The 56,553-nt window shown below is 72.8% G+C and carries 53 protein-coding genes (2 of these 53 running past the window's edge); 31 read left to right on the top strand and 22 right to left on the bottom strand.

Going from position 1 to position 56,553, the window contains the following annotated elements:
- The 9 genes from CHR28_RS22100 to CHR28_RS22060 form a co-directional block, all read left to right on the top strand.
- Window positions 1-693, top strand: partial view of a tetratricopeptide repeat protein gene (locus tag CHR28_RS22100; protein WP_179272523.1) — the 3' portion only. Its footprint begins 1,347 nt before the window's first position; the window shows 693 of its 2,040 coding nt (coding positions 1,348-2,040); its start codon lies off the left edge, out of view; its stop codon occupies window positions 691-693.
- A gap of 138 nt (window positions 694-831) precedes the next feature.
- Complete coding sequence (ald, locus tag CHR28_RS22095) at window positions 832-1,956, top strand: alanine dehydrogenase (protein WP_094055414.1); 1,125 nt, start codon at window positions 832-834, stop codon at window positions 1,954-1,956.
- Window positions 1,957-2,381: 425 nt separating this feature from the next.
- The gene (locus CHR28_RS22090; RefSeq protein ID WP_086559363.1) at window positions 2,382-3,509 is read left to right on the top strand and encodes a ParA family protein; all 1,128 of its coding nucleotides are present in this window, start codon (window positions 2,382-2,384) and stop codon (window positions 3,507-3,509) included.
- Window positions 3,494-4,057 (top strand): hypothetical protein, encoded by a 564-nt coding sequence (locus CHR28_RS22085; RefSeq protein ID WP_094055413.1) that lies wholly within the window; start codon window positions 3,494-3,496, stop codon window positions 4,055-4,057. Before CHR28_RS22090 ends, CHR28_RS22085 begins: the two co-directional genes overlap by 16 nt.
- Before the next feature lie 18 nt (window positions 4,058-4,075).
- Entirely contained in the window at window positions 4,076-5,317 is a 1,242-nt protein-coding gene (locus CHR28_RS22080) for a segregation and condensation protein A (protein ID WP_094055412.1), read from the top strand.
- Window positions 5,314-6,000 carry an SMC-Scp complex subunit ScpB gene (gene scpB / locus CHR28_RS22075; protein WP_094055411.1) on the top strand — a complete coding sequence of 229 codons (687 nt, stop codon included), beginning with the start codon at window positions 5,314-5,316 and terminating at the stop codon, window positions 5,998-6,000. Before CHR28_RS22080 ends, scpB begins: the two co-directional genes overlap by 4 nt.
- Complete coding sequence (locus tag CHR28_RS22070; protein ID WP_094055410.1) at window positions 6,000-7,118, top strand: pseudouridine synthase; 1,119 nt, start codon at window positions 6,000-6,002, stop codon at window positions 7,116-7,118. The genes scpB and CHR28_RS22070 overlap by 1 nt, the downstream gene beginning before the upstream one ends.
- A gap of 59 nt (window positions 7,119-7,177) precedes the next feature.
- Window positions 7,178-7,906, top strand: coding sequence for an NUDIX hydrolase (locus CHR28_RS22065; protein WP_373453377.1), 729 nt, complete (start codon window positions 7,178-7,180; stop codon window positions 7,904-7,906).
- A complete protein-coding gene (locus CHR28_RS22060) occupies window positions 7,903-8,922 on the top strand; it encodes an ADP-ribosylglycohydrolase family protein (protein ID WP_094055409.1) in 1,020 nt (339 codons plus the stop codon). The genes CHR28_RS22065 and CHR28_RS22060 overlap by 4 nt, the downstream gene beginning before the upstream one ends.
- 3 nt (window positions 8,923-8,925) lie before the next feature.
- Here CHR28_RS22060 and CHR28_RS22055 read toward each other — a convergent pair whose 3' ends face one another.
- Entirely contained in the window at window positions 8,926-9,372 is a 447-nt protein-coding gene (locus tag CHR28_RS22055; RefSeq protein ID WP_094055408.1) for a Rieske (2Fe-2S) protein, read from the bottom strand.
- A gap of 182 nt (window positions 9,373-9,554) precedes the next feature.
- Between CHR28_RS22055 and aroH the strand changes: the two genes are divergently transcribed.
- The 5 genes from aroH (at window position 9,555) to der (ending at window position 14,020) form a co-directional block, all read left to right on the top strand.
- Complete coding sequence (gene aroH / locus CHR28_RS22050; protein ID WP_094055407.1) at window positions 9,555-9,917, top strand: chorismate mutase; 363 nt, start codon at window positions 9,555-9,557, stop codon at window positions 9,915-9,917.
- On the top strand, window positions 9,914-10,999 hold the full coding sequence (locus tag CHR28_RS22045; RefSeq protein ID WP_094055406.1) for a prephenate dehydrogenase: 1,086 nt from the start codon (window positions 9,914-9,916) through the stop codon (window positions 10,997-10,999). Before aroH ends, CHR28_RS22045 begins: the two co-directional genes overlap by 4 nt.
- Window positions 11,000-11,158: 159 nt before the next feature.
- A complete protein-coding gene (gene cmk / locus CHR28_RS22040) occupies window positions 11,159-11,821 on the top strand; it encodes a (d)CMP kinase (protein WP_373453376.1) in 663 nt (220 codons plus the stop codon).
- Complete coding sequence (locus CHR28_RS22035) at window positions 11,818-12,465, top strand: lysophospholipid acyltransferase family protein (RefSeq protein WP_094055404.1); 648 nt, start codon at window positions 11,818-11,820, stop codon at window positions 12,463-12,465. Before cmk ends, CHR28_RS22035 begins: the two co-directional genes overlap by 4 nt.
- Window positions 12,466-12,544: 79 nt before the next feature.
- Window positions 12,545-14,020 carry a ribosome biogenesis GTPase Der gene (gene der, locus CHR28_RS22030; protein WP_094055403.1) on the top strand — a complete coding sequence of 492 codons (1,476 nt, stop codon included), beginning with the start codon at window positions 12,545-12,547 and terminating at the stop codon, window positions 14,018-14,020.
- Window positions 14,021-14,083: 63 nt separating this feature from the next.
- Here the strand turns inward: der and CHR28_RS22025 are convergent, their stop codons facing one another.
- Together CHR28_RS22025 and CHR28_RS22020 are read right to left on the bottom strand one after the other, a co-directional pair.
- The gene (locus tag CHR28_RS22025; RefSeq protein WP_094055402.1) at window positions 14,084-14,473 is read right to left on the bottom strand and encodes a hypothetical protein; all 390 of its coding nucleotides are present in this window, start codon (window positions 14,471-14,473) and stop codon (window positions 14,084-14,086) included.
- 85 nt (window positions 14,474-14,558) lie between these two features.
- Entirely contained in the window at window positions 14,559-15,341 is a 783-nt protein-coding gene (locus CHR28_RS22020; protein WP_094055401.1) for a hypothetical protein, read from the bottom strand.
- 546 nt (window positions 15,342-15,887) lie between these two features.
- Here CHR28_RS22020 and CHR28_RS22015 point away from each other — a divergent pair.
- Window positions 15,888-16,517, top strand: coding sequence for a LysM peptidoglycan-binding domain-containing protein (locus tag CHR28_RS22015; RefSeq protein ID WP_094055400.1), 630 nt, complete (start codon window positions 15,888-15,890; stop codon window positions 16,515-16,517).
- Between the two features lie 71 nt (window positions 16,518-16,588).
- On the opposite strand, the gene CHR28_RS22010 is transcribed toward CHR28_RS22015, so the two are convergent.
- From CHR28_RS22010 to CHR28_RS22000, 3 genes are read right to left on the bottom strand one after another with little or no spacing between them, the layout of a single operon-like run.
- Window positions 16,589-17,245 carry an ATP-binding cassette domain-containing protein gene (locus CHR28_RS22010; protein ID WP_094055399.1) on the bottom strand — a complete coding sequence of 219 codons (657 nt, stop codon included), beginning with the start codon at window positions 17,243-17,245 and terminating at the stop codon, window positions 16,589-16,591.
- On the bottom strand, window positions 17,242-20,256 hold the full coding sequence (locus tag CHR28_RS22005) for an ABC transporter permease subunit (protein WP_094055398.1): 3,015 nt from the start codon (window positions 20,254-20,256) through the stop codon (window positions 17,242-17,244). Before CHR28_RS22005 ends, CHR28_RS22010 begins: the two co-directional genes overlap by 4 nt.
- Entirely contained in the window at window positions 20,256-20,741 is a 486-nt protein-coding gene (locus CHR28_RS22000; protein ID WP_094055397.1) for a hypothetical protein, read from the bottom strand. The genes CHR28_RS22005 and CHR28_RS22000 overlap by 1 nt, the downstream gene beginning before the upstream one ends.
- Before the next feature lie 154 nt (window positions 20,742-20,895).
- Between CHR28_RS22000 and CHR28_RS21995 the strand changes: the two genes are divergently transcribed.
- The 3 genes from CHR28_RS21995 to CHR28_RS21985 all read left to right on the top strand — a co-directional run bounded on the left by CHR28_RS21995 (window position 20,896) and on the right by CHR28_RS21985 (window position 23,867).
- Window positions 20,896-21,459 carry a hypothetical protein gene (locus tag CHR28_RS21995; RefSeq protein ID WP_179272522.1) on the top strand — a complete coding sequence of 188 codons (564 nt, stop codon included), beginning with the start codon at window positions 20,896-20,898 and terminating at the stop codon, window positions 21,457-21,459.
- Complete coding sequence (locus CHR28_RS21990) at window positions 21,434-22,723, top strand: ABC transporter substrate-binding protein (protein WP_094055396.1); 1,290 nt, start codon at window positions 21,434-21,436, stop codon at window positions 22,721-22,723. Before CHR28_RS21995 ends, CHR28_RS21990 begins: the two co-directional genes overlap by 26 nt.
- Window positions 22,724-22,826: 103 nt before the next feature.
- Window positions 22,827-23,867, top strand: a complete 1,041-nt coding sequence (locus CHR28_RS21985; protein ID WP_094055395.1) for a helix-turn-helix transcriptional regulator — start codon at window positions 22,827-22,829, stop codon at window positions 23,865-23,867.
- Here the strand turns inward: CHR28_RS21985 and ctaD are convergent.
- Window positions 23,755-25,437, bottom strand: a complete 1,683-nt coding sequence (ctaD, locus tag CHR28_RS21980; RefSeq protein WP_094055394.1) for an aa3-type cytochrome oxidase subunit I — start codon at window positions 25,435-25,437, stop codon at window positions 23,755-23,757. The two genes, CHR28_RS21985 and ctaD, sit on opposite strands and share 113 nt — an antisense overlap.
- Window positions 25,438-25,867: 430 nt before the next feature.
- On the opposite strand from ctaD, the gene CHR28_RS21975 reads away from it, so the two are divergent.
- Window positions 25,868-26,077 carry an I78 family peptidase inhibitor gene (locus CHR28_RS21975; RefSeq protein WP_094055393.1) on the top strand — a complete coding sequence of 70 codons (210 nt, stop codon included), beginning with the start codon at window positions 25,868-25,870 and terminating at the stop codon, window positions 26,075-26,077.
- A gap of 75 nt (window positions 26,078-26,152) precedes the next feature.
- Here CHR28_RS21975 and CHR28_RS21970 read toward each other — a convergent pair whose 3' ends face one another.
- Both CHR28_RS21970 and CHR28_RS21965 read right to left on the bottom strand, forming a co-directional pair.
- The gene (locus tag CHR28_RS21970; protein ID WP_094055392.1) at window positions 26,153-27,148 is read right to left on the bottom strand and encodes a phosphatase PAP2 family protein; all 996 of its coding nucleotides are present in this window, start codon (window positions 27,146-27,148) and stop codon (window positions 26,153-26,155) included.
- Window positions 27,149-27,375: 227 nt separating this feature from the next.
- Window positions 27,376-28,611, bottom strand: a complete 1,236-nt coding sequence (locus CHR28_RS21965) for a glycosyltransferase family 39 protein (RefSeq protein WP_094055391.1) — start codon at window positions 28,609-28,611, stop codon at window positions 27,376-27,378.
- A gap of 263 nt (window positions 28,612-28,874) precedes the next feature.
- On the opposite strand from CHR28_RS21965, the gene CHR28_RS21960 reads away from it, so the two are divergent.
- Complete coding sequence (locus tag CHR28_RS21960) at window positions 28,875-30,476, top strand: MFS transporter (RefSeq protein ID WP_094055390.1); 1,602 nt, start codon at window positions 28,875-28,877, stop codon at window positions 30,474-30,476.
- A gap of 152 nt (window positions 30,477-30,628) precedes the next feature.
- Complete coding sequence (locus CHR28_RS21955) at window positions 30,629-31,819, top strand: acyl-CoA dehydrogenase family protein (RefSeq protein WP_094055437.1); 1,191 nt, start codon at window positions 30,629-30,631, stop codon at window positions 31,817-31,819.
- Window positions 31,820-31,869: 50 nt separating this feature from the next.
- On the opposite strand, the gene CHR28_RS21950 is transcribed toward CHR28_RS21955, so the two are convergent.
- Window positions 31,870-32,307, bottom strand: a complete 438-nt coding sequence (locus CHR28_RS21950; protein WP_094055389.1) for a cell division protein SepF — start codon at window positions 32,305-32,307, stop codon at window positions 31,870-31,872.
- Window positions 32,308-32,598: 291 nt separating this feature from the next.
- Between CHR28_RS21950 and CHR28_RS21945 the strand changes: the two genes are divergently transcribed.
- From CHR28_RS21945 to CHR28_RS21930, 4 genes are all read left to right on the top strand, one after another.
- Window positions 32,599-33,870 (top strand): DUF5685 family protein, encoded by a 1,272-nt coding sequence (locus CHR28_RS21945; protein ID WP_179272521.1) that lies wholly within the window; start codon window positions 32,599-32,601, stop codon window positions 33,868-33,870.
- Entirely contained in the window at window positions 33,837-34,601 is a 765-nt protein-coding gene (locus CHR28_RS21940) for a DUF1684 domain-containing protein (RefSeq protein WP_256984329.1), read from the top strand. The genes CHR28_RS21945 and CHR28_RS21940 overlap by 34 nt, the downstream gene beginning before the upstream one ends.
- Before the next feature lie 212 nt (window positions 34,602-34,813).
- On the top strand, window positions 34,814-35,719 hold the full coding sequence (locus tag CHR28_RS21935) for a S1 family peptidase (RefSeq protein ID WP_094055386.1): 906 nt from the start codon (window positions 34,814-34,816) through the stop codon (window positions 35,717-35,719).
- A 347-nt stretch (window positions 35,720-36,066) separates the two neighbouring features.
- Complete coding sequence (locus tag CHR28_RS21930; RefSeq protein ID WP_094055385.1) at window positions 36,067-37,149, top strand: S1 family peptidase; 1,083 nt, start codon at window positions 36,067-36,069, stop codon at window positions 37,147-37,149.
- Between the two features lie 64 nt (window positions 37,150-37,213).
- On the opposite strand, the gene CHR28_RS21925 is transcribed toward CHR28_RS21930, so the two are convergent.
- Entirely contained in the window at window positions 37,214-38,218 is a 1,005-nt protein-coding gene (locus CHR28_RS21925; RefSeq protein WP_094055384.1) for a DUF3533 domain-containing protein, read from the bottom strand.
- A gap of 152 nt (window positions 38,219-38,370) precedes the next feature.
- Here CHR28_RS21925 and CHR28_RS21920 point away from each other — a divergent pair, with 152 nt between their 5' ends.
- Both CHR28_RS21920 and CHR28_RS21915 read left to right on the top strand, forming a co-directional pair.
- Entirely contained in the window at window positions 38,371-41,865 is a 3,495-nt protein-coding gene (locus tag CHR28_RS21920) for a DNA polymerase III subunit alpha (protein ID WP_094055436.1), read from the top strand.
- Complete coding sequence (locus CHR28_RS21915) at window positions 41,862-42,845, top strand: DNA polymerase Y family protein (RefSeq protein ID WP_094055383.1); 984 nt, start codon at window positions 41,862-41,864, stop codon at window positions 42,843-42,845. The genes CHR28_RS21920 and CHR28_RS21915 overlap by 4 nt, the downstream gene beginning before the upstream one ends.
- A gap of 39 nt (window positions 42,846-42,884) precedes the next feature.
- Here CHR28_RS21915 and pcaB read toward each other — a convergent pair whose 3' ends face one another.
- Window positions 42,885-44,321, bottom strand: a complete 1,437-nt coding sequence (gene pcaB, locus CHR28_RS21910; RefSeq protein WP_256984328.1) for a 3-carboxy-cis,cis-muconate cycloisomerase — start codon at window positions 44,319-44,321, stop codon at window positions 42,885-42,887.
- Window positions 44,318-46,294, bottom strand: coding sequence for an FAD/NAD(P)-binding protein (locus CHR28_RS21905; protein ID WP_094055382.1), 1,977 nt, complete (start codon window positions 46,292-46,294; stop codon window positions 44,318-44,320). Before CHR28_RS21905 ends, pcaB begins: the two co-directional genes overlap by 4 nt.
- Before the next feature lie 419 nt (window positions 46,295-46,713).
- On the opposite strand from CHR28_RS21905, the gene CHR28_RS21900 reads away from it, so the two are divergent.
- Window positions 46,714-47,574, top strand: a complete 861-nt coding sequence (locus CHR28_RS21900) for an esterase/lipase family protein (RefSeq protein ID WP_094055381.1) — start codon at window positions 46,714-46,716, stop codon at window positions 47,572-47,574.
- 66 nt (window positions 47,575-47,640) lie between these two features.
- Here CHR28_RS21900 and CHR28_RS21895 read toward each other — a convergent pair whose 3' ends face one another.
- Window positions 47,641-48,678, bottom strand: a complete 1,038-nt coding sequence (locus CHR28_RS21895) for a lytic polysaccharide monooxygenase auxiliary activity family 9 protein (RefSeq protein WP_094055380.1) — start codon at window positions 48,676-48,678, stop codon at window positions 47,641-47,643.
- Between the two features lie 181 nt (window positions 48,679-48,859).
- Here CHR28_RS21895 and CHR28_RS21890 point away from each other — a divergent pair, with 181 nt between their 5' ends.
- On the top strand, window positions 48,860-49,309 hold the full coding sequence (locus tag CHR28_RS21890; protein ID WP_094055379.1) for a GNAT family N-acetyltransferase: 450 nt from the start codon (window positions 48,860-48,862) through the stop codon (window positions 49,307-49,309).
- Window positions 49,310-49,334: 25 nt separating this feature from the next.
- On the opposite strand, the gene CHR28_RS21885 is transcribed toward CHR28_RS21890, so the two are convergent.
- The gene (locus CHR28_RS21885; protein WP_094055378.1) at window positions 49,335-49,472 is read right to left on the bottom strand and encodes a hypothetical protein; all 138 of its coding nucleotides are present in this window, start codon (window positions 49,470-49,472) and stop codon (window positions 49,335-49,337) included.
- A 138-nt stretch (window positions 49,473-49,610) separates the two neighbouring features.
- On the opposite strand from CHR28_RS21885, the gene CHR28_RS21880 reads away from it, so the two are divergent.
- A complete protein-coding gene (locus CHR28_RS21880) occupies window positions 49,611-50,240 on the top strand; it encodes a class I SAM-dependent methyltransferase (RefSeq protein ID WP_094055377.1) in 630 nt (209 codons plus the stop codon).
- A gap of 92 nt (window positions 50,241-50,332) precedes the next feature.
- On the opposite strand, the gene CHR28_RS21875 is transcribed toward CHR28_RS21880, so the two are convergent.
- Together CHR28_RS21875 and CHR28_RS21870 are read right to left on the bottom strand one after the other, a co-directional pair.
- The gene (locus tag CHR28_RS21875; RefSeq protein WP_094055376.1) at window positions 50,333-50,833 is read right to left on the bottom strand and encodes a DUF402 domain-containing protein; all 501 of its coding nucleotides are present in this window, start codon (window positions 50,831-50,833) and stop codon (window positions 50,333-50,335) included.
- The gene (locus CHR28_RS21870; RefSeq protein WP_094055375.1) at window positions 50,814-51,740 is read right to left on the bottom strand and encodes a GNAT family N-acetyltransferase; all 927 of its coding nucleotides are present in this window, start codon (window positions 51,738-51,740) and stop codon (window positions 50,814-50,816) included. The genes CHR28_RS21875 and CHR28_RS21870 overlap by 20 nt, the downstream gene beginning before the upstream one ends.
- Before the next feature lie 72 nt (window positions 51,741-51,812).
- On the opposite strand from CHR28_RS21870, the gene CHR28_RS21865 reads away from it, so the two are divergent.
- Window positions 51,813-52,181, top strand: a complete 369-nt coding sequence (locus CHR28_RS21865; protein WP_094055374.1) for a GntR family transcriptional regulator — start codon at window positions 51,813-51,815, stop codon at window positions 52,179-52,181.
- Window positions 52,182-52,405: 224 nt separating this feature from the next.
- Here the strand turns inward: CHR28_RS21865 and CHR28_RS21860 are convergent, their stop codons facing one another.
- From CHR28_RS21860 to CHR28_RS21840, 5 genes are all read right to left on the bottom strand, one after another.
- Window positions 52,406-53,176 carry a DUF72 domain-containing protein gene (locus CHR28_RS21860; RefSeq protein ID WP_094055373.1) on the bottom strand — a complete coding sequence of 257 codons (771 nt, stop codon included), beginning with the start codon at window positions 53,174-53,176 and terminating at the stop codon, window positions 52,406-52,408.
- 33 nt (window positions 53,177-53,209) lie between these two features.
- A complete protein-coding gene (locus CHR28_RS21855; protein ID WP_094055372.1) occupies window positions 53,210-54,304 on the bottom strand; it encodes a DUF5925 domain-containing protein in 1,095 nt (364 codons plus the stop codon).
- Between the two features lie 81 nt (window positions 54,305-54,385).
- Window positions 54,386-55,159: a polysaccharide deacetylase family protein gene (locus CHR28_RS21850; protein ID WP_094055435.1), complete on the bottom strand. Its 774-nt coding sequence runs from the start codon at window positions 55,157-55,159 to the stop codon at window positions 54,386-54,388.
- A gap of 22 nt (window positions 55,160-55,181) precedes the next feature.
- Window positions 55,182-56,171 carry a glycosyltransferase family 2 protein gene (locus CHR28_RS21845; RefSeq protein WP_094055371.1) on the bottom strand — a complete coding sequence of 330 codons (990 nt, stop codon included), beginning with the start codon at window positions 56,169-56,171 and terminating at the stop codon, window positions 55,182-55,184.
- Window positions 56,168-56,553, bottom strand: partial view of a glycosyltransferase family 2 protein gene (locus tag CHR28_RS21840; RefSeq protein ID WP_094055370.1) — the 3' portion only. It continues 436 nt past the right edge of the window; 386 of the gene's 822 nt are visible here — the last part of the coding sequence; its start codon lies beyond the right edge, outside the window; it ends in the stop codon at window positions 56,168-56,170. The genes CHR28_RS21845 and CHR28_RS21840 overlap by 4 nt, the downstream gene beginning before the upstream one ends.

Below are 56,553 nucleotides of genomic sequence, written 5' to 3'. Positions count from 1 at the left end.
GTGCACAGCCTGGTCCTCGACATCGCCGAGCGCCGGGACCTGCCCCGGGAGAAGGCCGCCGCCCTGCTGAACCTCGGCGACCTCGACGCCCGCACCGGCCGCACGGCCGACGCCCTGGCCCGCTACCGGGCCGCCCTGGACGCCGGACGTGAGGTGAACGACACCTACGCGACCGGCCGCGCGATGGAATCCGTGGGGGGCGCGCACCTGGAGCTCGGGGACTTCGACCGGGCCGCCGACTGGTTCGGCCGGGCCCTGACCGAGCGGCTCGCCCGGGACGAGCGCGCCGACGCCGCCCGGCTGTACGGGCGTATCGCCGCCGCACACACCTTCGCGGGCCGCTACGGCGAGGCGCTGCGCAACTGGCGTTCGGCGATCGCCGGGCACCGCAAGAACGGCGACGTGGCCGCCCAGGCGCGGGCGTTGAGCGAACTGGCGCGGGTCCAGGAGTACGCGGGCCGGCCCGAGGAGTCGCTGCGCACCTGCCGCGAGGCCGTCGAATGGGCCCGGCGCGCGGAGGACACCCGGCTGCAGGCCGCGCTGCACCTGCGGGTCGCCGACACCCTCGAACACCTCGGCGATCCCGCCTCGGCCGGGCTGCACCGGGGCGCCGCCGAGCGGATTCTCGGCGACTCAAACCTTCAAACCGAACCCGACGCCTGCGAAATCCGTACCGCATCCGCTGAAGATTGATGCAATGGAAGGCTAGACAGCGGGAACACCTTCATTAGACTGGCTCTGCCGCACGTTCTCCTGCGGTCTCTCCCGGTGTGCCCGTGCGTGCCCGGGTATGTCTAAGAAATACCCCCCATACCCTCTGAGCCAAGGACCGTGATCGACGTGAAGGTCGGCATCCCCCGCGAGGTCAAGAACAACGAGTTCCGGGTGGCCATCACCCCCGCCGGCGTGCACGAGCTGGTGCGCCACGGCCACCAGGTCGTCATCGAGCGCGACGCCGGTGTCGGCTCCTCGATCACGAACGAGGAGTACGTCGCCGCCGGTGCGCGGATCCTGGACACCGCCGACGAGGTGTGGGCCACCGCCGACCTCCTGCTGAAGGTCAAGGAGCCCATCGCCGAGGAGTACCACCGCCTCCGCAAGGACCAGACGCTCTTCACCTACCTGCACCTGGCCGCGTCCAAGGAGTGCACGGACGCCCTGCTGGAGTCCGGCACCACCGCCATCGCCTACGAGACCGTCGAGCTGCCCAGCCGCGCGCTGCCGCTGCTCGCTCCGATGTCCGAGGTCGCGGGCCGGCTGGCCCCGCAGGTCGGCGCCTACCACCTGATGCGCGCCAACGGCGGCCGCGGTGTGCTGCCCGGCGGTGTCCCGGGCGTGCTGGCCGGCCGTGCCGTCGTGATCGGCGGCGGCGTCTCCGGCTGGAACGCCGCGCAGATCGCCATCGGCATGGGCTTCCACGTGACCCTGCTCGACAAGGACATCAACAAGCTCCGCGAGGCCGACAAGATCTTCGGCACGAAGATCCAGACCGTCGTCTCCAACGCCTTCGAGCTGGAGAAGGCCTGCCTGGAGGCCGACCTCGTCATCGGCGCGGTGCTGATCCCCGGCGCCAAGGCCCCGAAGCTGGTCACCAACGAGCTCGTCTCGCGGATGAAGCCCGGAAGTGTCCTTGTCGACATCGCGATCGACCAGGGCGGCTGCTTCGAGGACTCCCGCCCGACCACCCACGCCGAGCCGACCTTCCCGGTCCACGAGTCGGTCTTCTACTGCGTCGCCAACATGCCCGGCGCGGTGCCCAACACCTCCACCTACGCGCTGACCAACGCCACGCTGCCGTACATCGTGGAACTGGCCAACCACGGCTGGGTGGACGCGCTGCGCCGCGACCCGGCGCTGGCCAAGGGCCTCAACACGCATGACGGCAAGGTCGTTTACCGCGAGGTCGCGGAGGCGCACGGCGTGGAGCACGTCGAGCTGTCCTCGCTGCTCGGCTGAGCCCCCGACCCGCACGCGACGGCCGGTAAATCGGCTAAGTCACCCGACGGCAAAGGCGATACGTCAACACGTGTCGTCAACGCCGCGCACCCGGCCGGACCTTGCCCGACAAGGTCCGGCCGGATGTGTGTATGGTCACTTCGCGATTCTCGGGCAACTCGCCTCGAACGTAACCCTTCAACCGATTCGCACACCGGTGAAACCTGCCGTGCGACGGCCGTACGCCCTTGACAGCGGGATGTTTCATTGCCGACACATCGGGCCGGGTCCGGCGGATTGTGTTGCTGCGGACGCCCGACACGCCATAGAGTCGCCAACCGTCGGCATGGTGCCACGCTGACCTGTCTAGAAGTTTCCTGGTCACCAAGGAGGTAAGACGACTTGTGAATGAGTCGACATTTACTCCCGGGGGTGGTCAACCAGGAATGCCTGCACGGGACCAGGGGCCCGCGGGGTTCGCGGCTGTCGGCTCCGTCGCTGTGCGCACCTTCGCAGCCCACCAGAGTCAGCAGGCGACTCACACAGCACACCAGAAGATGGATGGCCATCACGTGAACGCCATGGCCGGCGACGGAAGTGGCGCGCCCCACAACCACTTCGCCGACTACGACGAACTGCCCGAGGGGCACTTCTACGACCCCGACGCGGAGTACGAGCCCGACCCCGAGTACGCGGCCACTCTCGCGCCCGACGCTGCCAGACAGCGCCGGGAGCGCATCGGCCCGACCGGGCGTCCGCTGCCGTACTTCCCGATCCCGGGCCCGCTGACCGACCACGGACCCGCGAAGATCATCGCGATGTGCAACCAGAAGGGCGGCGTCGGCAAGACCACGTCGACCATCAACCTGGGTGCCGCGCTCGCGGAGTACGGACGCCGTGTCCTGCTCGTGGACTTCGACCCGCAGGGCGCGCTGTCGGTCGGACTCGGCGTCAACCCGATGGAGCTCGACCTCACCGTCTACAACCTGCTCATGGAGCGGGGGATGGCGGCCGACGAGGTGCTGCTGAAGACGGCGGTCCCGAACATGGACCTGCTGCCCAGCAACATCGACCTGTCGGCGGCCGAGGTCCAGCTCGTCTCCGAGGTCGCCCGCGAGTCGACCCTGCAGCGCGCCCTGAAGCCGCTGCTGGACGACTACGACTTCATCGTCATCGACTGCCAGCCCTCGCTCGGCCTGCTCACGGTCAACGCCCTGACGGCCGCGCACAAGGTGATCGTGCCGCTGGAGTGCGAGTTCTTCGCCCTCCGGGGCGTGGCGCTGCTGACGGAGACCATCGAGAAGGTCCAGGAGCGGCTCAACCCCGACCTGGAGCTCGACGGGATCCTCGCCACGATGTACGACTCGCGCACGGTGCACAGCCGTGAGGTGCTCGCGCGTGTCGTCGAGGCGTTCGACGACCACGTCTACCACACGGTCATCGGGCGCACGGTCCGCTTCCCGGAGACCACGGTCGCCGGTGAGCCGATCACCACGTACGCCTCCAACTCCGTCGGTGCCGCCGCCTACCGCCAGCTCGCCAGGGAGGTGCTCGCCCGGTGTCACGCCGAGTGAGTCTGCCGGGGGCCGACGAACTCTTCCGTACGACAGGGGGGATGGGACTGCAGTCGTCCTCGCCCAGGCGTCCGGCCAACGGCGACGCCCGGGTGCCCGCTCCGGCGGGCGAGGGCGACGCGGCGGCAGCGGCAGCGGACGACGCACCGCAGTCGGTGCCCGCGCAGGGCGGCGACGGCGAGGGCGCGGAGCATGTCGCGGCGGACGCCGACGCGGCCGAGGCCGGGGAGTCCCGCAGCCGCTCCGGCCGCCGGCCGGCGGCGCAGGAAGGTTCTGCCGCCGCGGGTGCCGCGGCGGCACCCCGCAAGCGCGGGCGGGCCGCGGCGCGCCGTCCCAGCGGCCGTGAGCGGCACGACGAGAAGATCACGGTGTACGTGTCGGCCGAGGAGCTCATGGACCTGGAGCACGCCCGTCTCGTGCTCCGCGGCGAGCACGGCCTGGCCGTGGACCGCGGCCGCATCGTCCGCGAGGCGGTCGCGGTGGTCCTCGCCGACCTGGAGACCCGCGGGGACGCCAGCATCCTCGTACGACGACTGCGGGGGCGGTAGCGGTAGCCTGCGAGGGCCATGACCTCGAACGCTTCCCCACCACCCCCCGGCGGCCCGGCCGGCCGCCGGCGCGCGCTGGGGAGGGGACCGGGCGCGCCGCGCCCCGCCCCGCCCGGACCTCCCGAGGAGCCTGCCGAGCAGCCGCCCGTCGCCGAGCCGAGTGCGCCTCACCGGCCGGCGGACCCGGACCGGCCCGCTGGGCCGCGTGAGGACACCGCCGGGCCGGCCGCACCGCCCGGCGGGGCCGGGATCGCCGGCCCGGGCGTGCCGTCCGCCCCGGCCGACGCCGAGGAGCGACAGCCGTCGCCCGGGTCTGCCGGGGCCCAGCGCGAGACGCTCCCCGTGGCTCCCCCTGCCGGCACCGAACCCGGGGCCGGTGCGGTCCTCGGGGCGCAGGTGCCGGAGGCGGGGGACGCCGTGGGGTCCTCGGGCGTGGAGGCCGGTGGCGACGACGGGGTCTTCAAGGTCCGGCTCGCCAACTTCGAGGGGCCGTTCGATCTGCTGTTGCAGTTGATCTCCAGGCACAAGCTGGACGTCACCGAGGTCGCGCTGTCCAAGGTGACCGACGAGTTCATGGCGTACATCCGGGCCCTCGGGCCGGACTGGGACCTGGACGAGACGACCGAGTTCCTGGTCGTCGCGGCGACCCTGCTCGACCTGAAGGCGGCCCGGCTGCTGCCGGCCGCCGAGGTGGAGGACGAGGCCGACCTCGCGCTGCTGGAGGCCCGGGACCTGCTGTTCGCGCGGCTGCTGCAGTACCGCGCGTACAAGCAGGTCGCCGACATCTTCAGCGGGCGGCTCGACGACGAGGCCCGGCGCTACCCCCGTACCGTCGGGCTGGAGCCGCACCACGCCGAGCTGCTGCCCGAGGTCGTCATCAGCGTCGGGGCGGAAGGATTCGCCAAGCTCGCCGTGAAGGCGATGCAGCCCAGGCCCAGGCCGCAGGTGTACGTCGACCACATCCACGCCCCGCTGGTCAGCGTGCAGGAGCAGGCGCGGATCGTGGTGGCCCGGCTGCGGGAGCTCGGCGAGGCCAGCTTCCGGGCGCTGGTGGCCGACACCGAGGACACCCTGACCGTCGTGGCGCGCTTCCTCGCCCTGCTGGAGCTGTACCGCGAGAAGGCCGTCGCCCTGGAGCAGGAGGCCCCCCTCGGGGACTTGCTCGTGCGGTGGACCGGCGGGGACGGCGACGAGACACCGACCGTCACGGACGAGTTCGACCGGCCGCCCGAGCCGCCGGAGGAGGAGAAGAAGCCGTGAGCCGACAAGCCACCGAGATCCCGGCCGGGCTGCGCGACGTCGCCGGCCTCGACCTCAAGCCCGCCCTGGAGGCCGTACTCATGGTCGTGGACGAACCCGCGACCGAGGAGCACCTCGCGAAGATCCTGGAGCGGCCCCGGCGCCAGATCGCCGACGCGCTGCGCGAGCTGGCCGACGAGTACACCGTCCAGGGCCGCGGCTTCGAGCTGCGGTTCGTCGCGAACGGCTGGCGGTTCTACACCCGGGCCGCCTACGCGCCCGCCGTCGAGCGCTTCGTGCTGGACGGCCAGCAGGCCCGGCTCACGCAGGCCGCGCTGGAGACCCTGGCCGTCGTCGCCTACCGCCAGCCGGTCAGCCGCAGCCGGGTCTCGGCCGTACGCGGAGTGAACTGCGACGGTGTCATGCGCACCCTCCTGCAGCGCGGGCTGATAGAGGAGGCGGGCACGGAACCCGAAACAGGTGCGATCCTGTACAGGACGACGAACTACTTCCTGGAGCGGATGGGCCTGCGCGGTCTGGACGAGCTCCCGGAGCTCGCGCCCTTCCTCCCGGAGGCGGAGGCGATCGAGGCCGAGACCCAGGAGGGCGTACCGTCGTTCGACCCGGACGCGCCCGACGACGACGCGCCGGGCCGCCCGGTGGACCCGGGGACCGACGACGAAGACGACCAGACGGAACTTTGATGCGAAGCAGCAGCGGCAGGAACAGCAGCGGAAACAACGGCGGGAGCCGTGGTGGCAACAGCGGCGGCCGCGGCGGGAGTGGTGGTGGTCGCGGCAACTTCCGCGGCGCCGGCAACAACCGCGACGACAAGCAGGGCAGCGGCCGTCCCAAGAAGCCGCGCCCGGAGGAGCGTCGCTACGACGTGGGCCCCGGGGCGACCAAGGACGGCCCCAAGGCCGGGCGCGGAGGAGCCGCCCGGGGTGGCGCGAAGGGCGGGCCCAGGCAGCCCCAGAGGCAGGGTCGCACGGCCCCGGCGCGCCCCCGCGAGTACGAGGCGCAGATCGAGGAGCGCAACCGCGACCGGTACGCCGGCAAGAAGGAGGTCAAGCTCCCCAAGACCTTCCCCGGCGCCGAGCAGGAGGGCGAGCGGCTGCAGAAGGTCCTCGCCCGGGCGGGCTTCGGCTCCCGGCGCGCCTGCGAGGAGCTGATCGACGAGGCCCGGGTCGAGGTCAACGGCGAGATCGTCCTGGAGCAGGGCAAGCGGGTCGACCCGGAGAAGGACGAGATCAAGGTCGACGGCCTGACCGTCGCCACCCAGCGCTACCAGTTCTTCTCGCTGAACAAGCCCGCCGGGGTGGTGTCCACGATGGAGGACCCGGAGGGCCGGCAGTGCCTCGGGGACTACGTCACCAACCGTGAGACCCGTCTCTTCCACGTCGGCCGGCTCGACACCGAGACCGAGGGCGTCATCCTGCTCACCAACCACGGCGAGCTGGCCCACCGGCTGACCCACCCGAAGTACGGCGTGAAGAAGACCTACCTCGCGCACATCGTCGGCCCCATCCCGCGCGACCTGGGCAAGAGGCTCAAGGACGGCATCCAGCTGGAGGACGGCTACGCCCGCGCGGACCACTTCCGGGTCGTCGAGCAGACCGGCAAGAACTACCTCGTCGAGGTCACCCTCCACGAGGGCCGCAAGCACATCGTGCGCCGCATGCTGGCCGAGGCCGGCTTCCCCGTCGACAAGCTGGTGCGGGTCGCCTTCGGCCCGATCACCCTGGGCGACCAGAAGTCGGGCTGGCTGCGGCGGCTGTCCAACACGGAGGTCGGCATGCTGATGCAGGAGGTCGACCTCTAGACCTTGTGGTCACCGGCACCCCCTTTTATAGTCGAGCTGACTATTAAAGGGGGTGTTCGATGCTCGCCATGGACGGCTACGACAAGTACGCCCACGAGCCCTTCGCCGTCACCGTGGACCTCGCCGTGTTCACCCTGAGGGAAGGCGCTCTGCACGTGCTGCTCGTCGAGCGCGGGCAGGAGCCGTACGCGGGGCACCGGGCGTTGCCCGGCGGGTTCGTGCAGCCCGACGAGTCCGCGGAGACGGCCGCCCGGCGTGAACTCGCCGAGGAGACGGGCCTGTCGGACGTCTCGGGGCTGCACCTGGAGCAGCTGCGGACGTACAGCGAACCCGGCCGCGACCCCCGGATGCGGGTTGTGTCGGTCGCCTTCGCCGCGCTGCTGCCCGACGCGCCCGAGGCGCACGGCGGCAGCGACGCCGCACGGGCCGACTGGGTCCCGTACGGCACGGCGGGGCCGCTCGCCTTCGACCACGACCGCATCCTGGCCGACGCCCACGAGCGGGTCGGCGCCAAGCTGGAGTACACCTGCCTCGCCACCGCCTTCTGCCCGCCCGAGTTCACCCTCGGCGAGCTCCAGCAGGTCTACGAGGCCGTGTGGGGCACCCCGGTCGACCGGCCCAACTTCCGGCGCAAGGTCCTCGCCACCCCCGGCTTCGTCGAACCCGTCCCCGGCGCCGCGCGGCTGACCGGCGGCCGCGGCAAACCGGCCGCGCTGTACCGCGCCGGGAACGCCACCACCCTCCACCCGCCGCTTCTGAGGCCGACCCCGGAAGGACGCCCCGCATGACCACCCTCGTCCACAAGCAAGCCGCCACCGGGGCGCTCACGGGCCTGGCCCTCGGGGATGCGCTGGGTTTCCCGACCGAGTTCAACGACGTTCCGTCGATCCTCGCCGAGTGCGGGCCGTGGCGGGAGATGGAGCTGCCGAAGCGCGCCCGCGTCTCGGACGACACCCAGATGACGCTGGCGCTCGGCCGGGCGGTGCGCACGGCGATGGACCGGGGGCTGCTCACCCCGCTACGGCTGACCCGGCCCCTGCGGGAGGAGTTCGTGGACTGGTACCAGTCCCCTGACAACAACCGGGCACCCGGCCGCACCTGCATGAAGGCCTGCTACCTGCTGAAGGACGAGTCGCGCCCCTGGCAGGACGCCAGTCAGATCGAATCCAAGGGCTGCGGAGCCAACATGCGCGTCGCGCCCCTGGGTCTGGTCCCCGGGCTGAGCGACGAACAGCGCGCGGGCGCCGCCCAGTTGCAGGCCGCGCTCACCCACGGGCATCCGACCGCGCTGGCCGCCTCCGACCTCACCGCACACGCCGTACGCCTGCTCGCGCAGGGAGCCGAGCCGACCGGGCTGGTCGGGCTGCTGCGGTCGTACGCCCTGGAGAACCGCGGCCGGTACCACGAGCGCTGGCTCGGGGACCTGTGGAGGCGGGCCGGGGACCCGGGGCCCGGGCAGTTCATCGCCCGCGGCTGGGACGAGTGCCTGGCGATACTCGACCGGCTCCGGCACGCCGTACGGACCGTCTCGCCGGAGACCGACCCGTGCCTGGCCACCGGGGAGGGCTGGATCGCCGAGGAGGCGCTGGCGACCGGGCTGCTGTGCTTCCTGCTCTTCGTCGACGAACCGGTCACGGCGCTGCGCCGGGCGGCCTGCACCGCCGGCGACTCGGACTCGATCGCCTGTCTCACCGGGGCCTTCGCCGGCGCGTACCTGGGCGCGGAGGCCTGGCCGGCCGAGTGGGCCGACCGTGTCGAGTACCGGACCGATCTGCTGACCCTCGGGGCGCTCTGGGACGCCTGACCGTCACACCAGGCGGACCGAGCCGCCCTCCACGGTGATCTTCTCGGCGGGCAGCGGGCTCGTCGCCGGGCCGTTGGCCACCGAACCGTCCCCGATGCGGAACCTGCTGCCGTGACACGGGCAGTTGATCGTGCCGTCGGAGACCGACCCCACCAGGCAGTGCTGGTGCGTGCAGATCGCCGAGAAGGCCTTGAACTGCCCCTGCTCCGGCTGGGTCACCACGACCTTCTCGTCCTTGAAGATCTTGCCGCCGCCGACCGGGATCTCGCCGGTGGAGGCCAGTTCCTCGCCCTGGCCCGCAGGGGCGCTCGTGGCGTTCTCGCCGGTGGGGGAGTCCGTCGCCGCGGAGCCGTTGTCGTCGCCGCCACCGCCGCAGGCCGCGACGAGTGCCACCGCGCCCGTCGCGCCCGTGGCGAGGAGGACCGTGCGACGCGTGGTCTCGTGGGTCATGTCGTCACTCCGAAGGTGTCATGAAGAAGGAGGAAAGGGGCGTAGCTGCATATCGACTTTGAAAATACCCAAGGAACGGCAATCCCGGCGTCTCACCGGGCGGGCGCCGCGCACCCGGTCCGCGCGGGCTGACTAGGCTGGACGGACGCAGAGCGACACGCACGTCAACGAGGAGCATCGCCGTGGCGGTACGAGCGGTCCGGGGCGCCGTCCAACTGGAGCGGGACGAGGCCGGACACATGGACGAGCAGGTCGGCGCCCTGCTCTCGGCCATCCTGGAGCGCAACGGCCTGGTGCCCGACGACCTGATCAGCATCTGGTTCACGGCCACGCCCGACCTGCACAGCGACTTCCCCGCGGCCGCCGCCCGGAAGCTGGGCATCGTCGACGTACCCCTGATCTGCGCCCAGGAGCTGGACGTCGAGGGCGCCATGCCGCGTGTCGTCCGGGTCCTCGCACACATCGAGTCCGACCGGCCCCGTGCCGGGATCGCCCACGTCTACCTCGGCGCCGCCGCCGCCCTGCGCAAGGACATCGCCCAGTGAGAACCGCACTCGTCATCGGCACCGGCCTCATCGGCACGTCCGCCGCCCTCGCCCTGTCCCAGCGGGGCGTCACCGTGCACCTCGCCGACCCCGACCCGGAGCAGGCCCGTACGGCGGCCGCGCTCGGCGCCGGGACGGACGAGGCGCCGGACGGGCCCGTCGACCTGGCCGTCGTCGCCGCCCCGCCCGCGTACGTCGCCGACGTGCTCGCCGACGCGATGAGCCGAGGTGCGGCGCGCGGCTACCTCGACGTGGCCAGCGTCAAGGGCGGGCCCCGCCGCGAGCTGGAGGCCCGCGGCCTCGACCTCGCCGCCTACATCGGCACGCACCCCATGTCGGGCCGGGAGAAGTCCGGCCCGCTCGCCGCGACCGGCGACCTCTTCGAGGGCCGCCCCTGGGTGCTCACCCCGACCCGGGACACCGACACCGAGGTGCTGAACCTCGCCCTGGAGCTGGTCTCGCACTGCCGTGCGGTGCCGGTGGTGATGGACGCCGACGCCCACGACCGGGCCGTCGCACTCGTCTCCCACATGCCCCACCTGGTCTCCAGTCTGGTCGCCGCGCGGCTGGAGCACGCCGAGGAGGCCGCCGTACGGCTGTGCGGGCAGGGCATCCGGGACGTGACGAGGATCGCCGCCTCCGACCCCCGGATGTGGATCGACATCCTCTCCGCCAACCCCGGGCCGGTCGCCGACCTGCTCACGGACGTCGCCGCGGACCTGGAGGAGACCGTGCGGGCGCTGCGCGCGCTGCAGTCGTCCGACGACCACAAGCGGCGCGAGGGGGCCGGCGGGATCGAGGACGTGCTGCGGCGCGGCAACGCGGGCCAGGTCCGCGTCCCCGGCAAGCACGGGTCCGCCCCGCGGGTCTACGAGGTCGTGGCCGTGCTCATCGACGACCAGCCGGGGCAGCTGGCCCGGATCTTCGCGGACGCGGGCATGGCCGGGGTCAACATCGAGGACGTGCGGATCGAGCACGCGACGGGGCAGCAGGCCGGTCTCGTGCAGCTGATGGTGGAGCCGAAGGCCGCGCCGGTGCTGTCCGCCGCGCTGCGCGAGCGGGGCTGGGCGATCCGGCAGTAGCCCTACCGGCCGGCGGGCGGGCCGGGGCGGCCGGGCGCCGTCGCCGTCGACGCGCGGCCGGACGAGTGACCCGCACCCAGTAACCTTGTGCGGGGCAGTCGCGCCCTCACCCCGCCAGCCCGGTTCAGGAAGGTCCCCACAGTGGAAAGCGCCACGCCAGTGATTGTCGCCATCGACGGCCCCGCCGGCACCGGCAAGTCGAGCACGTCGAAGGCCGTGGCGGCCCAGCTCGGGCTGAGCTACCTGGACACCGGCGCCCAGTACCGGGCGATCACCTGGTGGATGGTGAACAACGGCATCGACATCGACGACCCGTCCGCCATCGCCGCCGCGGCGGGCAAGCCCGAGATCGTCTCCGGCACCGACCCGGAGGGGCCGACGATCACCGTCGACGGCGTGGACGTGGCCGGCCCGATCCGGACCCAGGAGGTCTCCTCCAAGGTCAGCGCGGTCAGCGCGGTGCCCGAGGTGCGGGCCCGGATCACCGAGCTGCAGCGCTCCATCGCGGCCTCCGCGGAGCACGGCATCGTCGTCGAGGGCCGCGACATCGGCACGACCGTGCTGCCGGACGCCGACCTGAAGATCTTCCTCACCGCCTCCGCGGAGGCCCGCGCCGCCCGTCGCAGCGGTGAGCTGAAGGGCGCCGACGTGCAGTCCACGCGCGAGGCCCTGATCAAGCGCGACGCCGCCGACTCCAGCCGCAAGACCTCCCCGCTCGCCAAGGCGGACGACGCCGTCGAGGTGGACACCACCGAGCTCACGCTGGCCCAGGTCATCGAGTGCGTCGTCACCCTCGTCGAGGAGAAGCGGGCCGGGAAGTGACCGAGCTGCCTTCGGCGCGGGGCGCCGAGGTCGGGCGGCGCATCGGCGTCGGCCTGATGTACGGGCTGTGGAAGCCGCGCGTGCTCGGCGCCTGGAAGGTGCCCGCGAGCGGCCCGGTGATCCTCGCGGTCAACCACTCCCACAACATCGACGGCCCGATGGTCATGGGCGTGGCGCCCCGGCCGACGCACTTCCTGATCAAGAAGGAGGCGTTCGTCGGCCCGCTCGACCCCTTCCTGACCGGCATCGGCCAGCTGAAGGTGGACCGTGACACCACCGACCGCACGGCGATCACCCGCGCGCTCGGCGTGCTGGACGACGGCGGCGTGCTCGGCATCTTCCCGGAGGGCACCCGAGGCGAGGGCGACTTCGCCTCGCTGCGCGCCGGGCTCGCGTACTTCGCGGTGCGCAGCGGCGCCCCGATCGTGCCGGTCGCCGTGCTGGGAAGTTCCGAGCGGCCCGGACGGTTGATAAAGGCGCTGCCCCCGCTGCGCTCGCGCGTCGACGTCGTCTTCGGCGAGCCCTTCGAGGCCGGCGACGGCACCGGCCGCCGCACGCGCAAGGCACTCGACGAGGCGACCGGCCGCATACAGAAGCAGCTGGCCGCCCACCTGGAAAACGCCAGGCGCCTCACCAGGCGCTAGGCGACACTGAGTAGTGGACCGGCCCGCACACGGCGGGCTCTCCACCGACCACCACGATGAACGACGAGGTACGGACTTCATGAACGACCACATCCAGCCCGAGGGCGCGCACGAGCACGACCACGGGGCGCTCGGCGACGCCGAGTACGCGGAGTTCATGGAGCTCGCCGCGGAGGAGGGCTTCGACCTCGAGGACGTCGAGGGCGCGATCGAGGCGGCGGGCCACGGCCCGCTGCCCGTGCTCGCCGTCGTCGGCCGCCCCAATGTCGGCAAGTCGACCCTGGTCAACCGCATCATCGGACGCCGCGAGGCCGTCGTCGAGGACAAGCCCGGCGTCACCCGCGACCGCGTCACCTACGAGGCCGAGTGGGCGGGCCGCCGCTTCAAGGTCGTCGACACCGGCGGCTGGGAGCAGGACGTCCTCGGCATCGACGCCTCCGTGGCCGCCCAGGCCGAGTACGCGATCGAGGCCGCCGACGCCGTCGTGTTCGTCGTGGACGCCAAGGTCGGCGCCACGGACACCGACGAGGCCGTGGTACGGCTGCTGCGCAAGGCCGGCAAGCCGGTCGTGCTGTGCGCCAACAAGGTGGACGGCCCGAGCGGCGAGGCCGACGCGGCCTACCTGTGGTCGCTCGGCCTGGGGGAGCCCTACCCGGTCTCCGCGCTGCACGGCCGCGGCACGGGCGACATGCTCGACCAGGTCCTGGAGGCGCTGCCCGAGGCGCCCCGCGAGTCGTTCGGCGGGGGCGGCATCGGCGGCCCGCGCCGCATCGCCCTGATCGGCCGCCCCAACGTCGGCAAGTCCTCCCTGCTGAACAAGGTGGCGGGCGAGGAGCGCGTCGTCGTCAACGAGCTGGCGGGCACCACCCGCGACCCGGTCGACGAGCTGATCGAACTCGGCGGCGTCACCTGGAAGTTCGTCGACACCGCCGGTATCCGCAAGCGCGTGCACCTCCAGCAGGGCGCCGACTACTACGCCTCGCTGCGCACCGCCGCCGCCGTCGAGAAGGCGGAGGTCGCGGTCATCCTGATCGACGCCTCCGAGTCCATCTCCGTGCAGGACCAGCGCATCGTCACGATGGCCGTCGAGGCGGGCCGCGCGGTCGTCCTGGCGTTCAACAAGTGGGACACCCTCGACGAGGAGCGCCGCTACTACCTGGAGCGGGAGATCGAGACCGAGCTCGGCCAGGTCGCCTGGGCGCCGCGCGTGAACGTCTCGGCCCGCACCGGCCGGCACATGGAGAAGCTGGTCCCGGCGATCGAGACGGCCCTGGCCGGCTGGGAGACCCGCGTGCCGACGGGCCGGCTCAACGCCTTCCTCGGCGAGCTGGTCGCCGCCCACCCGCACCCGATCCGGGGCGGCAAGCAGCCGCGCATCCTGTTCGGCACGCAGGCGGGCACCAAGCCGCCGCGGTTCGTGCTCTTCGCCTCCGGCTTCATCGAGGCGGGCTACCGGCGCTTCATCGAGCGCCGTCTGCGCGAGGAGTTCGGCTTCGAGGGGACGCCCATCCACATCTCGGTGCGGGTGCGCGAGAAGCGCGGCAAAAAGAAGTAGCGCCACACACAGGTGAGGGGCGGCCCGCTCGGGCCGCCCCTCACCTGTTGCTCCGGTGCCCGCTCAGACGCCGCTGCGCCGCCCCGGCGGCAGCGCGGCCGGCACGTGGTGCATCGGCGCGCCGTGCGAGCCGATGGTCCCGACGCGCTGCCACTGCGGCTGCTGCGCGGCGGCGTACCGGGCGCTCTGGGCGCCCGCGCTGTAGGCACTGTACGAGCTGCCGTGTGAACTGCCGTACGAGCCCGTACTGTGCGGAATGTTCCCGAAGGCGGTGAAGCCCAGCTGCTCCTCGCCGCTGCGGTCGCCGGGCAGCGCGCGGAAGGACTTGACGTACTCGGCGTAGAGCGCGTCGTAGATCGGCGTGGCCGATGGGCCGCCCTGGGAGTCCTGAGCCGACCGCGCGGAGGGGATCGACGAGAAGGACTGGCGGCGGGGAACCTCGTATGCGTGCACGTATGTCCAAACGACCCCGCGGGTCAAGGGATGCGGCTGCGGTTACGGCTTTCGCAGGGGTACGGCCCGCGCGGGTGACGTCCGCTCAGGTGCCGGCCAGCGGCAGGGCAGCGGCGACGAGCTTGCCGTTGGCCGCCGCCTTGTCCAGGGCGTCCCGCAGCAGGTCCTCGCGCGGCTGGCGGCCGATCGAGCCGACGGGCGCGGCGAACATCAGCACCTGCTGGTGCTTGTTGGCGGCCGACCGCCAGGCGTCGGTGACCTGCAGCGGCTGGTGTGCCTGCCACCAGGCCACCGGCTGGCCGCCGTTGGCGGAGGGCTGGAGCACCGCGTGCAGCTGTCCCACCGCGAGCAGCACGGACCAGCCGTGCAGCACCGGCGGCACGGCCGACAGCTCGGTCAGCGGCATGAAGCCCTGCTCGATCAGCAGCGGCAGGAAGTCGTCGCCCGCGCCGGTCGTCCCGGGCCGGGCGATGGGCGCGGTCGGCTCCACCACCAGGGCAGGGTGCAACTCGCCGCCGATCAGCACGAGTCCGCTGGTCACCCCGAGCACCGCCTGCTCGGGCACCACCTTGTCGGGCTCCAGTTCGGCCCGGTCACCGGTGATCGACTTCACGGCGCCCCGGAGCTGCTCCTCGGTGACCTGCACGACCTGCGAGGGCAGACAGCCGGCGTGGGCGAAGGCGAGGACGGCGGTCTCGTCCCCGATGAACAGGACGGTGCTGGTGCGCTCCTGGTCGGAGTCGCCCGGAGTGCGGCACGACGTGCAGTCGTAACTGCCCGGGGCGGTCTCTCCGGCGAGCAGGCGGTCGGCTTCTTCGTCGCCGATCTCGGCGCGTACCTCGTCGCTGACGTCGAGCATGCGCGGCACGGGTGGCTCCCTGGGATGCGGTGCGTGGCGAGGCCGGGTGGCTCCCGGCCCGTGGTCCGGGTCGGCCCCGGCTCATGAAGAAGACAACGGGTGATCTGTGGCGGGAGTCACGCCCCGGAGCGAACGGAATCGAACCAACCGCCGCGCAGGGTCACCGTGCGCGCGGAATCGCGCACTCACCGTCAACTGGCGTGTCTGTAAAGGGTGTTGGGTTGGTGAAGTGGGTCACAGATCGCGGTGGGGGTGGGTCGACAAATCCGGAAATCCGCGAATGAAGTGGGTGTCCGGAAATTGCCGTTACCCCGGGTATCGATGAACTGGCCTGCCACAACGGGCGACTGGTTGATGCCGGACCGTCGACCTCCTTAGATTCCTCGGCCGTGTGCATCGAGCACCGCTCGGGTACGTCCGCCGGCCGCACGGCTCCCTCGGGAACCGCGCACAGCGCCACCACCGGCGGACGGGGCGAGCGCGACCTCCGCGCCCCATGGCGCGGGGCGTGGCGTGCCGCCTTGGGGGACCCCGAGTGCGTCGAGAGGGAAACGCATGTCCGAATGTGCCCATAGCGCTCGCGACAACGCCCGGAAGAACCAGGTGCGTACGACGGCGGTCCTCGCCGGGGCGGCACTGCTCGCGCCCCTCGGACTGCTCGCCGCGACCGGGAACGCCGCGGCGGCCGACAGCGGGGTGTGGGACCGCATCGCCCAGTGCGAGAGCGGCGGCAACTGGCACATCAACACCGGCAACGGCTACTACGGCGGACTCCAGTTCGCCCCCTCCACCTGGCGTGCCTACGGCGGCACGGCCTACGCGCCCACCGCCGACCGGGCGAGCAGGTCCCAGCAGATCGCCGTCGCCACCAAGGTCCAGCAGTCCCAGGGCTGGGGCGCCTGGCCCGTCTGCTCGGCACGCGCCGGGGCGAGCGGCAGCGCACCCGCCGCCGGCCCGGTGCACACCGGGTCCGCACCGGAGAAGCCCGCGAAGACCCCGGCGCGACCCACGGCACACCCGGACCGCGGCGCCTCCCGCGGCGACTACACCGTCCGCGCGGGCGACACGCTGAGCGCCGTGGCCGCCCGGCACGGGACCACCTGGCAGCGCCTGTACGCCGCCAACAAGGCCGCCATCGGCGGTGATCCCGACATGATCGTGCCCGGCCTGCGCCTCGACGTCTGAGCCGCTGCTCCCCCTCGCCGGGGCACGGGCCCCGTCCGGTCGGCCGACCGGACGGGGCCGCGGCGTGCCGGTCAGCGCGTGAGCTCGCCCGCCTCGCCGGCGAACGCGACGGTGCCGCGGCGCAGTTCGTAGACGAGCGCGGGCGGACTTTCACCGGCCCGGTCCCGCAGGGCGGTCGGCAGCCGCTGTTCGGCGACCACGACACACGCGTCCAGCGCGGTCAGTACCTCGTAGGTGCGGGCCGCCACCGCGGGCGACATGCCCTGGGCGGGCTCGTCGACGAGCACCACGCGCGCGCGGGCCAGCAGCGCACGCGACAGGGCGAGCATGCGCTGCTCGCCGCCGGAGAGGGTGCCGGCGCGCCGCTCCAGCAGGGGACGCAACTGGGGGTAGGCGTCGAGGGCCGGGCCGTGGTCGCGGGCGACCAGGTCGAGGTTCTCGCGGACGGTGAGCGAGCCGAACACCGCCTGCCGCTCGGGCACCAGGCACATTCCGCGCCGGGCCCGCTCGTACGCCGGTACCCGGGTCACGTCGGCGCCGTCCCACACCACCGCCCCGCCGGTCAGCGGCACCGTCCCGGCCAGTGCGCGCAGCGCGGTCGTGCGGCCGGAGCCGTTGCGGCCCAGCAGCACGGTCAGGCCCGGGCCCGGGGCGGCGAGCGTGATGCCGTGCAGGGCCTCCAGGGGGCCGTAGCGCACGCGCGCGTGGCGCAGGGAGACGGTGGTCATCGGCCGGCCTCCCTTCCCTGGGCGTCCAGGACGCGCCCGGGCGGGCCCGAGGCGACGATCCGGCCCGCCGTCATCACGTGCACGACGTCGGCGAGGCCCGCGACCAGGTCCAGGTCGTGCTCGACGACGAGGAGGGCCGTGCCGTCGGCGGCCAGTGCCCTGAGCACCCGGGCCAGGGCGTCGACCTCCGCGGTGTCCAGACCGGCGGCGGGTTCGTCGAGCAGCAGCACGCGGGGGCCGCCCGCGAGGATCCGGGCGAGTTCGACGCGGCGCAGCGTGCCGGTGGGCAGCCCGGCGGCGGGCCGTGCCCGTACCGGCCCGTCCAGGCCCAGCAGCCTGAGGGTCCGCTCCATGGCGGCCGGATCGGGCTCCCGGCCCTGCTCGGCGCCCACCCGGACGTTCTCGGCCACCGTCAGTGAGGGGAAGACGGCCAGTTGCTGGAAGCTGCGTGCGACACCGAGCCGGGTACGGGCGTGGGGCGGCAGCGCGGTGATGTCCCGCCCACCGAGCAGCACCGCCCCTCGGTCGGGCCGCAGCGTCCCGGCCAGACAGTGGAACAGGGTGCTCTTCCCGGCCCCATTGGGCCCGACGACCGCCGTGACCCGCCCCGGGAACAGCTCCAGATCGACCCCGTCCAGAGCGGTGAACCCGCCGTAGCGCGCGTGCAGGCGGCGGGCGATGAGGAGGGGCGGGGTGGGGGCGGGAGACCGGGTGGGGTGCGAGGACGGGGTCGGGTGCGCGGGCGGGGCCGGGTGCGCGAGGCCCGGTTCCCGGTGGCCGGGCGTCGCCTCGGGGCGGGTCTCGGCCGGGGGAGCGGTCCCGGGGCGTGAGGGAGGCATGGCCTCGCCTGGCTCCGGCACGTCCGGCGCCCCGGTGGGCCTCGACACTCCTGTCGCCCCGCCGGGCTCCGCCCTCTTCGTCGCCCCGGCGGGCTCCACCCTCTTCGCCGCCCCGCCTGGCTCCGGCACGTCCGGCGCCCCGGTGGGCCTCGACACTCCTGTCGCCCCGCCGGGCTCCGCCCCCTTCGTCGCCCCGGCGGGCTCCACCCTCTTCGCCGCCCCGCCGGGCTCCGGCACGCCCGGCGCCCCGTCTGCCCGCGACACTCCCGTAGCCCCGGTCGGTACCGGCCCTCCCCGGGGCTGTCGCGGCTCGGCCCGGGGCGGGCGCAGCAGGGCGCGTGCCGCCGTGCCGCGTGGGGTCAGGGTCGGGGTGGGGTGCGGGCGGAGGCGTTGGGCCGTGCTGCGCAGGGCCTCGTACGGGCCGCCGGGGAAGCGGCCCACGAGGACCGCCAGGACGCCGATCAGGGCTGCCGCGACCCCACCGCGGGTGCCCGCGTCCAAGCCGACCAGCAGGGCCGCGGCGGCGAGGGCGCCGAGCGCGCTGTCGGCGCCCAGCACCACCACCGCGGCGAACCACAGCAGGCCCCGCACCGGGTCGTACGCGGCGGCGTCGAAGGCGCGCAGGCCCATGCCGAGCATGCCGCCGCCCAGCGCGGCGAGCGCGGCGCCCGCGACGAAGGCCAGCAGCTTCAGCGAAGGCACCCGCACGCCCGCCGCCTGCGCGCCCGCCTCGTGGTCCCGCATGGCCGCGAGGGCCCGGCCGGTGCGGCCCCGGCGCAGCGCGTGCACCGCCAGCAGCGCGCCCGCCAGCAGCAGCAGTTCGAGGACGTAGTAGGCGCGGTCCCCGGCGAAGCCCGCCGGGCGGCCGAGCGTCAGGCCCGACGTGGCGTACGGCTGGGCGAAGACGAACCGGCTCACTCCCACCCCGACCGCGAACGTCGCCAGCGCCAGCGCCAGCCCACGGCGGCCGATCGCCGGCCAGCCGGTGAGCAGACCCAGCGGCGCCACCAGCACGACCGCCACCGCGAGGGCCGCCAGCTCCGGCAGGCGCGGCAGCGCCGGGAAGCGGCCGGCCGCCAGCAGGGCGGTGAACAGCGCGCCCAGACCCGCGTACGCCGCCTGCCCCAGCGAGATCTGGCCGCCCCGCCCGGTCACCACCACCAGGGACAGCAGGATCACGGCCAGCGCCGGCACCTGCACCGAGGTGTGCAGATCGCGGCCGGCCAGGCCGAGCGGCAGCAGGAACAGCACGCCCGCGACGATCCACGCACCGGGCGGCGTCGGCACCCGCGCGCTCGCCGGGCGCGGCAGCGCGTCCCGCGCCCCGACACCGGGCAGCACCAGCGCCGCGACGAGCAGCGCCACGACGAACAGGTTCGTGGCCACCGCCTGGACCAGCGGCCCGGCCCAGCCCGACGGATGCAGGCGCGTCAGCTGGCTCTGCGCCACCCCGATGCCCAGCGCCACCACCACCGCCACCGGCAGGCTCCGCATCCGCGCGGCCACCGCGACCGCCACGACCTCCATCACGAGCAGCGGCAGCCCGTACGGATCGAGCCGCACGTACGGCGCGAGCAGCACGCCCGTCAGACCCGCCGTGAACGAGCCGAACGCCCAGCCCGCCGCCGCGACCCGGTCCGCGTCGATGCCGCCCAGCACGGCGAGCCGCCGGTCGTCCACCACCGCCCGCAGCTCCCGCCCGAACCGCGTCCGGCGCACCACCACGGCGACCCCGGCGGCCAGCACCAGCACCACCGCCAGCTGCCCCCACGGCTCGTCCGGCACCAGCTCCGGCGCGTCGTCCCGCGCCCCCTGCCCCCACAGCAGCGCCGCCCCGCCCACCAGCAGCACGAACACCCCGATGGACGCCACCAGCGTCTGCGCCGGGTCCGCGCCCAGGACCGACAGCGGCCGGAAGACGAACCGTTCCAGCGCCACCCCCAGCCCCGGCGCCAGCACCAGCAGGGTCACCGCGGCCCCCAGCCACAGCGGCCAGCCCCACTCGACCACGCACTGGCGCAGCGCGTAGGCGCACACCATCGCGATCGCGCCGTGCGCGAAGTTGAGCACCCCGGTCGCGCGGTAGGTCACGATCAGGCCGATCCCGGTGAGCGCCGCCGCGCTGCCGACCGAGAGGCCGGCCAGGGCGAGGTCGTACGTCAGCGAGGACATCAGTCGGTTGCTTCGGCCGGCTCGCAGACCGGGCAGGGGCTCAGCTCACCGCTCGCGAGCAGTCCGGAGTCCACCGGCACCGCCTCGGCCTTCCCCGCGACCAGCGGGCAGTCCGCGCGGTGCCACAGCGTGCCGCCCGGCACCCTCAGCAGCTCACCGCTGACCGCGAGCGGCGCGGACGCGGCCCGGCCGGTCCCGGCCCCCGCCCGCTCCTCGTCCGGTCCGGCCGCCACCAGCAGGCCGTACAGCTCCTCCACGCGCGCGGCGGCGATCGCGCCCCGGCCGTGGGCCAGCAGCACCGCCCCGGCGACGAGCAGCGCGGCCCCCGGGATCGTGCAGGAGGCCAGGTAGGGCAGCTGCCGTTCGGCGTAGCGCTCGCCGGAGATCCCGTACCAGCCGACGACGCACAGCACCGCGCCGGCGGCCAGCGCGGCCCAGCCGGCCCACAGCAGGGGATGCACGGTCCGCAGTCGGCTGGTACGCATCACTCGGATCACTGGCTCCCACACGTCGGTTCCGGCTGTGCACGTGTCTGGCTGCCTGTTCAAGTACGCCGATCGCTTGCACTATGCCCTGTGGAAGCTGACCCTGAAAGCACCGGGCGCACATGGCCCGGACCGACACCCGGTGGTGAGCCAGATGGTTCTCGGCAGCGACCTCAAGCGGGGGAACGCGACGGGGGGTCCACGCACGGCGGGACGGGGCACGGCGATCGCGGCCGCCCTGGTCCTGGCCCTCGCCCCGGCCCTGGCGGCCTGCAGCGACGACGACGGCGGAGGCAGCGGGTCCACGCCCCCCACACCCACGGCGGAGCGGACCACCAGCGCCCCGGCCACCGCGCCGGCCGACCGGGCCGCGGCGGAAGCGGAGATCAGGCAGAACTGGCAGAAGTTCTTCGACCCGAAGACCTCGGCCGAGGACAAGCAGGCCGTCCTGGAGAACGGCGACCGGATGGGCCCCGTGCTGCAGGCCTTCAGCGGTGACGAGCGCGGCGGACAGGTCCAGGCGCGGGTCACCAAGGTCGAGTTCACCTCGGCGACCGAGGCGACCGTGACGTACACGCTCACCCTGAAGGGCGCCACCGCCCTGCCGGACGCCTCCGGCACGGCCGTCGAGCAGGAGGGCACCTGGAAGGTGTCCGTCAAGACCCTGTGCTCGCTGGTCCAGATGAGCGGCAATGGGTCGCCCGTCCCGGGCTGCTGAGGCGATCGCCGCGGTGCTGCTGCTCGCGCTGAGCGCGGCCTGCGGCAGCCGGCTTCCGGAGAGCGACTTCACGCGCGACGACCGCACGTCCGTACCGTCCCGCGAGGCCGCGCCCCTGGAGGTCGGCATCATCACCAGCGCCACCAGCCCGGTCGGCGGCAGCGCCTTCACCGGCCCGCGCGACGGGGCCACGGCCTTCTTCGACCGGCTCAACGCACGCGGCGGCATCGACGGGCGCCGGGTCGAGGTGCGCCTGTGCGACGACGGCGGCAGCGGCGTCGGCAACAACGAGTGCGTCGACCAGCTCGTCGAGCAGCGCAAGGTCGTCGCCCTGGTCGCCACCACCGCCCTGGACTACGCGGGCGCCTCCCGCGTCTCCCGCGCGCGGGTGCCCGACATCGGCGGCCAGCCCATCGGCGCCGCCTACGACACCTACCCCCACCTCTACGGCATCTACGGCAGCCTCGCGCCCCGCGACGGCACCCCGGGCTGGGACGGCGAGCTGTACGGCGGCACCGAGGTCTACCGCTACTTCAAGCGCGAGCACGGCGCCCGCACCGCCGCCGTCGTCTCCTACAACCAGGCCGCCTCCGCCGCCTACGCCCGGCTCGTCGAGCGGGGCCTGCGCGCCGAGGGCTACCGGGTCGTCACCGAGCAGGTCGACTTCGCCCTGCCCAACTTCCGCGCCGTCGCGGCCGATCTGAAGGAGCAGGGCGCCGACCTGGTGTTCGACGCCATCGACGGGCACGGCAACGCCCGCCTGTGCCGGGCCATGGACGAGGTCGGCGCCGACGTCACCGCCAAGGTGACCAACGTGCAGAACTGGACCTCCGCCGTCGCCGACACCTACGAGGACGCCCCGCGCTGCCGCAACGCCCTCTGGGCGACCGGCGCCAGCCGCAACTTCGAGGACACCGGCCACCCGGCCGTACGGGAGTTCCGCGAGGCGACGAAGGACCTGAAGACGCACTCGCAGTGGCAGCTGGAGGGGTGGGCGGCCGCGCGCTGGTTCACCGACGCCGCCCGGTCCTGCGCGAGGACGGGCATCACGCGCGCGTGCGTGGACGCCTGGATGGACCGCAGCCGCAATTACACCGCCGGGGGACTGCTCCTGCCGGTCGGCTTCGCCCGGCTGCCCGACCCGCCGAGAACCAGGGACACCTGCCTGTCCGTGGCCCGCTGGCGGGACGGGAAGGGCTGGGTCGCGCAGGGCGACATGAACCGCACCTGCTTCACCGTCCCGCAACTGGCCTACACGCCTTGAGGACAGTGGCTGTCCTGGCCTCCACACCTTGAGGACGGTGGCTGTCCTGGCCTCCACACCTTGAGGACAGTAGCTGTCCGCAAGGGCTGGCAGACTCGCCCCCATGTTGGAGACCTCGGCACGCCTGCTGCGCCTGCTGTCCCTGCTCCAGGCCCACCGCGAGTGGTCCGGCGCCGACCTGGCCGGCCGGCTCGGCGTCAGCGCCCGCACCCTGCGCCGGGACGTCGACCGGCTGCGCGAGCTGGGCTACCCGGTCAACGCCAGCCCCGGCACGGGCGGCGGCTACCAGCTGGGCGCCGGCGCCCAGCTCCCGCCGCTGCTCCTCGACGACGACGAGGCCGTCGCCGTGGCGGTCGGCCTGCGCACCGCCGCCGGCCAGGGCATCGAGGGCATCGGCGAGACCTCGGTACGGGCCCTGGCCAAGCTGGAGCAGGTGCTGCCCGACCGGCTGCGCCGCCGCGTGGGCGCTCTCAACGCCGTCACCGTGCCCATGCTCCGGAGCTCCCTGCCCTCCTCCGTCGACCCGGCCGTGCTCACCGAGCTCGCCCACCTGTGCCGGGACGCCGAACGGCTCCGCTTCGCGTACCGGGGCCACGACGGCACCGAGTCGCGCCGCAGCGTCGAACCGCACCGGCTGGTGTGCACCGAACGCCGCTGGTACCTGGTCGCCTGGGACCTCGACCGGGAGGACTGGCGCACCTTCCGCGTCGACCGCATCACCCCGAAGCCTCCGCACGGCCCGCGCTTCGTCCCCCGTGACCCGCCCGCCGAGGACCTGGCCGCCTACGTCTCCCAGGGCGTCTCCACCCGCGTCTACGCCACCCACGCCGTCGTCCGGCTGCTGGCCCCCCTGGAGGAGGCCGCCGCGCACATCTCGCCCTCCGCGGGAGTGCTGGAGGCCGAGGGGCCGGACACCTGCCTGCTGCGCTGCGGCGCGGGCAGCCTCGACGTGATGGTCATCCACGTCGTCATGCTGGGCTTCGAGTTCGAGGTGCTGGAGCCGGCCGAGCTGGTCGACGCGGTCAGGAGGACTAGGAACCGGCTTGATGGGGCTTTGGCTCGGGCTGCGCAGTCACCGCCGCGTACTGCGGATGGTGCAGGTCGAACGCCGGCGACTCCGACCGGATCCGGGGCAGCGTCGTGAAGTTGTGCCGCGGCGGCGGGCAGGAGGTCGCCCACTCCAGGGATCGGCCGAAGCCCCAGGGGTCGTCGACCTCGACCCGCTCGCCGTACCTGGCCGTCTTCCACACGTTGTAGAGGAACGGCAGCGTCGACATGCCGAGCAGGAACGCGCCGACCGTCGACACCGTGTTGAGCGCCGTGAAGCCGTCCGCCGCGAGGTAGTCGGCGTACCGGCGGGGCATGCCCTCGGCGCCCAGCCAGTGCTGCACCAGGAACGTGGTGTGGAAGCCGACGAACAGCGTCCAGAAGTGGATCTTCCCGAGCCGCTCGTCGAGCATCTTCCCGGTGAACTTGGGCCACCAGAAGTAGAAGCCGGCGAAGATCGCGAAGACGACCGTGCCGAAGACGACGTAGTGGAAGTGCGCGACCACGAAGTACGTGTCCGTCACATGGAAGTCCAGCGGCGGCGACGCCAGGATCACCCCGGTCAGCCCGCCGAACAGGAACGTCACCAGGAAGCCCGTCGCCCACAGCATCGGCGTCTCGAACGACAGCGAGCCCTTCAGCATGGTGCCGGTCCAGTTGAAGATCTTCACGCCCGTCGGCACCGCGATCAGGAAGCTCATGAAGGAGAAGAAGGGCAGCAGCACCGCGCCGGTGGCGAACATGTGGTGCGCCCACACGATCATCGACAGGCCGGTGATCGCCATCGTCGCCCCGACCAGCGTCAGATAGCCGAACAGCGGCTTGCGGCTGAAGACCGGGATGATCTCCGTGATGATGCCGAAGAACGGCAGCGCGATGATGTACACCTCGGGGTGGCCGAAGAACCAGAACAGGTGCTGCCACAGGATCGCCCCGCCGTTGGCCGCGTCGAAGACCTGCGAGCCGAACCTCCGGTCGGCCTCCAGCACCAGCAGCGCCGCCGCCAGCACCGGGAACGCCATCAGGATCAGGATCGACGTGAACAGCGTGTTCCAGGTGAAGATCGGCATCCGGAACATCGTCATGCCCGGGGCGCGCATCCCGATGATCGTGGTGATGAAGTTGACCGCGCCGAGGATCGTGCCGAAGCCCGACAGCGCCAGCCCCATGATCCACAGGTCGGCCCCGATGCCCGGCGTGCGCTCCGCGCTGTTGAGCGGGGCGTAGGCGGTCCAGCCGAAGTCCGCCGGCCCGGAGGGCACCAGCAGGGACCCGAGCACGATCAGCCCGCCGAACAGGAACAGCCAGTACGAGAACATGTTCAGCCGCGGGAAGGCGACGTCGGGCGCGCCGATCTGCAACGGCATCAGCTCGTTCGCGAAGCCCGCGAAGGTCGGGGTGGCGAACAGCAGCAGCATGATCGTGCCGTGCATCGTGAACAGCTGGTTGAACTGCTGGTTGTCGATGACCTGGAGCCCGGGCCGGGCCAGTTCGGCGCGCATCAGCAGCGCCATCACGCCGGCGACCAGGAAGAACCCGAACGCCGTGATCAGGTAGAGGTGGCCGATCTTCTTGTGGTCCGTGGTCGTGAGCCAGTCGACCACCACCCGGCCGTGCCGTGTCCGCTGCTCGGGCGGCACCGCTGCCTGTACGGTCTGCGTCCCCATCGCTCGCTCGCCCCTTCGCTCCTCGCGTGCCGGGCCCGCCACAGCCCGCGCCTCACGTACCCGCGAGCTCACGCCATGATGCTCGCGTCACCGTGCGCCCGGACAGGGGGCGTACCGGCCTCTTCCGTGCCGGAGCCCTGCATTTCCCGTGCGGGCCGGCCCGCACCGGCCGGTCCGTCACCGGAATGGAGGCGGGCCCGGGGAGCCCTTCTCCCGGTGCATTCCGCCGGCCTTTTCCAGGAGCTCACGGAACGCGCGGGAATTACGATCGAATGCCTGCGGAAGGCCTAGGGAACCGCTCGTCCGTGTGACCGGCGGCGCCCGAAACGCCTGTCGTGATCTTGTGACAGAAGCGTGACCGGGAGCGGACAGTGACCGCCGGTGCGGGTCCGCACTTCCGTGCCCGGCGGGCAGGACATAGCGTGGCGGCATGGCACCGACACCTTCCGCGGAACCCGAAGACAGCCCGGACGCCTATGTCGGCCTGGAGGCCGGCCGGGCCGAACGCCTCGCGCGCGAGCGCGGCTGGCCCACGGTGCGTTCGCTGCCGCCGGGGGCGATCATCACCATGGAGTACCGGGTGGGCCGGCTGAACTTCGAGGTCAAGGGCGGCCGGGTCGCCAAGGCCTGGAAGGGCTGAGACCCGGCGAAGGCCCCGGTTCCGCGCGGAACCGGGGCCTTCGTGCTGCCCGCCGGGGTGCGCACCGGCCCGGGCTCAGCCGCCCGTCACGGGGCGGGCCGAGGAGGCGGAGCCGCGCGGATGCCGCTCCGGGTGGGGTGGACGGCGACTGCCCGCGGGGGTGGTGGGCGTGCGCTCCGAGCGGGCCGTGTGCGGGCCCGGCGCCAGGTAGACCGGAGCCCGGCCGGAGCGGGCGGGGACGTCGTCCAGGTCGACGGGCAGCGGCGTGACCACCACGGGCGGCGCGCTGACCGGGGCGGTCGCGGCACGGCCGCGGCGGTCCCGCAGGCGGTCGCGCAGCGCGAAGATCCGGGCCTCGGCACGGGCGATCAGCGGCTCGAACCACGGCAGGGCCAGCAGGATCAGCAGGCCGGCGGCCCAGCCGAGCAGCACATCGCTCAGCCAGTGCGTACCGAGGTAGACGGTGGCCATGCCGACGCCGAGCGAGGTCACGGCGGACACGGCGGACAGCCAGCGGCGCGCTCTCGGGGTGGAGGCCATGTAGGCCAGGATTCCCCAGGTCACCACGGCGTTGGCGGTGTGACCGCTCGGAAATATATCGCCGCCGCGCCACATCTCGTTCGAGCCGATCACGGTCGCGTAGTGCGGGCCCAGGCGGCCCATGCCGTACTTCGCGGCGCCGACCGTGACGTTCAGCAGCAGCAGCGAGACGCCCAGGGCGAGCAGCGGGCGCAGGGTGTGCTGCCGCCAGGAGCGCCAGCCCAGCCAGGCCGCGACCATCACGGCGGTCGGGCCGCGCTGGCCGAGGACGACGTAGTAGTCGACGAACCAGTGGATCTCCGACCACTGCTGGTACGGCCGGAAGAACATCACCTGCCAGTCGAGCCGGACCAGCCAGGACGTGATCACCACGGCCCACACGATGGCGCCGTAGAAGGCGAGCGTCGCCGCGAGGAGCACGATGCGGTGTCTGCTCATCCTCGGCACATCGATGTGGGCCGGTCGTTCCGGCTCACGGTCCAGCCGGGCGAACACCCGGTCCAGACGGGTGAGCTTCGGTTCGGTACGCACCCAATCGACGTTACAGCGAGTGAGCTCGGATCCCGGGCGAATCAACGGCTTTGTGATGACGATGTGATGTGGGATTCCTCTCAGGAGCAGGTTTATTTCCAGCGAATCCACAATCGCCGGGCGCGGTGGCCTTCAATTCCTTTGATCATTCCGGACGCGGGTTTTATTGCGCTTTTGAATTCGTTCACCGCAGGATGGCGCGGAATTCTCCCGGCGCTCACAGCGGGTCAGGGCGGACCGGAGCCGTTCAGCCAGAACGCCCCGTACCCCGAACAGATGACGGCGACAGCCCCCAGCACCCATGCCGACCTGCGCATACGCTGCCTCGCCAGGGCCAGGGCGAGGGGCAGCAGCAGGGGGAAGGCGGGCATCAGCAGCCGCGGTTTCGAGCCGAAGTAACTCGACGCGCACAGGGCGAGCGCGGTGACGATCCCGGTGTAGACCAGCAGCGGAAGCGGCTGCCGCTGACGTACCCCGACCCCGTACAGCCAGACGACTGACACGACCCCGACGATCAGCCCCGCACCGGCCAGCGCCGAGGGGAACGACGTGAACTTCTCGGCGACGAACCGGGCGAAGGCGTAACCGCCGTCGAAGCCGTTGCGCCACCCCGCCTGCACGTCGAGATAGCCGAGCGGGCCCCGGCCGGTGCGGTGACCGACCCAGAGCACGAAGCCGGCGGTGCCGAGGGGGGCGAGGAGCATGCCGAGGACGCGCCGGGTCCGGGAGGCCGCCGCCGGGACCATCCGACCGCCCGCCTCGGACCCGCGCCCCTCGTCGGCGGCGCTCGCGCGACCGTCCCCTTCCGTGGCGGCCGCACGCCGCTCCGCCAGGAAGGAGGCGATCGCCGCCGCCCACACCGCCGCGACCACCGCCGCCCCCACCGGCCGGGTCAGCCCGGCCAGCGACGCCAGCGCGCCCGCCGTCACCCAGCGGCCGGTCAGCACCGCGTACAGCGACCACGCCGCCAGCGCGGTGAACAGCGACTCGCTGTACGCCATCGACTGCACGATCCCGATCGGCAGCACGGCCCACAGCAGCACCGCGCACACCCCCGCCCGGCGGCCGTACACCCGGTCCGCCACCGCGAAGATCCCCCAGGCCGCGGCGAGCGAGGCCGACAGGGCGACGAGGAACCCGCCGTCGGCGTACGACAGCGGCGACACCGCCGCCACCAGCCGCTCCAGCCAGGGCAGCAACGGGAAGAACGCCAGGTTCGAATGGACGTCCCCGTTGGGCAGCCGCACCTCGTAGCCGTACCCCAGCTCGGCGACCCGGACGTACCAGAGCGCGTCCCAGCGGGCGGTAAGCAGGGTGTACGCGCTCTTGTCCCGTGCCGCGCTCCACACGAACAGGACGAGCAGACCCAGGGCGCGGACGGCCGCGTACCCGAGGAGCGCCGGAGCCGCCCGGCGCAGCGCCCCGGCGCGGGGCGGGGCCGCGCGCGTCTGAAGATCGGTCACGGGCCCGATTATCGACCGGAGCGGGAACCGGCCGGCCGGGCGGGGACGTGCTCGACGGAGAGGACAGTGGCGTACGCCACATCCTTCCGCCGGATGTGTGAGAGGTCCGCCACTAGGCACCGGCGCGGACTCGCGTACGCTGACGTGTCACTCGCTTTTCGTATGCGCGGGCCGGAGACCACCGCTCCTCTCCGGCCGAGTCGCGGGGGCGTCCCCCACCCCGTGAGCCCGCCGATCGCGAGGAACATCTTGGAGGTACGTACATGTCCGGGACGACCACGGCCGCCGCTGCGCTGCGCCGTCGGGCGGCCGGGGCCGGTGCCAACCGCTGGGTGGTTCTGGTCGTCCTCTGCGTCAGCCTGCTGCTGGTCGCCGTCGACGCCACCGTGCTGCACGTGGCGGTCCCCGCCGTCACCGAGGACCTCAGGCCCGGCGGGATCGAGCTGCTCTGGATCGTCGACGTCTACCCACTCGTCTGCGCCTCACTGCTGATCCTCTTCGGCACGCTGGGCGACCGCGTCGGCCGCAGGCGGATCCTGCTCCTCGGCTACGCGCTGTTCGGCGTGGCGTCCGGTCTCGCCGCGCTGGCCGACAGCGCCCAGGTGCTGATCGTGGCGCGGGCGCTGCTCGGCGTCGGCGGCGCGATGATCATGCCGGCGACGCTGTCGATCCTGCGGCAGGTCTTTCCCGACCGGCGCGAGCGGGCGCTCGCGATAGGCGTCTGGAGCGCGGTGGCCGCGGTCGGCGCGGCGGTCGGGCCGCTGCTCGGCGGCTTCCTGCTGGAGCACTTCTGGTGGGGCTCGGTCTTCCTCGTCAACATCCCGCTGATGCTGGTCAGCCTCCCGGTGGGCCGTCTGCTGCTGCCCGAGTCGAAGGGCGAGCGCGACGGGCCCTGGGACGTGGTCGGCGCGCTGATGGCGGCGGCCGGTCTGTTCGGCGTGGTCCTGGGCGTCAAGCGGCTCGGCAGCGGGGAGTCGGTCGGGAGCCTGGCCACCGTGCTGCCGCTGGTGGTGGGCGCGGCGCTGCTGATCGCCTTCGTACGGCGGCAGCGGCGGCGGACGCATCCGCTGGTCGACCTGCGGATGTTCGCGCGGCCGGCCTTCAGCACGTCCGTCGGCTGCATCGTGCTGGCCATGCTCGCGCTGGTGGGCTTGGAGCTGATCGCGGCGCAGTACCTGCAGCTGGTGCTCGGGCTGTCGCCGCTGGAGACGGGACTGCGGCTGCTGCCGCTGACGTTCGCGGCGATGGCGGCCGGGCTGGCCGGGGCGCGGATGCTGCGGCGGTTCGGGCCGCGGCGGATGGTGTGCGCCGGGTTCTGTCTGACGGCGTTCGCGGTGGTGCTGCTCACGGCTCTGGGGCGGACCGACCAGTGCGCGCTGATGGTGAGCGGGTTCGTGCTGCTCGGCTTCGGGCTGGAGACGACGCTGTTCGGGGCGTACGAGTCGATGCTGAGCGAGGCGCCGCCCGAGCAGGCCGGTGGGGCGGCGGCGATCGGGGAGACGTCGTACCAGCTGGGGGCGGGGATCGGGATCGCCCTGCTGGGCACGGTGATGAACGCGGCGTACACGCCGGGGCTGTCGGGCGTGCCGGGTGTTCCGGACGAGGCGTCGTCCGCGGCGGGGCATTCGCTGGGGGAGGCGTACGAGGTCGCCGCGCAGCTGGGCGGGGCGGCCGGGCTCGCGCTGCGGCATGCCGCGCGGGACGCGTTCGTGCACGGGCTGCATGTGACGTTGCTGGTGAGCGCGGGGTTGTTGCTGCTGGGGGCGGCGATGGCGTTGCGGTTGCCGCGGGGCATGCAGTGTGAGGCGGGGCCGGTGGAGGTGCCAGCGCCGCGGGAGCCGACGGAGTCGCGCGTCTCGGTGTGACCCTTGCCCCACGCCCGTGGGGGTTGCTCGTCGCCGGCGGCTTGCGGTGCTCGTCGTCGGTGGCTTGTCGGTGTGGGTGGTGCGGGGGTGGGGGGACGTCGTAGCGTCTTGGCTAGCGGTGCTAGTTAAAGAGTCTCGGAGGGATGTCGATCATGTCCGGTTCGTCCAAGCTGCCTCCCTTCGATCCCGCCGACCCCCTCGGTCTTGACGACCTGCTGGAGCCGGAGGACCTCGGGATCAGGGACACCGTGCGGTCCTGGGCCGCGGACCGGGTGCTGCCGTACGTCGCCGAGTGGTACGAGACGGGCGAGCTGCCGGGCATCAGGGAGCTGGCCAGGGAGCTCGGGGGCATCGGAGCCCTCGGCATGTCCCTGGAGGGCTACGGCTGCGCCGGTGCGAGCGCCGTCCAGTACGGCCTCGCCTGCCTGGAACTGGAGGCCGCCGACTCCGGCATCCGCTCCCTCGTCTCCGTACAGGGCTCCCTCGCCATGTACGCCATCCACCGCTTCGGCAGCGAGGAGCAGAAGCGGCACTGGCTGCCCCGCATGGCCGCCGGCGAGGTCATCGGCTGCTTCGGGCTCACCGAGCCCGACCACGGCTCCGACCCCGCCTCCATGCGCACGTACGCCAAGCGCGACGGCACGGACTGGATCCTCAACGGCCGCAAGATGTGGATCACCAACGGCTCGGTCGCCGGCGTCGCCGTCGTGTGGGCGCAGACCGAGGACGGGATCCGCGGGTTCGCCGTCCCCACCGACAGTCGCGGCTTCTCCGCGCCGGAGATCAAGCACAAGTGGTCCCTGCGCGCCTCCGTCACCAGTGAGCTGGTCATGGACGACGTCCGGCTGCCCGCCGACGCCGTGCTGCCGGAGGTCACCGGCCTGCGCGGACCGCTCAGCTGTCTGTCGCACGCCCGGTACGGGATCGTCTGGGGCGCCATGGGCGCGGCCCGCAGCTGTTTCGAGGCCGCGGTCGACTACGCGAAGTCACGGGAGCAGTTCGGCCGGCCCATCGGCGGCTTCCAGCTCACCCAGGCCAAACTCGCCGACATGGCGGTGGAACTGCACAAGGGGATTCTGCTCGCCCATCATCTGGGGCGGCGGATGGATGCCGGGCGCCTGCGTCCCGAGCAGGTCAGCTTCGGCAAGCTCAACAACGTGCGCGAGGCGATCGAGATCTGCCGCACGGCCCGCACGATCCTCGGGGCCAACGGGATCTCCCTGGAGTACCCCGTGATGCGGCACGCGACGAACCTGGAGTCGGTGCTCACCTACGAGGGCACCGTCGAGATGCACCAGCTCGTGCTGGGCAAGGCGCTCACCGGACTCGACGCCTTCCGGTAGACCGGTCCGGTACACCCTGCGGCGGGGCAGGGCCGGTGAGCGGCCCTGCCCTAGCTCTGGTTGAAGAAGCCGTCCGCGCGGTGCGCGGCCGGGTCGCCGTTCACGATCTCCGTGTGGGCGGGGGTCAGCAGGAACACCCGGGTCGACACTCTCTCGATCGAACCGCGCAGGCCGAAGATGAGCCCGGCCGCGAAGTCGACCACGCGCTTGGCGTCGGCGGCCTCCATGGCCGTGAGGTTCATGATGACGGGCACCCCCTCGCGGAACAGCTCGCCGATGGCGCGGGCGTCCCGGAAGCTGTCCGGGGTCACCGTGCCGATGCGGCGGCCTTTCTCCTCGGCGACGTCCGAGGCCACCTTGACCCGGGGGTCGGTGACCCAGGCATCCCCGGGCTCGGTCCCGTCGGAGTAGTCGTCGTCGTAGTAACGCTCGTCTTCGTTGTCGTCGACGAGGCCAAGCCAGGCACTTGCCTTGCGTACCGATCCCATGGACGCCTCCTCTCACAGCGGTCTTTCTGCTTTCCGCATCCCTATGGTCGTCCATGATGCGGATGGCGCGCCAAGTGGATAGACGCCGCGCGGGGGGTTTGTGACGGTACTGGTGCACAGCGAATCCGTCGAGAGTCCGTGTGTCCCAAGGGTCGTTTCCCAAACGGCTGCTGACTGTGAGTGAAATATGATTCTTCTCGGCGTCCGGGTGACGGCCGGGGCGTACGGGTGAATGCGCGGGGCCGATACGATGCGGCAGCTCAGCGTCGCAACGAGGCTCGGGGGAGCGCCGTGTTCGGAATCGTCAGGCCCTGCAGACACCGTCTCGGGGAGAATCTCACCAGTCAGTGGATGGCGCATTTGTGCGGACTGTGTCTCGCACTGCGCGGAGATCACGGACAGTTCGCGCGCATCGTGACGAACTACGACGGGCTTCTCCTATCGGTTTTGACGGAGGCTCAGGCCGAGCTGCCCGGCGCCGGGCGTCGCACCGCCGGACCGTGCCCGCTGCGCGGGATGCGCACCGCCTCCGTCGCGCACGGCGAGGGCGCGCGGCTCGCCGCGGCCGTCTCCCTGGTGCTGGCCTCCGCCAAGGTGCGCGACCACGTCGTCGACGGTGACGGGCTGCTGGCCCGCGCGCCGGTCGCGCGCGCCGCGCGCCGGGTCGCGGCGGGCTGGGACCGCGCCGGGGCGCGCTCCGGCTCCGCCGTCGGGTTCGACACGGCCGTCCTGGTCGACGCCGTGGACCGGCAGGGCGGCATCGAGGCGCTCGCCGGGCCCGGGACGCCGCTGCTGACGGTCACCGAGCCGACCGAGACCGCGACCGCCGCCGCCTTCGCGCACACGGCCGTCCTCGCCGGCCGGCCGCACAACGCCGGGCCGCTCGCCGAGGCCGGCCGTCTCTTCGGGCGCCTGGCCCATCTCCTGGACGCCGTGGAGGATCTGCACGCCGACGCCGCGTCCGGCGCGTGGAACCCGATCGCCGCGACGGGCACGCCCCTGACGGAGGTCCGGCGGCTCGCCGAGGACGCGGTCCACGGGGTGCGGCTCGCCCTGCGCGACGTCGAGTTCGCCGACGCGAAGCTGGTGCACCTGCTGCTCGTGCACGAGCTGCGGCGTTCGGTGGACCGGGCGTTCGGCACGGTGCCGGTGTGCGCCTCGCACCAGGGCGCCGGGCCGTACGGACAGCAGCCGCCCCAGGGAACCCACGGACAGCAAGGGCCCTATGGACAGCAGGGACCGTACGGGCAGCAGGGGGCGTACGGCTCCCCGCAGCATCCGTACGCGGGCGGCGGCGGGAACCCGTACGCCGGCGGGGGAGGAGCGTACGGCGGGGGCGGTGGCTTCGGCGGGGGCGGTTTCGGGGAGGGGGCACCGGCGTCCCGGCCGCCGCGGCGCGGGTTCTGGGCCGGCTGCGGGATGTTCTGGCTGCTGTGCTGCACCTGCAAGCTGTGCTGCGCCAAGGAGTACGAGGGGCCGTGGTCCCGGAAGAAGCGTGAGGGCTGCTGCCGGGACTGCGACTGCGACGGGTGCGACTGCTGCTGCCCCTGCGACGGCTGCTGACCCCGTCCCGTAGGGCAGGGCCGCTCGCCCTCGTCGGGACGCACTGGATTTCCGACTATCCGGACGGTCGACTTCCGGACATCCCGGGGGTGTGGCGGACCGACGGTGACGGAGTCGTGCTGATCGCCGCCGAAACGGACGGCCTCACGGTGGACGAACGGCCGTTCGGCGGCGAGGTGCGGCTCACGGCCGACCCGGGGCCGGCCGACCGGGCGCGCGTGGCGTACGGGGCGCGACGGCTGGTGGTGCTGGTGCGCGAGGGGGTGTGGGGCGTGCGGGACTACGACCCGCAGTCCCCCGCGCGCCGGGCGTTCCGCGGTCTGCGCGCCACGCCGTACGACCCTCGCTGGGCGGTGCCGGGGCGCTTCACGCCCTACGGCACCGGCGACCGCACCGTTCGGGTGCCGAACGCCGACGGGCGGGAGCGGGGGCTCGGGCTCGGCGGGGAGCTCTCCTTCGAGCTGGGCGGCCGGGAGCTGAGCCTTCAGGTGACGGTCCGGCAGGACGGGTTGCTGTGGGCCGTGTTCGCCGATGCCACCAGCGGGAACGGCAGTTACCGCTTCCGGTTCCTCAAGCCCGGCGCACCGGACGCCGAGGGGCGCACGACGGTCGATTTCAACCGCGCGCTGCTGCCGCCGTGCGCCTTCGCCGATCACTTCTTCTGCCCGTTCCCGCCGCCGGGGAACGCCCTGGATGTCGCAATTGCCGCGGGGGAGCGCACACTTGAGTGACGGGTGGGTTCCGAGGGGCTGAACGCAAAGATCGTTCAAAGGTTGACGGCCGAAAGGCACCCTTGCGCCGACCGGCCGTTCGGCCGAATACTCCCCCTCAGCGCTTGTCAGGGACACGGTGTGTTCGGAATCCGGACAGCCGGTCCCGGACTGCGCCTCACGGGCCCACAACCCCACGAGGGCCCCCGACTTCCTTTGTGGAGGAACGAAAAGTGAGGATCAAGCGCACTACCCCCCGTAGCGGTATTTCGAGACGGACCCGGCTGATCGCCGTTTCCACCGGCCTCGTCGCCGCTGCCGCGATCGCGATCCCCAGCGCGAACGCGTCCGACACCCCCAGCACCTTCAGCGCCGCCGAGCTCAAGAGCGCCAGCGGCTCCATACTGAAGGCCGACATCCCGGGCACCGCCTGGGCCGTCGACAGCAAGACCAACCGCGTGCTCGTCACGGTCGACAGCACGGTCAGCCAGGCCGAGATCGCGAAGATCAAGCAGCAGGCCGGCGGCAACGCCGACGCGCTCACGATCAAGCGCACGCCCGGCAAGTTCAACAAGCTGATCCAGGGCGGCGACGCCATCTACGCGAGCAGCTGGCGCTGCTCCCTCGGCTTCAACGTCCAGAACAGCAGCGGTCAGCAGTTCTTCCTGACCGCAGGCCACTGCACGGACGGCGCGGGTACCTGGTACTCCAACTCCGGCCGCACCACGGTCATCGGCTCGACGACCGGCTCCAGCTTCCCGGGCAACGACTACGGCATCGTCCGCTACAGCGGCTCCGTCAGCCGGCCCGGCACCGCCAACGGCGTGGACATCACGCGCGCGGCCACGCCGAGTGTGGGCACCACCGTCATCCGCGACGGCTCCACGACCGGTACGCACAGCGGCCGGGTCACCGCTCTCAACGCCACCGTCAACTACGGCGGCGGCGACATCGTCTCCGGCCTGATCCAGACCACGGTCTGCGCCGAGCCCGGTGACTCCGGCGGTCCGCTCTACGGCAGCAACGGCACCGCGTACGGTCTGACCTCCGGCGGCAGCGGCAACTGCTCCTCCGGCGGCACGACGTTCTTCCAGCCGGTCACCGAGGCCCTGAGCGCCTACGGCGTCAGCGTCTACTAGGCCGGTTCGGCTCGCAGTTCGCAGCATCCTGGGCCCCCGTGCGCTTCGGCGCGCGGGGGCTTTTCCGCGATACGGCAGGGGCGAAAATCAGCCAGGTGTAGACCTCACAGAGTGTGCACATATTACTCACGCGTAATATTTGCAGTGGGGACGGGAGTTGATTGGGTCCGATTTGACCATGGACGGTCAAGGTGAGGGGGCGTGCGCAGCGCTGTCTACGCGCGTCTCGAACTCACCCTTGTGTGCTCCCCGTTGTCGTCGGAATAGTGGGCGCTCGTCAACGAAGCCTTCCGGTCCGGCGAGGTCCCCACAACCTCCCGGGCCGACCCCCCACAGGAGGACAGAAGTTGAAGCACCGACGCATACCCAGGCGGCGGGCAGCCGTGGCCGGTGCGGGCATCGCCGCACTCGTCGCCGCGGGAGTGACGTTCCAGACCGCGAACGCCAGTGAGACCCCTGAGGCGTCCGCACCGCGCGCGCTGTCCCTCACGGCGGCCGGAAAGCTCGCCTCGTCGCTGGCGGAGGACCTGGGCGCCGACTCGGCCGGGACGTACTACGACACCAAGAGCAGGACGCTCGTGGTGAACGTGCTCGACGAGGCCGCCGCGCAGGCCGTCGAGAAGGCCGGCGCCAAGGCGAGAGTCGTGGCGAACTCCCTCGCCGAACTCAAGAGCGCCCGCAGCACGCTGAAGCAGGACGCGACGATCCCCGGCACGTCCTGGGTGACCGACCCGACGACGAACAAGGTCGTGGTGACCGCCGACCGCACGGTCTCCAAGGCCGAGTGGGCGACGCTGACGAAGGTCGTGGACGGACTCGGGGCGAAGGCCGAACTGAAGCGGACCCAGGGGGAGTACAAGCCCTTCATCGCCGGCGGCGACGCGATCACCGGGGGCAGCGGCCGCTGCTCGCTGGGCTTCAACGTGGTCAAGGGCGGCGAGCCGTTCTTCCTGACCGCCGGGCACTGCACCGAGGGCATCTCCACCTGGTCCGACTCCAGCGGCAACCAGATCGGGACCAACGCGGACTCCAGCTTCCCGGGCAACGACTACGGGCTGGTCAAGTACACCGCGGACGTGGCCCACCCGAGCGAGGTGAACCTCTACGACGGGTCCAGCCAGAAGATCTCCGGCGCAGCGGAGGCGACCGTCGGCATGCAGGTCACCCGGAGCGGATCGACCACGCAGGTGCACGACGGGAAGGTCACGGGCCTGGACGCCACCGTGAACTACGGCAACGGCGACATCGTGAACGGGCTGATCCAGACCGACGTGTGCGCGGAGCCGGGGGACAGCGGCGGGTCGCTGTTCTCGGGTGACAAGGCGATCGGGCTCACCTCCGGTGGCAGCGGCGACTGCACCTCCGGCGGGGAGACGTTCTTCCAGCCGGTGACCGAGGCGCTGTCCGCCACGGGGACGCAGATCGGCTGATCGCGCGCTGCTGAGCCCCGCCCCCTTCTCGTGGGGGGCGGGGCTTTCGTGTGCGGGGCTCGGGTCACGGCGTTCTGCGGCGCGTCGCCGCCGCCATCGTGACGGCCGTGCCGATCACCGCCCAGGCCGCCAGGATCAGGAGGGGGCCGGTCATCGCGTGGTGGTCGAAGTAGGCGATCGAGCGGGTCGACCAGGTGCCGGCGCCCGGGGGCAGGGCCGGGCCGATCGCCTTCCAGAACGGGGGGAGGAGGGGCGGGGGCAGGGCGCCGCCCGCGCTCGGGTTGCCGAGGATCACCACCAGCAGGATGACCAGGCCGATGCCGATCGTGCCGAAGAGGCCCTGCAGGGCGAGTGTGGCCGCGCCCACGGCGAAGATGATCAAGGCGCCCAGGCCCCAGAGGGCGGCCGTGCCGCCGGGGAGGGCGTCGAGGACCGGGCCCGCGATGAGGGCTCCGCCGAGGCCGCCCACGACCGCGATCAGGGCCGTCACCGCCAGGCGGATGGCGGCGCGGGCGGGATCGGAGGGCTTGGCGCCGGCGCTGACGGCCAGGGCCGCGGCGCCCAGGTAGCCGCCCACGCACCAGCCGATCACCAGGTAGAAGGACGACAGGCCGTTGGGGTCGTGGGGCGCGGAGGGGACCACGTCGACGGTGCGCAGGGTGCGCCGCTCGGACTTCTCCAGGTCCGTGACGAGGGCCGTCAGCGTGGTGGACAGGACCCGGCCGCCGCCGGAGGCGACCAGGAGCGTGTCGGTGGTGCCGGACGGGTCGACGATCAGGGCGGCGTCGATGTCGCGCTCGCGGATCCGCTGCCGGGCCGTCGCCTCGTCCGGCAGGGCGCGGGGGTCCAGGGGGGTGCCGGGGAGCCGTTCCAGGCGGGTCGTCGTCTGCTGGGCCGCCGCCCCGGGGGCCACCACGCCGAAGGGCACGTCCTTGGGTCTCGGGTCGTGCAGCGCTCCGACGTAGGAGGCGATGAAGAGGAGCTGGAGCGCGACCACGCCGAGGATGAGCAGGGTGGCCCGGGGGGTGACGGCGTCGGTCACCTCGGCGCGGAACGAGCGGTGGGGCATTCCTCCACGGTCGGGCGTGACCGGGTGTTTCCGCAGGTGGGGCGGGGCCGAACGGATGTCGCACATACATTCGAGGATGAGGGTATGGTGGGGGTGAGGTAGCTGGGAACAGATGTTCGAGAGCAGGTCGCTCACGAGTGCGGGAGGTGCGTGTGCCGGGGTTCACGCATCTGCACACCGTCTCCGGATTCTCGTTGCGCCATGGAGCCTCGCACCCGGAGCGGCTGGCCGAGCGTGCCTCCGAACGGGGCATGGAGGCCCTGGCCCTCACCGACCGCGACACGGTCGCCGGTGCGGTCCGGTTCGCCAAGGCTTGTGCCAGGCACGGGATCCGTCCGCTGTTCGGGGCGGATCTGGCGGTCGGACTCGGGGCCGGGAAGCAGGAGCGGCGCCGGACCCCGGTGCGGGGAGGTGCCTTCGTCGACGAGTCGGCTCCCCGCGCGGTCTTCCTCGCCCGGGACGGTGCCCGGGGATGGGCCGCGCTGTGCCGGCTGGTCTCGGCGGCGCACGAGGGGGAGGGGGCGACGCCCCTGCTGCCCTGGGAGCGCAACCGTGCCGAGGGGCTGACCGTGCTGCTCGGGCCCGACTCCGACGTGGGGCGCGCCCTGGCCGCGGGACGTCCCGACCGGGCGGCCCGGCTGCTGGCGCCCTGGCGGGAGGTCTACGGCGACGACCTGCGGCTGGAGGCCGTCTGGCACGGCCGGAACGGGACGGGCCCCGGATCGCTGCGGCTGGCCGCCCGTACCGTCGGCTTCGCCGCCGAGCAGGGCGTCCGGCCCGTGCTCACCAATGCCGTGCGGTACGCCGACCCCGGGCTGGGGCCGGTCGCCGACGTCCTGGACGCCGCCCGGCGCCTGGTGCCCATCGACCCCACCAAGGAGCTGGACTCCGGTGAGGCCTGGCTCAAGGACCCGGGGTCCATGGCGCACGCGGCCGAGCGGATCGTGGAGGCCGCCGGGTTCCGGCGGGAGCTCGCGCACCGGCTGCTGGAGCAGACCGCGGCCACCGCCGCCGCGTGCCTGGTCGACCCCGAGGACGATCTCGGGATCGGCACGGTCCGCTTCCCCGAGCCGCATCTGGTCGGCGCCGGGCGCCGCACCGCCCAGCGGGCCCTGGCCTCACGGGCCGCTGCGGGCATGGTGCTGCGCGGGTACGACCGGCGGCGGGAGTACTGGGAGCGGATGCACCACGAGCTGGACATCATCGCCCACCACGGGTTCGCCTCCTACTTCCTCACCGTCGCCCAGGTGGTCGACGACGTCCGGGAGATGGGCATCCGGGTGGCCGCCCGGGGGTCCGGGGCCGGGTCGCTGGTCAACCACCTGCTCGGCATCGCGCACGCCGACCCCGTCGAGCACCGGCTGCTGATGGAGCGGTTCCTGTCCAAGGAGCGGGTCGTGCTGCCCGACATCGACATCGACGTGGAGTCCGCGCGCCGGCTGGAGGTCTACCGCAGGATCATCGACCGGTTCGGTGCCGAGCGGGTCGCCACGGTCGCGATGCCGGAGACGTACCGCGTACGGCACGCGATCCGGGACGTGGGGGCCGCCCTGTCCATGGACCCGGCCGAGATCGACCGGGTCGCCAAGTCCTTTCCGCACATCAGGGCGCGCGACGCCCGGGCCGCGCTGGAGGAACTGCCCGAGCTGCGCGCGCTGGCGGGCGAGAAGGCGAAGTACGGCAGGCTGTGGGAGCTGGTCGAGGCGCTGGACGCCCTGCCGCGCGGGGTCGCCATGCACCCGTGCGGGGTGCTGCTGTCCGACGCCTCCCTGCTCGCGCGTACGCCGGTCATGCCGACCAGCGGCGAGGGCTTCCCGATGTCGCAGTTCGACAAGGACGACGTCGAGGACCTCGGGCTGCTGAAGCTGGACGTGCTGGGCGTGCGGATGCAGTCGGCCATGGCGCACGCGGTGGGGGAAGTGGAGCGGGCCACGGGGGAGCGGGTCGACCTGGACGCCCTGCCCGCGGGGGACGCGGAGACCTACCGGCTGATCCGGTCCACCGAGACGCTCGGCTGCTTCCAGATCGAGTCGCCCGGGCAGCGGGACCTGGTCGGGCGGCTGCAGCCGGACACCTTCCACGACCTGGTCGTCGACATCTCGCTGTTCCGGCCCGGGCCGGTCGCCGCCGACATGGTGCGGCCGTTCATCGAGGCCCGGCACGGGCGGGCGCCCATCCGCTATCCGCACCCGGATCTGGAAGGGCCGCTGAAGGAGACGTACGGGGTCGTCGTCTTCCACGAGCAGATCATCGACATCGTCGACATCATGACCGGCTGCGGGCGCGGCGAGGCCGACCGGGTGCGGCGCGGGCTGTCCGACCCCGAGTCGCAGGGGCGGATCAAGGTGTGGTTCGCCCAGCACGCGGCGGCGAACGGCTACGACGCGGAAACGATTCAGCGGACCTGGGAGATCGTCGAGGCCTTCGGGTCGTACGGCTTCTGCAAGGCGCACGCGGTCGCCTTCGCCGTACCGACGTACCAGTCGGCGTGGCTGAAGGCGCATCACCCCGCGGCCTTCTACGCGGGCCTGCTCACGCACGACCCCGGGATGTACCCGAAGCGGCTGCTGCTGGCGGACGCGCGGCGGCGCGGGGTGCCCGTGCTGCCGTTGGACGTGAACAAGTCGGGCGTCGCACACCGTATCGAACTGGTGTCCGGTAAGTGGGGTCTGCGGCTGGCGCTCTCCGATGTGCACGGCATCAGCGAGGCCGAGGCGGCGCGGATCGCCGCAGGGCAGCCGTACGCCTCGCTCGTCGACTTCTGGGAGCGGGGCCGGCCCAGCCGCCCGCTGGCCCAGCGGCTCGCACAGGTGGGCGCGCTGGACGCGTTCGGTGCCAACCGCCGGGACCTGCAACTGCATCTGACCGAACTGCACCGGGGCGCGCGGGGCGGGGGCGGTGGCCAGCTGCCGTTGGCCGGCGGGCGGAAGACGGCCCCGGCCGGACTGCCCGACCTCACCTCCTCGGAGCGGCTCAGCGCCGAGCTGGGGGTGCTGTCCATGGACGCCTCGCGCCATCTGATGGACGACCACCGGCAGTTCCTCGACGAGCTGGGCGTGGTGTCGGCGCGCCGGCTGCGCGAGGCCCGGCACGGGGAGACGGTGCTGGTCGCGGGCGCCAAGGCGGCCACCCAGACGCCGCCGATCCGGTCCGGCAGGCGGGTCATCTTCTCCACCCTGGACGACGGCACGGGCCTGGTCGACCTCGCCTTCTTCGACGACTCCCACGACGCCTGCGCCCACACCGTCTTCCACTCCTGGCTGCTGCTGGTGCGCGGGGTGGTGCAGCGCCGCGGCCCGCGCAGCTTCAGCGTGGTCGGCTCCGCCGTCTGGAACCTCGCGGACCTGCTCGACGTGCGCCGGGAGGAAGGTCTGGAGGGGGTCGCGGCCCGGCTGGCCGGGACCGGGCAACCCGACGGCGCCGGAGACACCGGTGACGACGGCGAGGGGGCGGCGCGCCGGCGGCTCGCCGGGTCGGAGGGCACGCCCGCGCCGGCGGGTTCCGCGGCCGTGGACGCGATGGAGCGGCGGAAGATCCGCATGCCCACGGGGTACGAGATGCACCCCTGGGCCGATCTGCGCCCCGCGGGTGAAGGGCCCGCGGTGGGAAGGAAGTTGTGGCACCAGAGTCCGGGGAGTGCGGGATGACCATCCTCTGCGTACGTTTCCAGCCGCCTGCGACGAGCGAGGCCGATCTGCCCCGGCTGCTCGGGATGCTGGAGGAGTTCACCCCCGTCGTCCAGGCCCTGCCACCGGACGGGGCGCTGGCCGACCTGCGGGGCGCCGAGCGGTACTTCGGGCGGGACGCCGTCGAACTGGCCTCGGTGATCCGGGTGCGCGCGCTCGCCCTGTACGGCGTGGACTGCGTGATCGGCGCGGGGCCCGGACCGATGCTGGCCCGGGTGGCGCTGCGCCACGCCGCGCCCGGAGTGACGTGCGCGGTGCCCGCGGAGCCGGACGCCGTCGCGGAGTTCCTCGCGGCCCAGCCCGTCACCGCGCTGCCCGGCGTGGGCGCCGCGACCTCGCGCACCCTGACCGACTACGGCCTCGACACCCTCGGCCGGGTCGCCGCCGCACCGCTGTCCACGCTCCAGCGGCTGATCGGCGCGAAGGCGGGCCGTGAGCTGCGCGAGAAGGCGAGCGGCGTCGACCGCGGCCGGGTCGTGCCGAACGCCGTCTCCCGGTCCCTGGCCGCGGAACGCCCCTTCGGGCGCGACGAACTGGACCCGGACCGGCACCGCCGCGCGCTGCTGTCGGCCGCCGAGGAGATCGGCGCCCGGCTGCGCGCCCTGGAGAAGGTCTGCCGCACGCTCACCCTGACCGTGCGCTACGCCGACCGCAGCGCCACCACGCGCAGCCGCACCCTGACCGAACCGACCGCGCACTCCCCGGCTCTGACCAGGGCCGCGTACGGCCTGTACGAGGCGCTCGGGCTGCAACGGGCCCGGGTCCGGGCGATCGCCCTGCGCGCCGAGGGGCTCGACCCCGCGGACCAGTCCTCCCACCAGCTGACCTTCGACCCGGTGGACGAGAAGGTCCGCCGTATCGAGGAGGTCGCGGACCGCGCGCGGGCGAAGTTCGGGCCGCGGGCGGTGATGCCCGGGGGGCTGGGCGGCCTGGCGGCGTGACAGCGCCTCGGTCGGGTTCCGGGCGGTCTGCGGCCGGCACTACCGCAGGCTGCCGTTCGGATCACGCCGCAGGGCCTGCTCCACCAGCACCGCCGCAGCGCCCGTGTAGTCGGCCGGGTCGCACAGCGCGACCAGCCGGTCCGCGAGCGAACGGGGTACCTCCGGCATGTCGGCGAGTACCGTGGCCAAGGGCTGCCGCGTGGTCTGCGCCTCCTGCGCCGCGCGCGTCAGCAGCGCTTTGGCAGGGGCTTTGCCCAAGGCCGGTGCCAAGTGGGCGACCAGCCGCTCGGACACCACCTGACTGTCCGTCATGTCCAGGTTGGCGCGCATGCGGTCCGGCCGCACCTCCAGCCCTTCGACCAGTTCCGCAGCCGTTTGTGCGGCGCCGCCGGTCAGTCGCAGACAGTCCCGGAGCAGTGGCCACTCCGCGTGCCACACCCCGGCGGACCGTTCGTCCTCGGTGACCAGGCACTGTGCCAGTGCCGCCGACAGAGCGGGCACTTGCAGCGCGGCACTGCGGACGAGCGTCGCGAGCACGGGGTTGCGCTTGTGGGGCATGGCCGAAGAGGCACCGCGTCCGGCCACGGTGGGTTCGGTGACCTCACCCACCTCGGTACGGGTCAACGCCTGGACGTCCACGGCGATCTTGCCGAGCGCCCCGGCGGTGAAGGCCAGTGCGGCGGCCAGGTCGGCCACGGGTGTGCGCAGCGCGTGCCAGGGCAGCGCCGGCCTGGCCAGTCCCGTCTCGCCGGCATAGGCGTCCACGAGCCGCGTCACGTAGCCGTCCGGGTCGGCCAGGGTGCCGCCCTCGGCGAGTGCCGCGTACTCCAGGTATCCAGCCAGCGTGCCCGCTGCTCCGCCCAGGGAGACAGGGAGGCTGCGCTGTACGCGGGCGACGCGCTCCTCTGCGTCCAGCACCAGCTCCCGCCAGCCGGCGGCGCGCAGCCCGAACGTGGTCGGTACGGCGTGCAGCGCCAGGGTGCGCGCGACGGCTGGAGTGTGCCGGTGAGCCGACGCCAGCCTGGTCAGCGCATCGGCCGTACGCCGCAGATCGGCGCGGATCAGATCGAGCGTCTTCCTCGCGACGAGCATCGTGCCGGTGTCGAGCACGTCCTGGCTGGTCGAGCCCCGGTGCACGTACTCGGCTGCCTCGGAGTCCTCGGCCGCGACGACTGCGGTGAACGCCTGCACCAGGCCGACCACCGGGTTGGCCGTCTCCCGCGCCGCCAGCGCGAGGGCTCTGACGTCGAGCCGGCCGGCGTGAGCCACTCGCGTGATCACCTCGGCGGCCGAAGCAGGGAGCGTGCCCACCGTCGCCTGTGCGCGGGCGAGCGCCGCTTCCGCATCCAGCATGGCCTGTACCCAGGCCCGGTCACTGGTGACGGCCTCCACCCGGGTACCCGCGCGCACCGGTGCGAGCAGGCCGGCATCCGTCAGATGCGTCGCGGTGGCCACAGTCGCCTGCACGAGGGTCACACGATCACCCCGGACAGCTCCCCGTCGGCGTCCACCCGACGGACCTCCGCCGGCACATGGGCCACCTGCGGCAGGGCGAGGACGGCCCGGGCGATCGCGTCGGAGTCGCCGAGCGTCACCGAGTCCACCCCGGGCCGGATGCCTGCTGCCGTCACCCAGTGCACCGCTTCCGTCGGCACGCCGTACGCGAACCGGCGAGGGTGAGGGCGGCCTCGCCCGTCCAGCAGCCGGTAGGGCCGTTCGGTGACCGCGAGCCCTCCCGTCACGTAGCCGGTACCGTCGGTCGTCGTGATCCGGTACGGCGCCGCCTGGTCCGTGTCCAGCAGGTGCTTCAGCAGGGGGTCCTCGGTGCGGCGCAGATCGGGCTCGGGCAGCCGCGCCTCTATCAGGACGCGCGCACGCACCGGTTCACCGGGCACAGCCGTCGAGTGCGCCACGTACAGCTGGGCGGTGGTGTCGATCCGCACCTGAGTGCCCGGACCCGTCACGGTCAGCACACCCGCTTCGATGAGCGCGATCATCTCCTCGATGCGGGACGCGGGCGGCCCGATCGACAGGAACGCGTTCAGCGGCGTGTACCAGCCCTCGAGGTCGTCTCGGTGGGAGTTCCCCTCCAGACCTCCGTGGTCGACGGCGAGACGGATCTCGTTGCGCAGGTCCCGCAACACGTCCAGGGCGGCTTTCAGAGGACCGCTGACATTGCCGCGCCGGGCCTCGGCGACATCGCGTCGCAGGTAATCCAGCAACCAGTCGGAGAAATCCTGCCGGTCGGTGAACTCGCGCTCACCGTACGGCCGCGACAGCCGTTCCCAATCCCAGCGCTGATCGGTCGGGATACCGTACTCGTCCAGCAGTTCCAGCCGCTCCCGTTCGTCCTCCGCGGTGAGGAACGCCCGGGTGAATTCCTCCCGCGAGTCGGCGTCTCCGCGCGAGGCCAACAACGTGCTGTAGTAAACGCTTCGCACCTCGAGCGAGATCAACGGCCACAGATCGGTCGTGAAGTTGACGGGCTGTCCGGCTGCAGCGCGTTCCCGTAGACCGGCGATGTACTGCGCGGTCAATACGCGGGGGAAATAGCGGCCGGTGGCGCCCTTCTCGTTCTCGCCGCGCGCGTGGTAGGGCACGCCGCGACGGGAGAACGCGAACAGACGCGGCTCGTGGCCCGAGGGCCGGTACACCAACCGCTCCCCGTCTCGTACGAATCGGCCGCCGCGACCCACCGTGAACAACGCCATGTGATCGAAGAAGTTCAGCCCCAGCCCTCGCAGCAGCACGTTCTCGCCCGCCTTGATGCCGCTGAGGTCCAGGTCGGCGGGGTTGGCGGGGGTGATGTAGGTCAGGTGGTGGATGCGGGACAGGCTCGCCGTACGCGCTTCACGCGCCGACAGCCGCGCCGGGAGGTGCCCCTGGGCCAGCACGATCGCGTCCAGTGTGTCCAGCCGGGTGCCGTCCTGCAGCCGCACACCCTGCGGTCCACCGGGCACGCCATGGGTGTCGGCGGCGGCCACCGCGCGGGAACGGTGCACCCGTACCGTGACATGGGGCGGGGCCGAGGCCACGATCCGCTCGAAGCAGCCGCTGAGATAGTGGCCGTAGAAGGCGCGCGTCGGGTAGGAGTCGGGTCCCAGCCTGCGTGCCTCTTCCATGACCTCCGCGCCGAACTCGGCCGGGTCGCCCAGCAGCGCGACGGATGTGGCCCACTCGTACAGGGTGGGACCCGGCTCGATGGGCCCGTCGATGTGCGTGCTGTCGTCGGTGAAGACCGTGATCTGCGAAGCCACCGTGTTCATCAGCAGGTGCTGGGACTGCTCGGGGCGCCATACGGCACCCGCACCCGGGGCAGCCGGATCCACCACATGCACGGTCACGGCCGAATGCGTCGGTGAATTGCGCTCGTTGGCCAGGAGCCGCTCCAGCACCGAAAGCCCGCGCGGGCCGGCGCCGACAATGCACACCTCGAAGTTGCCGTGCATGCAAGGAATCCCTTCCGGGTGGGTGTCCGTGCTGAAAGGGCAAGGCTGCCGCATTCGACAAGCGAGCATGGGGAACGGGAAGCCCGGTGCCGGGGAATAGCCAAAAGCATCGTGATGCCGAACTGTCGGCGGCAACCGATCCGCGTCCAGTTCGTCAGGTTCATCGCCTTGCTTCGGCGACATGGCCGAGCGGGCGACGAGCCGGCCCGCCGCGGGTGGGGCGCACCCGGGTGGCGAGGCGCTGCCCTCCTGATGAGGGGTGCCGGGCGGTGCCGGTGGTCACCGCGCGTGTTTTTACTGACGCGTAACTTCCCAGTTTGACTACTCGCCCGTAACTTGACGAGTGAACAGCATCCCGTGATCCGGATCACAGGGCATCGTGCCGTCGCACCTCCCTTGAGCCGCAAGGAGATCACCCGATGCTGCCCTGGAAACGAGTGCTCAGACCCCTGGCCGCGCTGCTGCTGACCGCCGCGGCCGTCACCGTCCCCGCCACCACCGCCCAGGCCGCCGGCGCTTCGAGCTCCGGCTGGAACGACTATTCCTGCAAGCCGTCCGCCGCCCACCCCCGCCCCGTCGTCCTGGTCCACGGCACCCTCGGCAACTCCGTCGACAACTGGCTGGGCCTCGCCCCCTACCTCAAGGTCCGCGGCTACTGCGTCTTCTCCCTCGACTACGGGCAGCTGGAAGGCGTCCCCTTCTTCCACGGCCTCGGGCCCGTCGAGAAGTCGGCCGCGCAGCTGAGGGACTTCGTCGACCGGGTGCTCGCCGCGACCGGCGCCGCCGAGACCGACCTCGTCGGCCACTCACAGGGCGGCATGATGCCCCGCTGGTACCTGCGCTTCCTCGGCGGGGCCGCCAAGGTGAACGCCCTCGTCGGCATCGCGCCCAGCAACCACGGCACCGACCTCAACGGCTTCACCCACCTGCTGCCCTACTTCCCGGGCGCCGCCGACCTGCTCTCGAAGAACACGCCCGCCCTCGCCGACCAGGTCGCCGGCTCCGGCTTCCTCACGAAGCTCAACGCCGGCGGCGACACCGTCCCCGGTGTGCGCTACACCGTCATCGCCACCAAGTACGACGAGGTCGTCACACCGTGGCGCAGCCAGTACCTGAGCGGGCCGGACGTGCGCAACGTCCTGCTGCAGGACCTGTGCCCGCTGGACCTGTCCGAGCACGTGGCCGTCGGGCTGTTCGACCGGATCGCCTTCCACGAGGTGGCCAACGCCCTCGACCCGGGCCGTGCCACGCCCACCACCTGCGCCTCGGCATTCGAGTGACACGTGTCAGGGAAACGTTTCGGGGCCTGTCCGGCCTGAGCCGCCGGACAGGCCCCGAGTCCCGGGTCAGCGGCCGTGCCGGCCGCCGCTCACCGCCCGGCGCCGGGCCGACAGGAACAGGGCCGACGCACCGAGCGCCAGCGCGGCCGCGCCGCCGATCGCGACGTACGGGGTGCTGCCGTCACCGCCCGTCTCGGCGAGGCCCGCGGTGGCACCGGCGGCCTTCGGCTCGTTCGGGGCGGCGGCGGCCGCCTTCGGCTCGTCCTCGGTGGTGTCCCGCGGGGCCGCGGCGGGCTCCGCCGAGGTGCTGGGGTCGTCGTCGCCGTGTCCGCCGTGCTCGATCGTCGACTTGTCGTTGCCCTGCTCGATCTGCTCCTCGGAGGGGGCGGAGGCGGACGGAGCCGGAGCGGCGCCACCGCCGGCGGACCCGCCGTCACCGGCCGCCGCGCCGTCACCGGCCGCTGCACCGCCGCCGAAGCTGACGTCGGAGCAGGAGTAGAACGCCTCAGGGCTGTCCGAGCGCTGCCAGACCGCGTACAGCACGTGCTTGCCGGAGCGCTCGGGCAGGCTGCCGGAGAAGGTGTAGAAACCGCCCGTGGCCGCCGGGTCGGTGGACGTCGCCACCGGGTTCTGCAGATCCAGGTCGCCCCAGGCGAGCGGCTTCGCCGGGTCGTACCCGGACTTGGTGATGTACACCTTGAAGGTGCCCTTGTGAGGGGCCGTCACCCGGTACTTGAAGGTGTGCGCGCCGCTCTTGACGGTGGTCGCGGGCCAGTCGGCGCGGGCCAGGTCGAGCCCCTTGAACTGCTCGTTGTTCGCGCTGCACAGCTTGCCGTCCGGTATGAGCTGCTGGTGGCGTCCGCCCGCGTCGCCGATGCGGATGCCGTTCCAGTCGTAGAGGGCCTGGGTGCCGCCCGCCGCCACCGCCGCCTTGCAGGCGGCCGACTTCGGGCTCTCGGGGCCCTCGGCGTAGCACTGCGAGACCCGGCTGACCGGGTCGCCCATCGAACCGTGCGCGGCCGCCGGGCCGGCGGACAGCGCGGTGAGGGCGAGCGGGAGGGCGCCGAGGGTGGCGACGCTGGCTGCCGTGCGGCGTGCGGGCATGCGGGAACTCCTCGAAACGGTGCGTGGATCTGGACCGGGCCCGAACGGGCCGAATCCCGTGGGGTGCTCCGAAGCTAGCCCCCGAGGAGCGGGAAATCGCCTGCTGGGGGCGGGTGGAGGAGATCCTTATGGTCGCGTTAAGGGAGTGCTCAGACTGGCATCAGGTAGGTACCGTCACGGCATGGCAGACGAGGAGATCCGGCCGGCCGGCGCCGCCGACGTACCGGCCGTCGCGGAGGTGATCGACGCGGCCTTCCGCCCCTACATCGAGCGCATCGGCCAAGTGCCGCAGCCCATGCGGGAGGACCACGCGGCGAACGTGGCCGCGGGCAGGGTGTTCGTGACCGGGGATCCGGTGCTCGGTCTCGTGGTCGTCGAGGCGCGCGAGGACCACCTCTTCCTCGACACCATCGCCGTCCACCCCACCGCGCACGGCAGGGGAGTGGGGCGGCGGCTGCTGCGTTTCGTGGACGCACGCGCGCGTGCGCTGGGCCTGCCCGAGGTCAGGCTCTGTACGAACGCGCTGATGTGGGAGAACCAGCGGCTCTACCCGAAATTCGGCTACGAGCCGGTGGAGCGCCGCGCCGACGGTCCCTACGACCGTATCCACTACCGCAAGCGACTGCTCTGACACGTCTCATGACGGCGCCGGCCGGTCAGCCGTCCGGCCACCAGGTGCGCGCGACGTCCTTGCGGACCTCAGGGCGCCCGGCGGGGCGCTGGTGGTCGGCCTCCTCGCGGATCCGGCGGAGGTCGGTCCTCTTCAGGGGCTTCTGCACGGTCACACGGCGCATGGCTGCCTCCTTCGGGTCTCCCGGGTTCCGCGTTCTCACGGAGGTAGACCTTTCGGGGGAGAGTTCCTCATCGCTCCCGGTCTGTCTGTGGCCGCAGTCACGAATCGAGTGTCAGTGGCGGGTGTCACTCTTGGGCCCATGACGAACGACAGTGACGGCATGACCTCGGCGGACACCGGCGGCGCCGTGGACTGGGACGCGCAGGCCGCCGTCTTCGACGAGGAGCCGGACCACGGGCTGCGCGACCCGGCGGTGCGCGGCGCCTGGGCGGAGCGGCTGCGCGACTGGCTGCCCCGGCGCCCGGGTGACGTCCTCGACGTCGGCTGCGGCACGGGCAGCCTGTCACTGCTCGCCGCCGAGCAGGGACACCGGGTGACGGGCGTGGACCTCTCCCCGGCGATGGTGCGCCTCGCCCGGGAGAAACTGGCCGGCCGTGACGCGGTGTTCCTCATCGGTGACGCGGCGGCACCGCCGGTCGGTGAGCAGCGCTTCGACGCCGTGCTGGTCCGGCATGTCCTGTGGACCCTGCCCGACCCGGCCCGCGTCCTGCGCCACTGGTACGGGCTGCTGCGGCCGGGCGGGCGGCTGGTGCTGGTCGAGGGCGTGTGGGGGAGCGTGGATCCGGTGGGCATACCGGCCGAGCGGCTCACCGGCCTCCTCGCCCCGATCGCCGGACGGGTGCGCGTGGAGCGGCTGTCGGGCGACGCGCTGCTGTGGGGCGGCGAGGTGACGGACGAGCGGTACGCGGTGGTCGCGCCGGCGCCCTGACCGGTGCCCCGCCGGCGGTCGCGGGGTGCTCGTCGCGCCGGTGCCTTGAGGGGCGGACGCGGGACGCTCGCCGCCGGCGCGGTGAGCCGCGGTCAGGCCGGCAGCGTGGTGAAGCCGCCGTCGCGGGCCAGGGCCTCCAGCTCGTCGAGCGCGGCCAGGGCGGCCCGGGCCGCCTCGGGGTCCGCCTCGGCGAGGCCGCTCGCCGCGAACTCGTCCTCGTCCAGCCGCCGTACGTCCGTGCCGTCGGCCGAGCGCCACAGGTCCAGGTCGAGGTCTTCCACGACCAGCTCGGCACCGGAGCGCAGGGCCGGCCGCGTCACGTCGCAGTACCAGCCCTTCAGCGTGCCCGCGGCGGAGCGGACCTCTTTGACCGCGTACCAGCGGTCGCGCCAGTAGTACTCGGTGAAGACGTCCCCCGGCTCGAAGCGGACGAAGCCGAAGTCGCGGACCCCGGAGCCCGCCCACGGGGCACGGACGGCGATCCGGTTGCCGTCGTCCGCCAGGAGCTCACCCGTGTAACGGATCTTCGTGCGGCCCGCCTTGACGAGCACGACGTCCAGCCGGGCGGGACGGTCAGCCGAGTTCGCGGACATGGCGCACCTCCGTCGCAGCGACCTCGTAGCCGAACCACTTGTTGATGGCGATCATCGGCTCGTTGCCCGTGTCGTTGCCGGTGAACGCCTCCGTGTACCCCGCGGCGCGCGCCCGGTGCAGGGAGTCGTTCTTGGCGAGCTTGGCCAGGCCCCGGCCGCGGAACTCCCGGGCGGTGCCGGTCATGGCCGTGCCGTAGCGGGTGCCGTCGGTGTGGGCCACGCTGAAGGCGGCCGGCCGGCCGTCGACGACGGCGACCACGGTCAGGTCGCGGTTGAGCAGCGGGTGCCTCCAGTTCTCCGCCAGCCACGCCTCGTAGTCGGTGAACTCGACGTCGATGTCGCCGGGTTCGTCGCCCACCACCTCCGCGTCCAGCTCGAACAGCGGGCGCGGGTCGTCCGCGAAGTCGGCGGCGGTGCGCAGCTCCACGCCGGGCGGCGGGTCCTGGCGGGGCGGCAGGCCGCCGGCCGTCAGGTCCAGGCGGAGGAAGTAGGCCGACCGGCTGGCCCGGAAGCCGCGCCGTTCGGCGAAGGCGCGGTTCTCCGGCTCGTCCAGCACCCAGGCGAACAGCTTGGTGACGCCCAGCGCGGCGAGGCGTTCCTCGGCGGTGCGCAGCAGGAGCGAACCGGCGCCGCGGTGCCTGCGGTCGGGACGCACGTAGATGTTGGCGGAACCCTGGCCGGGTTCCGTGCTCTCGTGGGCGACACCGACCTGGGCCGTGCCGATGATCTCCCCGTCCTCCTCGGCGACGAGCTGGGTGAAGTGGGCGTCCGGGTGGGCGTGGGTCAGGGTGTGCACCACGGACTCGGGCGTGGAGAGCATGTAGGGGAGGGCGAGGCGGCGGGTGGTGGAGAACCCCTCGGCGTCGGCTCGGACATCGGGTCGCAGGTCGCGCACGATCACGGTCATGGAGGCGCACGCTACGTGGGGGCAGGCCCCGGGTGCCTCTCATTTTCCGTCCCGTGCGGGACAATCGGCCCTGTGACCTTGAAGATCGACATCGACGACAGCGCCCCGCCGTACGAGCAGGTGCGGGCGCGGATCTCCGAGCAGGCACGGTCGGGCGAACTGCCGGTGGGGTACCGGCTGCCGACCGTGCGCGGGCTGGCCGAGTCGCTGGGCCTCGCGGCGAACACGGTGGCGAAGGCGTACCGCGCGCTGGAGGCGGACGGGGTGATCGAGACGCGGGGCCGCAACGGCACGTTCGTGGCCGCCGCCGGTGCGGCGGCGGAGCGGGAGCTGGCGGCCGCCGCCCAGGCGTACGTCGAGCGGGCCCGCCGCCTGGGACAGGGCGAGGACGCGGCCCTCGCCGCGGTACGGGACGCCCTGCGGGCGGCTTACGGGGGATAGGGCAACGCGCTCAGGAGTGCTCGGGGACGCCCCGGCGGGACGGGGGCGACGTGTTCAGGTGCGCTCAGGTGCGCCCCGGCGGGACGCGGGCGACGCGTTCAGGTGCGCTCTGAAACGCCCTGGCGGGACGCGGGCGACGTGTTCAGGTGTGCTCTGAAACGCCCTGGCGGGACGCGGGCGACGCGCTCAGGTGCGTCCCGGCGGGTCGGGGTGACCGGTGTCTGTCACGTGGGGACCAGGTGCTCCGGCGTGCGGGTGATCTCCAGGCCCGCCGACCTTCCCGCCCGCGCGAACGCCATCGCGTCCGCCACGGCCGCGCCGCCCGGGTCGTTGTTGAAGTACGCGTAGACGTCCTCGCCCTCGTGCCAGGTCGTGTCGATGCGGTCGAGCCAGGTGGCCAGGGAGCGGCGGCCGTAGCGGGGCCACGGCTGGGCGCGGCCCTGGTGGAAGCGGACGTAGCCCCAGTCGGCCGTGCGCCACAGCGGCGTCGCCGGGCGGGCCAGGACGTCGGCCCAGCACAGGGCGGCGCGCCGGGACTCCAGGACCGCGCGGACCTCAGGCGTCCACCAGGAGTCGTGGCGGGGCTCGACCGCGACCCGCGTCGAGGCAGGGAAGCAGGCCAGGCAGACGTCGAGCAGACCGGGGTCGGCGCGCAGGTTGGGCGGGAGCTGCAGGAGGACCGGGCCGAGGCGGTCGCCGAGGCCCTCCGCGTGGGACATCAGCCGGTGCACCGGCTCCTCGGGCTCCTTGAGCCGCTTGATGTGGGTCAGATAGCGGCTCGCCTTGACCGCCACGACGAAGTCCGGCGGCACCCGGCCGCGCCAGCCCTCGAAGGTCTCCCGGGACGGCAGCCGGTAGAAGGCGTTGTTGATCTCGACGGTGGCGAAGTGCCCCGCGTACTCCTCCAGCCAGAGCCGCATCGGCAGCCCGGACGGGTAGAGGACGTCCCGCCAGTCCTTGTACTGCCATCCGGACGTGCCGACGAACAGGGTCATAGCCCCATGAAAACACCGGCGGGCGGCGACCTCCTACAGATACAGGCCCGCGTCCACGCCCCCGCGCGGCTCCGGCAGGGCGGTCGGGGACGTGCCGCGGCGCAGCGCGTACAGCTCCGCCAGGGTGGCGCCCTCGCGGCCGACGCCCTCCTCGCGGCCCAGCCAGCCCACCGCCTCGGCGCGGGTCAGCGGCCCCACCTCGATCCGGGCGAGACAGCGGCCGGGACGGACGACCGCGGGGTGCAGGCGCTCCAGGTCCTCGTTGGTGGTGACACCGACCAGGACGTTGCGGCCCTGGCCGAGCAGCCCGTCGGTCAGGTTGAGCAGCCGCGACAGGGCCTGGCCCGCCGTGTGCTTGGCCTCGCCCCGGATCAGCTCGTCGCAGTCCTCCAGGAGCAGCAGCCGCCAGCGGCCCTTGCCCGTCGCGTCCTCCTCGCCGATGGCGATGTCCATGAGGTAGCCGACGTCGGAGAACAGCCGCTCGGGGTCCAGGACGCAGTCGACCTGGCACCAGTCGCGCCAGGACCGGGCGAGCGTGCGCAGCGCCGAGGTCTTGCCGGTGCCCGGCGGGCCGTGCAGCAACAGCAGCCGGCCCGCGATGTCCTCGGGGGTCGTCTTCATCAGCCGGTCCATGGCGTCCGCCACGGGCGCGGTGTAGTTGGGCCGGACCTCGTCCCAGGTGCCCGCGGCGATCTGGCGGGTCGTGCGGTGCGGGCCGCGGCGCGGCGAGACGTACCAGAAGCCCATCGTGACGTTCTCCGGCTGCGGTTCGGGCTCGTCCGCCGCGCCGTCCGTGGCCTGGTCGAGGATCTTCTTCGCCAGGTCCTCGCTGGTCGCCGTCACCGTGACGTCGGCGCCCCGGTTCCAGCGCGAGACCAGCAGCGTCCAGCCGTCGCCCTCCGCGAGCGTCGCGCTGCGGTCGTCGTCCCGGGCGACGCGCAGCACCCGGGCGCCGGACGGCATCAGCGTCGCGCCGGAGCGGACCCGGTCGATGTTCGCCGCGTGGGAGTACGGCTGCTCGCCCGTCGCGAAGCGGCCGAGGAACAGCGCGTCGACGACATCGGACGGGGAGTCGGAGTCGTCGACGTTGAGCCGGATCGGCAGCGCCTCGTGCGGGTTGTCAGACATGCCGCCATGATCCGGCACGGGCGCGCCGCGTGCACCCGGTTTCCGTTTCCGGGTGCCCGCGGCAGGTCGCCCGCGCGCAGGTCAGCCGCCCGGGCGGGCGAGCAGCCGGCGCGCCTGCCGGGTCCTGCGGACCATGGCGTACCCCTTGGTCAGGGCCCGGTCCCGGGCGAACGTCCGGGTGATCGCCCGGCCCTCGACCAGCCGCTCGAACTCCTCGATGCCCGTGCCGCGCCGCACCGTCACCCGCCGCAGGGCGTACGGCCCCTGCGCCCGGCGCGCGAGGCCGTTGCCGACGGCGAGGGCCTGGGCGTACCCCGTCTCGCGCACCGCCTGCCGGACCCGGCGGCTGGAGTAGCCGTACGGGTAGGCGAACGAGGCCGGGACGGTGCCCAGTTGGTCCGAGACGATCTCCTTGCAGTGGATCAGCTCGAAGCGCAGGGTGGCGTCGGAGACCTGGTCGAGCTGCGGGTGGCTGTGGCTGTGCCCGCCGATCTCCACGCCCGCCGCCGCGAGTTCGCGCACCTGGTCCCAGTCGAGCATGGTGTCCAGGCCGCCACCGGTGTCGTACGGCCCCCTGAGCCACCCGGTCGAGACGAACAGGGTGGCCGGGAAGCCGTGTTTGGCGAGGGCGGGCAGCGCGTGCCGGTGGACGCCCTCGTAGCCGTCGTCGAAGGTGACGAGGACCGGCCGCTGCGGCAGCGGGCGGCCCGAGCGCCAGCGGGCCGCGAGATCGGCGGTGGTGAGCGGGGTCAGGCCCCGGTCGGCGAGCACCGCCATCTGCCCGGCGAACGCCTCCGGGGTCACGGACAGGGCGCGGGTCGCCTCGTTCGGGTCGGTGGCGACCGCGTGGTACATGAGGATCGGCACCCGGGCGTCGTCACTCACGGGCCGCCACCTCCACCCGGGGCACCTGGAACGTGGTGCCGCCGCGGCGTGCCCGGACGCTGCCGACGACGTAGCCGCCCGCCGCCGTCAGCACCCCGGCCACGATCGCGCCCGCACGCCCCGCGCCGCCGCGCCGGGCCAGCAGGGCGTCCCGCAGTCCCCGGGCCACCCCGGCCGGCAGCACCCGGGTGGTGTACCGGCGTTCGGACTCCAGGCCCTTGTCCGCGCCGACGCTGCGGGCCACCAGGGCCTTGGACAGGCCCTCGGCGTAGGTGCGCGTGCGGAAGTAGCGGAAGTGCTCGCGGACCTCGGGCACCCGGTGGTGGATGACCGCACGGTCGTCGATCAGCAGCACCGCGTCGGGCCAGGCGCGGCTGAGCCGGATGCACAGTTCCGTCTCCTCGCAGCCCAGGGGGCGTTTGTCGCCGTCCCTGCCGATGCCGGTGGCGAAGCCGCCCGCCGCGTCGAAGGCGCTGCGCCGGAACGAGGCGTTGCCGCCCAGCACGTTGCGCACCCGGACCCGGCCGCGCGGCAGGCCCCGGTAGGTGCAGCCCACCACCCAGTCGAACTCCTCCGGGAACCAGTCCGGGCGCCGCCCCGACGCCCACACCGGCACCGTGCGCCCGCCGACCGCGAGTACCCGGGGGTCCTCGTACGCCTCGGCGAAGTGCCGCAGCCAGTCGCGCTCGGCCACGGCGTCGTCGTCGAGGAACGCCACGATCTCGCCGCGCGCTGCGGCGATGCCGGTGTTGCGGCCGGCGGACAGGCCGCGGGGGCCCGCGTTGGCGAGCACCCGCACCTCGTCGGCTTCCTTGTACTCCTTGCCGAGACGGTCCAGCAGCGCCTGGTTGTGGTCGACGACCAGCAGCGTCTCCAGGGCCGGCCGGGACTGCGCCCGCACCGAGGAGACCGCCGCGAGGATGTCCTCCCAGCGGTCCTCGGTGTAGGCGCAGATCACGACGGAGACGTCGGGACCGCTCAACGCGCCTCTCCCCGGACGGCGTCGAGCATCGGCGACTGCGCCGAACGGCGGCGCAGCGCCCGGCGGTTGGAGCGCTCCTGAAGGATCACCCGGAGCACGCGCAGCCCGTCGCGCACGGCCCGCAGATTGCTGGTGCCGTGGATGCGCAGGTACTCGTGGCTCGGGATCTCCTGCACCTTGAGGCCGGCCTTGACGACCCGGATGTTCATCAGGGTCTCCACCTCGAAGCCGGTGCAGTCGAGGTCGATCTTGTCGAGGCAGTGCCGCCAGAAGGCGTTGTAGCCGTAGCACAGGTCGGTGTACCGGGCGCCGAACTTGCGGTTGACGACCGTGCACAGCGCCCAGTTGCCCATCTTGCGGATGAAGGTCATGTCGTCGGTGC

Origin of the sequence: Streptomyces sp. XY006 (assembly GCF_002237655.1) — a bacterium.
Lineage (GTDB): Bacteria > Actinomycetota > Actinomycetes > Streptomycetales > Streptomycetaceae > Streptomyces > Streptomyces levis.
Note: the sequence above shows the minus strand (reverse complement) of the source record. Positions and strands in the feature narration are given on the sequence as shown.

Bases quoted from the DNA above. Each gene is read 5' to 3' on its own strand.
- CHR28_RS21875 (WP_094055376.1), bottom strand. From the start codon at position 50,833: ATGTCCGCGAACTCGGCTGACCGTCCCGCCCGGCTGGACGTCGTGCTC.
- CHR28_RS21925 (WP_094055384.1), bottom strand. From the start codon at position 38,218: ATGCCCCACCGCTCGTTCCGCGCCGAGGTGACCGACGCCGTCACCCCC.
- CHR28_RS21905 (WP_094055382.1), bottom strand. From the start codon at position 46,294: ATGCACGGCAACTTCGAGGTGTGCATTGTCGGCGCCGGCCCGCGCGGG.
- CHR28_RS22060 (WP_094055409.1), top strand. From the start codon at position 7,903: ATGACCACCCTCGTCCACAAGCAAGCCGCCACCGGGGCGCTCACGGGC.
- der (WP_094055403.1), top strand. From the start codon at position 12,545: ATGAACGACCACATCCAGCCCGAGGGCGCGCACGAGCACGACCACGGG.
- CHR28_RS21990 (WP_094055396.1), top strand. From the start codon at position 21,434: ATGGGTCGCCCGTCCCGGGCTGCTGAGGCGATCGCCGCGGTGCTGCTG.
- ctaD (WP_094055394.1), bottom strand. From the start codon at position 25,437: ATGGGGACGCAGACCGTACAGGCAGCGGTGCCGCCCGAGCAGCGGACA.
- CHR28_RS21850 (WP_094055435.1), bottom strand. From the start codon at position 55,159: ATGTACCACGCGGTCGCCACCGACCCGAACGAGGCGACCCGCGCCCTG.
- CHR28_RS21960 (WP_094055390.1), top strand. From the start codon at position 28,875: ATGTCCGGGACGACCACGGCCGCCGCTGCGCTGCGCCGTCGGGCGGCC.
- CHR28_RS22010 (WP_094055399.1), bottom strand. From the start codon at position 17,245: ATGACCACCGTCTCCCTGCGCCACGCGCGCGTGCGCTACGGCCCCCTG.
- CHR28_RS21955 (WP_094055437.1), top strand. From the start codon at position 30,629: ATGTCCGGTTCGTCCAAGCTGCCTCCCTTCGATCCCGCCGACCCCCTC.
- CHR28_RS22090 (WP_086559363.1), top strand. From the start codon at position 2,382: ATGCCTGCACGGGACCAGGGGCCCGCGGGGTTCGCGGCTGTCGGCTCC.
- CHR28_RS21915 (WP_094055383.1), top strand. From the start codon at position 41,862: ATGACCATCCTCTGCGTACGTTTCCAGCCGCCTGCGACGAGCGAGGCC.
- CHR28_RS22065 (WP_373453377.1), top strand. From the start codon at position 7,178: ATGCTCGCCATGGACGGCTACGACAAGTACGCCCACGAGCCCTTCGCC.
- CHR28_RS21870 (WP_094055375.1), bottom strand. From the start codon at position 51,740: ATGACCGTGATCGTGCGCGACCTGCGACCCGATGTCCGAGCCGACGCC.
- CHR28_RS21975 (WP_094055393.1), top strand. From the start codon at position 25,868: ATGGCACCGACACCTTCCGCGGAACCCGAAGACAGCCCGGACGCCTAT.
- CHR28_RS22070 (WP_094055410.1), top strand. From the start codon at position 6,000: ATGCGAAGCAGCAGCGGCAGGAACAGCAGCGGAAACAACGGCGGGAGC.
- CHR28_RS21985 (WP_094055395.1), top strand. From the start codon at position 22,827: ATGTTGGAGACCTCGGCACGCCTGCTGCGCCTGCTGTCCCTGCTCCAG.
- CHR28_RS22080 (WP_094055412.1), top strand. From the start codon at position 4,076: ATGACCTCGAACGCTTCCCCACCACCCCCCGGCGGCCCGGCCGGCCGC.
- CHR28_RS22000 (WP_094055397.1), bottom strand. From the start codon at position 20,741: ATGCGTACCAGCCGACTGCGGACCGTGCATCCCCTGCTGTGGGCCGGC.
- CHR28_RS21860 (WP_094055373.1), bottom strand. From the start codon at position 53,176: ATGACCCTGTTCGTCGGCACGTCCGGATGGCAGTACAAGGACTGGCGG.
- CHR28_RS21880 (WP_094055377.1), top strand. From the start codon at position 49,611: ATGACGAACGACAGTGACGGCATGACCTCGGCGGACACCGGCGGCGCC.
- CHR28_RS21900 (WP_094055381.1), top strand. From the start codon at position 46,714: ATGCTGCCCTGGAAACGAGTGCTCAGACCCCTGGCCGCGCTGCTGCTG.
- CHR28_RS21885 (WP_094055378.1), bottom strand. From the start codon at position 49,472: ATGCGCCGTGTGACCGTGCAGAAGCCCCTGAAGAGGACCGACCTCCGC.
- CHR28_RS22055 (WP_094055408.1), bottom strand. From the start codon at position 9,372: ATGACCCACGAGACCACGCGTCGCACGGTCCTCCTCGCCACGGGCGCG.
- CHR28_RS22005 (WP_094055398.1), bottom strand. From the start codon at position 20,256: ATGTCCTCGCTGACGTACGACCTCGCCCTGGCCGGCCTCTCGGTCGGC.
- CHR28_RS22015 (WP_094055400.1), top strand. From the start codon at position 15,888: ATGTCCGAATGTGCCCATAGCGCTCGCGACAACGCCCGGAAGAACCAG.
- CHR28_RS21895 (WP_094055380.1), bottom strand. From the start codon at position 48,678: ATGCCCGCACGCCGCACGGCAGCCAGCGTCGCCACCCTCGGCGCCCTC.
- CHR28_RS21890 (WP_094055379.1), top strand. From the start codon at position 48,860: ATGGCAGACGAGGAGATCCGGCCGGCCGGCGCCGCCGACGTACCGGCC.
- CHR28_RS21950 (WP_094055389.1), bottom strand. From the start codon at position 32,307: ATGGGATCGGTACGCAAGGCAAGTGCCTGGCTTGGCCTCGTCGACGAC.
- CHR28_RS21855 (WP_094055372.1), bottom strand. From the start codon at position 54,304: ATGTCTGACAACCCGCACGAGGCGCTGCCGATCCGGCTCAACGTCGAC.
- CHR28_RS21995 (WP_179272522.1), top strand. From the start codon at position 20,896: ATGGTTCTCGGCAGCGACCTCAAGCGGGGGAACGCGACGGGGGGTCCA.